Origin of the sequence: Nostoc sp. ChiQUE01b, from assembly GCF_034531255.1 — a bacterium.
Classification (GTDB): domain Bacteria; phylum Cyanobacteriota; class Cyanobacteriia; order Cyanobacteriales; family Nostocaceae; genus Nostoc.
Genome location: NZ_JAVRBM010000001.1, coordinates 383,915 through 427,602 on the forward strand (window position 1 = coordinate 383,915; position 43,688 = coordinate 427,602).

At 40.8% G+C, this 43,688-nt stretch carries 32 protein-coding genes and 2 pseudogenes; 18 read left to right on the forward strand and 16 right to left on the reverse strand.

Translation table 11 applies throughout. The annotated features are described in order from the left end of the window. The 4 genes and pseudogenes from RMY63_RS01635 to RMY63_RS01650 form a co-directional block, all read left to right on the forward strand. Window positions 1-282 (forward strand): hypothetical protein (locus tag RMY63_RS01635; protein ID WP_322727002.1); only part of this gene is annotated, 282 nt, incomplete at its 5' end. 315 nt (window positions 283-597) lie between these two features. Continuing rightward, window positions 598-1,104, forward strand: coding sequence for an RNA-binding protein (locus RMY63_RS01640; RefSeq protein ID WP_322727003.1), 507 nt, complete (start codon window positions 598-600; stop codon window positions 1,102-1,104). A 470-nt stretch (window positions 1,105-1,574) separates the two neighbouring features. Further along, window positions 1,575-2,016, forward strand: a pseudogene (locus RMY63_RS01645) (SufE family protein). A 118-nt stretch (window positions 2,017-2,134) separates the two neighbouring features. After that, a complete protein-coding gene (locus RMY63_RS01650) occupies window positions 2,135-3,040 on the forward strand; it encodes an alpha/beta hydrolase (RefSeq protein WP_322727047.1) in 906 nt (301 codons plus the stop codon). Window positions 3,041-3,126: 86 nt separating this feature from the next. Here the strand turns inward: RMY63_RS01650 and RMY63_RS01655 are convergent, their stop codons facing one another. Next, the gene (locus RMY63_RS01655; RefSeq protein ID WP_322727004.1) at window positions 3,127-4,482 is read right to left on the reverse strand and encodes a HEAT repeat domain-containing protein; all 1,356 of its coding nucleotides are present in this window, start codon (window positions 4,480-4,482) and stop codon (window positions 3,127-3,129) included. Window positions 4,483-4,785: 303 nt separating this feature from the next. Between RMY63_RS01655 and RMY63_RS01660 the strand changes: the two genes are divergently transcribed. The 4 genes from RMY63_RS01660 (at window position 4,786) to RMY63_RS01675 (ending at window position 9,224) form a co-directional block, all read left to right on the forward strand. Next, window positions 4,786-5,757 (forward strand): GTP-binding protein, encoded by a 972-nt coding sequence (locus tag RMY63_RS01660; RefSeq protein WP_322727005.1) that lies wholly within the window; start codon window positions 4,786-4,788, stop codon window positions 5,755-5,757. 100 nt (window positions 5,758-5,857) lie between these two features. Further along, complete coding sequence (locus RMY63_RS01665; RefSeq protein WP_322727006.1) at window positions 5,858-6,892, forward strand: hypothetical protein; 1,035 nt, start codon at window positions 5,858-5,860, stop codon at window positions 6,890-6,892. A 102-nt stretch (window positions 6,893-6,994) separates the two neighbouring features. Further along, window positions 6,995-7,267 carry a hypothetical protein gene (locus RMY63_RS01670; protein ID WP_322727007.1) on the forward strand — a complete coding sequence of 91 codons (273 nt, stop codon included), beginning with the start codon at window positions 6,995-6,997 and terminating at the stop codon, window positions 7,265-7,267. Window positions 7,268-7,619: 352 nt separating this feature from the next. After that, a complete protein-coding gene (locus RMY63_RS01675; protein ID WP_322727008.1) occupies window positions 7,620-9,224 on the forward strand; it encodes an NAD(P)H-quinone oxidoreductase subunit N in 1,605 nt (534 codons plus the stop codon). A gap of 152 nt (window positions 9,225-9,376) precedes the next feature. Here the strand turns inward: RMY63_RS01675 and RMY63_RS01680 are convergent, their stop codons facing one another. The 5 genes from RMY63_RS01680 to RMY63_RS01700 all read right to left on the reverse strand — a co-directional run bounded on the left by RMY63_RS01680 (window position 9,377) and on the right by RMY63_RS01700 (window position 15,383). Further along, the gene (locus RMY63_RS01680) at window positions 9,377-10,765 is read right to left on the reverse strand and encodes an ATP-binding protein (protein ID WP_322727009.1); all 1,389 of its coding nucleotides are present in this window, start codon (window positions 10,763-10,765) and stop codon (window positions 9,377-9,379) included. A gap of 87 nt (window positions 10,766-10,852) precedes the next feature. Next, the gene (locus RMY63_RS01685; protein WP_322727010.1) at window positions 10,853-11,395 is read right to left on the reverse strand and encodes a methanogen output domain 1-containing protein; all 543 of its coding nucleotides are present in this window, start codon (window positions 11,393-11,395) and stop codon (window positions 10,853-10,855) included. 424 nt (window positions 11,396-11,819) lie between these two features. Continuing rightward, window positions 11,820-12,863 (reverse strand): sensor histidine kinase, encoded by a 1,044-nt coding sequence (locus RMY63_RS01690; protein ID WP_322727011.1) that lies wholly within the window; start codon window positions 12,861-12,863, stop codon window positions 11,820-11,822. Window positions 12,864-12,869: 6 nt separating this feature from the next. After that, the gene (locus tag RMY63_RS01695; RefSeq protein ID WP_322727012.1) at window positions 12,870-14,021 is read right to left on the reverse strand and encodes an FIST signal transduction protein; all 1,152 of its coding nucleotides are present in this window, start codon (window positions 14,019-14,021) and stop codon (window positions 12,870-12,872) included. 42 nt (window positions 14,022-14,063) lie between these two features. Beyond that, window positions 14,064-15,383 (reverse strand): response regulator, encoded by a 1,320-nt coding sequence (locus RMY63_RS01700; RefSeq protein WP_322727013.1) that lies wholly within the window; start codon window positions 15,381-15,383, stop codon window positions 14,064-14,066. Window positions 15,384-16,035: 652 nt separating this feature from the next. Here RMY63_RS01700 and RMY63_RS01705 point away from each other — a divergent pair. Next, window positions 16,036-17,070 (forward strand): terpene synthase family protein, encoded by a 1,035-nt coding sequence (locus RMY63_RS01705; RefSeq protein ID WP_322727014.1) that lies wholly within the window; start codon window positions 16,036-16,038, stop codon window positions 17,068-17,070. A gap of 243 nt (window positions 17,071-17,313) precedes the next feature. Further along, window positions 17,314-18,705 (forward strand): cytochrome P450, encoded by a 1,392-nt coding sequence (locus RMY63_RS01710; protein ID WP_322727048.1) that lies wholly within the window; start codon window positions 17,314-17,316, stop codon window positions 18,703-18,705. Between the two features lie 392 nt (window positions 18,706-19,097). Here the strand turns inward: RMY63_RS01710 and RMY63_RS01715 are convergent, their stop codons facing one another. Further along, a complete protein-coding gene (locus tag RMY63_RS01715) occupies window positions 19,098-24,776 on the reverse strand; it encodes an AAA family ATPase (protein WP_322727015.1) in 5,679 nt (1,892 codons plus the stop codon). 388 nt (window positions 24,777-25,164) lie between these two features. Continuing rightward, a complete protein-coding gene (locus RMY63_RS01720; RefSeq protein ID WP_322727016.1) occupies window positions 25,165-25,785 on the reverse strand; it encodes a response regulator in 621 nt (206 codons plus the stop codon). 234 nt (window positions 25,786-26,019) lie between these two features. Here RMY63_RS01720 and lipA point away from each other — a divergent pair, with 234 nt between their 5' ends. Beyond that, window positions 26,020-26,940 carry a lipoyl synthase gene (gene lipA, locus RMY63_RS01725; protein WP_322727017.1) on the forward strand — a complete coding sequence of 307 codons (921 nt, stop codon included), beginning with the start codon at window positions 26,020-26,022 and terminating at the stop codon, window positions 26,938-26,940. Window positions 26,941-27,183: 243 nt separating this feature from the next. Next, the gene (locus RMY63_RS01730; RefSeq protein ID WP_322727018.1) at window positions 27,184-27,321 is read left to right on the forward strand and encodes a photosystem I protein PsaX; all 138 of its coding nucleotides are present in this window, start codon (window positions 27,184-27,186) and stop codon (window positions 27,319-27,321) included. 22 nt (window positions 27,322-27,343) lie between these two features. Here the strand turns inward: RMY63_RS01730 and RMY63_RS01735 are convergent, their stop codons facing one another. After that, window positions 27,344-28,249: a branched-chain amino acid ABC transporter permease gene (locus RMY63_RS01735; protein ID WP_322727019.1), complete on the reverse strand. Its 906-nt coding sequence runs from the start codon at window positions 28,247-28,249 to the stop codon at window positions 27,344-27,346. Window positions 28,250-28,456: 207 nt separating this feature from the next. Between RMY63_RS01735 and hrmK the strand changes: the two genes are divergently transcribed. Together hrmK and larE are read left to right on the forward strand one after the other, a co-directional pair. Beyond that, entirely contained in the window at window positions 28,457-30,328 is a 1,872-nt protein-coding gene (gene hrmK, locus RMY63_RS01740) for a hybrid histidine kinase/response regulator HrmK (protein ID WP_322727020.1), read from the forward strand. A gap of 232 nt (window positions 30,329-30,560) precedes the next feature. Beyond that, window positions 30,561-31,388 (forward strand): ATP-dependent sacrificial sulfur transferase LarE, encoded by an 828-nt coding sequence (gene larE, locus RMY63_RS01745; protein WP_322727049.1) that lies wholly within the window; start codon window positions 30,561-30,563, stop codon window positions 31,386-31,388. A gap of 25 nt (window positions 31,389-31,413) precedes the next feature. Here larE and RMY63_RS01750 read toward each other — a convergent pair whose 3' ends face one another. Both RMY63_RS01750 and RMY63_RS01755 read right to left on the reverse strand, forming a co-directional pair. Next, window positions 31,414-31,770, reverse strand: a complete 357-nt coding sequence (locus tag RMY63_RS01750) for a DUF4864 domain-containing protein (RefSeq protein ID WP_322727021.1) — start codon at window positions 31,768-31,770, stop codon at window positions 31,414-31,416. Between the two features lie 66 nt (window positions 31,771-31,836). After that, a complete protein-coding gene (locus tag RMY63_RS01755; RefSeq protein WP_322727022.1) occupies window positions 31,837-32,892 on the reverse strand; it encodes an SGNH/GDSL hydrolase family protein in 1,056 nt (351 codons plus the stop codon). Window positions 32,893-33,490: 598 nt separating this feature from the next. Here RMY63_RS01755 and RMY63_RS01760 point away from each other — a divergent pair. Then, window positions 33,491-33,664 (forward strand): helix-turn-helix domain-containing protein, encoded by a 174-nt coding sequence (locus tag RMY63_RS01760; protein WP_322727023.1) that lies wholly within the window; start codon window positions 33,491-33,493, stop codon window positions 33,662-33,664. A gap of 215 nt (window positions 33,665-33,879) precedes the next feature. Beyond that, on the forward strand, window positions 33,880-34,092 hold the full coding sequence (locus RMY63_RS01765; RefSeq protein WP_099099566.1) for a hypothetical protein: 213 nt from the start codon (window positions 33,880-33,882) through the stop codon (window positions 34,090-34,092). Window positions 34,093-34,165: 73 nt separating this feature from the next. On the opposite strand, the pseudogene RMY63_RS01770 reads toward RMY63_RS01765, so the two are convergent. From RMY63_RS01770 to psaA, 5 genes and pseudogenes are all read right to left on the reverse strand, one after another. Further along, window positions 34,166-34,414 (reverse strand): annotated as a pseudogene (locus RMY63_RS01770) (DNA methyltransferase); the annotation flags it as partial. A gap of 14 nt (window positions 34,415-34,428) precedes the next feature. Next, window positions 34,429-34,869: a cyanase gene (cynS, locus tag RMY63_RS01775; RefSeq protein ID WP_322727024.1), complete on the reverse strand. Its 441-nt coding sequence runs from the start codon at window positions 34,867-34,869 to the stop codon at window positions 34,429-34,431. A gap of 107 nt (window positions 34,870-34,976) precedes the next feature. Next, window positions 34,977-35,834 carry a methyltransferase domain-containing protein gene (locus RMY63_RS01780; protein WP_322727025.1) on the reverse strand — a complete coding sequence of 286 codons (858 nt, stop codon included), beginning with the start codon at window positions 35,832-35,834 and terminating at the stop codon, window positions 34,977-34,979. Between the two features lie 230 nt (window positions 35,835-36,064). After that, window positions 36,065-38,290: a photosystem I core protein PsaB gene (psaB, locus tag RMY63_RS01785; protein ID WP_322727026.1), complete on the reverse strand. Its 2,226-nt coding sequence runs from the start codon at window positions 38,288-38,290 to the stop codon at window positions 36,065-36,067. A 113-nt stretch (window positions 38,291-38,403) separates the two neighbouring features. Beyond that, entirely contained in the window at window positions 38,404-40,662 is a 2,259-nt protein-coding gene (psaA, locus tag RMY63_RS01790) for a photosystem I core protein PsaA (RefSeq protein ID WP_322727027.1), read from the reverse strand. Window positions 40,663-41,268: 606 nt separating this feature from the next. Between psaA and RMY63_RS01795 the strand changes: the two genes are divergently transcribed. Then, window positions 41,269-43,050: a hypothetical protein gene (locus tag RMY63_RS01795; RefSeq protein ID WP_322727050.1), complete on the forward strand. Its 1,782-nt coding sequence runs from the start codon at window positions 41,269-41,271 to the stop codon at window positions 43,048-43,050. A 227-nt stretch (window positions 43,051-43,277) separates the two neighbouring features. Continuing rightward, window positions 43,278-43,673, forward strand: a complete 396-nt coding sequence (locus tag RMY63_RS01800) for a hypothetical protein (protein ID WP_322727028.1) — start codon at window positions 43,278-43,280, stop codon at window positions 43,671-43,673. Window positions 43,674-43,688 lie beyond the last annotated feature (15 nt).

Genomic DNA, 43,688 nt, shown 5'->3' on the forward strand with positions numbered 1-43,688 from the left:
ACAAATCGAAATGTAAAGAAAAGTTGCAGGATTTTTTCACAAGTGTTACATTTATTTACACAAACAAGAGCAACTGACATAACTCAGCATCACCGCTTAGTTGTGGATTTAGGTGCTTTTCCCCCGCTCTATACCTTTTTATCCTCCCAACACAGCAGCAAATTAACCAGCCACTGGCTGGTTTTTGTTTCAAAATATGCTCACTTGAATAAAAAAATGTCTTTTATGTTACGATGCAGTAATACTAATGTCGGAAATATATGCGCTAAACTAGCTACGTAGAAAATACCGTGGTAATGTAAGGAATGGTATTTGATTCTGCGAACAAGGGCATAAAAGAAAGCGTGTACTTTAGCAGGCAATAGGCTATTAAATTTACAATTCTTAAAATTAAGGTGTTATTAGCTCACCATAGTGTGAGCCTTTGGATTAAATAAGCTTGATCCCGACGAAAAACTGTATTGTTGTATAGGTTGACAGTTTCGAGCAAAAAAATTGGTTTATGGCAGTCTTGGTCAATAGCATCTATTTAAAAGCTAAAGCTAAGTGATTGTTTTCTTGCCTTGCCATGTTCATTCAACTCTGGAGGTATAGTTCATGTCCGTTCGCCTATATATAGGTAATTTGCCTAAAGATGAAATAGATCGTCAAGATCTACAAGCCGTTTTTGCAGCAGAAGGTGATGCTGTAACTACTAAATTAATTAAAGACCGCAAAACTGGCAAATGTCGTGGTTTCGGTTTTCTTACAGTCAACAATGATGAACAAGCTGACGAAATTATTGAAAAGTATAATGGTCAGATGTTCAAAGATACTCCGATTAAGCTAGAGAAGGCATTACCTCGGACAAAGGGTGAAGAGGGTGACGAGCAAGCTCCTAAACCAGTTACTCTTGCGAGTAATAGTACCCCGACTCCTAGCCCTAACAGAGAAGGTAGCCGTCGTGAGAAAAGCTCTAAGAAGCCTCGTCGTGGCGGCGGTGGCGGAGGTTCTCGTGAAAGCAGCACTACAACCACCGATTCAGACGCTATTCGTCCAGATCCTCGTTGGGCTTCGGAATTAGAAAAGCTGAAGCAGATGCTAGCTGCACAAACTACAAATTAATCCTCAAGGGAAAGAAATTAAAAATTAAAAATCAGAATTTTTTTTGATTTTTAATTTTTAATTGTTGATAATTATCTAGCTGCTTAGTTAAATCTACTTGCAGCTAATTTTGTAAGTGCGTAAGCGCAGTCCGCTGTAGGCATTGTATTGTCGAATCGGAGAAAATTGAGGGTTGAAATTTAAACGCAGAGGGACGCAAAGGTAAGCGCAGAGGTACGCAGAGAATATACTACAAAGGAATCAGGGTTTCTATTTAGAATAAAATTAAGTTTTTGTGATTAGACGCATTAAAAAACCTGGACGATGGGGATGCGATCGCAGTAATTAGCTGGATTTGATAAATTATAGTCAGTAATGGCAAGCTTGATAATGCCAAGCGAACTGGAGGCGCGTAGACGTAGCCCGCCGTAGGCATCGCTCTAAAGATAATCTACACTCAAGGAGATACCGATCGTTTTCAGCTTCTGTTTATGTCCTCAACTCTAGATTCTTTGCCACCTGCGCTCGCTAAAATTGTCCAGCGCTTTCAACGTGCTTCCGAACCGAAGCGACGCTATGAACAGCTAATCTGGTATGCTCAGAAGCTCAATGAGTTCCCAGAAGCTGATAAATTACCCGAAAATAAAGTTCCTGGTTGCGTGTCTCAAGTTTATATCACCGCAGCTTTGGATGATGGTAAAGTTGTATTTCAGGGCGATTCCGATTCCCAGTTAACCAAAGGATTAGTAGGACTTCTGATAGAGGGATTAAATGGACTAACGCCAACTGAAATTGTGCAACTTACTCCAGATTTTATTCAAGAAACAGGTTTAAATGTTAGCCTGACACCTTCCCGCGCTAATGGTTTTTACAATATTTTTAAAACCATGCAAAAAAAAAGCGTTGGAATGTAAATTAGATATATCTAACTAAACTTGGTCATTCGGCATTAGTCATTAGTCATTGGTCATTAGTCATTAGTAAAAGACAAATGACAAAGGACAAAGGATAAATGACAAATGACAAATAACAAATGACAAAATTTAGTCTTATGTCAACAAATTTATTATCTACCTCTGCTGCTACTGGCTTTGGTGGAGTGGTTCAAGAACATATCTGGAACTGGGAAAATCAACAATTGCGCGTTGTTTATGAAACCCTCGGTAAGGGTTCACCGCTATTGCTACTACCAGCTTTCAGCAGTGTTTCGACGCGTTTGGAAGTAGGCGAACTTGCCAAGTTACTAGCTCCCAATTTTCAAGTTATAGCCGTAGACTGGCCAGGTTTTGGTGAATCTTCTCGCCCTAGTTTGAATTATCGACCAGAAATATATCAGCAATTTCTGGAAGATTTTGTCAAAGCTGTTTTTAATACTCCCATTACTGTGGTAGCGGCTGGTCATGCTGCTAGTTATGTTTTACAATTAGCTGTCAAACAGCAGGCTGCTTTCTCACGGATTGTATTGCTAGCTCCTACTTGGCGTGGCCCTTTGCCGACAATGGGGGCAAGTCAGCAAATAGCTGGAATTGTGAGAGAATTGGTGCGATCGCCTATACTTGGTCAAGCTCTCTACAAACTCAACACTACCCAATCTTTCTTAAGTTTTATGTATCGCCGTCATGTATTTACTGACGCGGCTAAAATTACACCCAGTTTCATCGAGAAGAAGTGGCACACGACTCAACAACCAGGAGCGCGATTTGCATCTGCTGCCTTTGTAACTGGCAATCTTGATGCTGTACACGAACAATCTGATTTTCTGGGACTTGTGCAGTCTTTAACCGTACCGCTCATGGTAGTAATTGGGGAATCTAGTCCTCCCAAATCACGAGAAGAAATGAACGCTTTGGTAGCCTTACCAGGAGTGAAAAGCGTTGTCATTCCTGGTTCTCTGGGACTACATGAAGAATACCCAGCAGTTGTTTTAGAAGCAGTTCAAGATTTTTTGTTCTCCTGATAAAATTCAATCCTCATACCAAGACGTAAAGAATTATTTTGCGCCTTGGTGCGAGATTAAAATCAGTTCAAGCTACTGCTGCTTCCCTACCTTGGGCGGGTTTTAGAAAACAAGCGGGAATCTTTTTCTTTTTTGAGGAAATTAAGAGAGCGACGCAGACGTTTTTTTTCTTCTGCAAATCCAAATAAATTTGCATACTCAGACTTGGGATTTTCTGCAATATTTAAAGCCGTTTCTAAGTAGGATATGGCGAGATCCACTTCTTGATTAGATAGCCTAGTTGCGTTATCTTGCCAGCTTTCAGCGATGCCTCCCAAAGCTTCTTCTGCATTATATCTAAGCTCCGGTTTCTTCAAAGCTTCAATAAGCACCGGGACGGCTGTTGCTGCTTTTTCCCCCATGCTTTCTAAGGCAGAGGCAGCACTTGAACGAACTTGAAAGTCCAAATCATTTTTCAAAGCTTCAATAAGCACCGGGACTACTGTGGTTGCTGCTTTTTCACCGATGAATTTGAAAGCATAGGCAGCATTTGAGCGAACTTGTGCATTTTTATCCTGTTTCAAAGCTGTGATCAGCGCAGGCACGACTTTTGCTACTTCTTCACTCTTGCGTTCCCAAATACCAACCCTTCCTAACACAGAGATAGCACCTATACGAACCAAATCATTTTTGTCTTTCAATGCTTGGATAATTACAGGAACTAGCGATGTTGTATCTCGCCCCATATTGCTCAAAGCACTAGTAGCACTTGATCGCACTTGCTCGTTGTCATCTTTGAGTGTTTCCATGAGTACGGGAATTGCCGCTTTCAGTTCGTTTGTGAGTTTAACGTTAAAGTTGTCATCGCTAGAATAAGTAAAACTCATAGATTGGAAAGCCATAAGCGCAGCTAAACGTACTTCCGTATCACTGTCTTTTACTGCTGCAATGACAACGGGGATAACTGCTTTCACTTCAGGGGTAGATTTATTTAAGTCTTTGCCAGCAATGCTAATCAAAGCTGAGACAGCACAAACGCGAACTTCCGCATCTGGATCATTTTTTGAGGCGGTAATTAAGTTTGGAATTACCTCACTAGCTCCTTTTTTATCAATGCTTCCCAACAAGTGAGCAGCATCGGCACGCAGTTTTGTATCCCGGTTTTGTAAGGCTTTAACTAAGTCAGAAACAGCTTGTGAACCAATTCTTTGCCTAGCTCTAGCTGTTCTTTCAAAGCCACAATAGTTCCGGTTTGGTTCTTGGTAGCTTGAGACATACAGTGTGCGCTCCATTTTTTGCCCCCAGGCGTTGCCCATCGGCAACATAGATAACCAAAGGCATAAAAATGAAATTTCTAACGCTACTTGAAATTTAACTAAAAAGCTGACTGGAATAGATGCAGATGCTTGACCTGTTTGAGTTACTTGCTTTTTCGAGCAGGTAGTGTTTCTTAAAACCACCACGCTTCTCCATCAAAGTATAGTTTTTTATGTGATGATTATCATAGATTTCCTCATATTGTCAAGCTACTAACCTGCAACATACGGCAGAGTGGACTAGCTTGGATGCAATATTCCTACCAAGCTATGCCAACTCATGAATATTTATTACTTATTACAGATGCACAAAAATAAAGTGCTTCGGAATTAAATTATGTAATGATTTTGCTAAAACCCAAAATAACAGCAAGTTCGCACAAAAATAGAAAAAGATTTATCATGGGCGATAATGATTATCCATAAGGTGAGACGAGAGGAATTTAGAGTATGGTGGCTGACGTAATCACAGATTCAGTTCCCGTTACTGTTCTTACAGGTTATTTGGGAGCAGGTAAAACGACTCTACTCAATCACATCCTCACCTACGAACACGGCAAAAAAGTTGCTGTGATTGTCAATGAATTTGGGGAAGTGGGTATTGATAATCAATTGATTATCGATGCTGATGAAGAAATATTTGAAATGAACAACGGCTGTATCTGTTGTACAGTGCGTGGCGATTTAATTCGGATCATTGGCAATTTGATGAAGCGGCGCGATAAATTTGACCATTTAGTAATTGAAACAACTGGATTAGCCGATCCTGCACCAGTGATTCAGACATTTTTTGTGGATGAAGATTTGCAAAGCCAACTGTCTCTAGATGCGGTGGTGACAGTCGTAGATGCCAAGCATATCTCGCAGCATTGGGATGCAGACGAAGCCCAAGAACAGATTGCTTTTGCCGATGTGATTTTACTTAATAAAACAGATTTGGTAGCACCAAAAGAATTAGATGAATTAGAAAAACGGATTCGGGCGATGAATGCGATCGCAAAAATCTACCGTACCCAAAATTCTGAACTAGGAATGGATGCTTTGTTGGGTGTAAAAGCCTTTGATTTAGATCGTGCATTAGAAATTGAGCCAGATTTTTTAGGCGAAGATGCCCATGTACACGATGAAACTGTCTTTTCTGTGGCTTTAGTAGAAGCAGGTGCAGTCGATGGAGAAAAATTAAACACTTGGCTTTCGGAGTTACTGCGTACCCAAGGCCCAGATATTTTTCGGATGAAAGGCATTTTAAATATTGCTGGAGAAGATAATCGATTTGTATTCCAAGGAGTACACATGATATTTGATGGCAAACCTGATCGCCCTTGGAAACCCAGCGAAACCCCCAAAAACGAACTAGTCTTCATCGGTCGTAACCTTGATGCAGCCCAACTCAAGCAAGATTTTCTCGCTTGTCTAGCTTAAAAAGCGAGTTAGGAGTTATGAGTGATGAGTTATGAGTTAAAAATTCTTAACTCCTAACTCCTAACTCCTAACTCCTAACTCCTAACTTCTCTACATAACTATGAACTCCACAACCAAATCTAAGGAATTTGAACAACACTATTCGGGGACACTTTCAGATTATGTAACTGCGATCGCTTGGTCGCCACAAGGTAAAACTTTAGCAGCAACTTCCGCCGCCGGTGAAGTAGTTCTGTGGAATGATGGCGAACTCACAACTTTACAAACTGGTAACGGTAAATCAGTAGACTGTCTGGCATTTTCCCCAGATGGCAAATTTTTAGCTGTTGGCGGACAAGATGGACAGGTGAAAATTTGGCGCGACACTGAATTAATCGCCACCTTGGAAAATGCCCCCGCATGGGTTGACAAGCTAGCTTGGAATTACACCAGTAACCAACTGGCTTTTAGTTTGGGGCGTTACGTCCAAGTCTGGGATGCAGATACTCGTGAAATTGTCGTGACGCTGAATTTCGACAACTCTTCAGTCTTGGGTATAGATTGGCGCATTGATGGGCAGTATTTGGCCATTGGTGGTTACAAGGGAGTCAAAATTTGGCATAGTCAAAACTGGGATGAAGAACCATACAGCTTAGATATGACTACTGTCAGTTTAGCGATGGCTTGGTCGCCCGATGGCAAATTCCTGGCTTCTGGCAACATGGATCGTAGTGTCACCGTTTTGGAATGGAACAACCCCGATCCTTGGGTGATGCGTGGCTTCCCTGGTAAAATTCGCCAATTGGCATGGTCAGAAGCTATGACAAAAGTAGGTGCGCCAATACTGGCATCTTCTAGCGTTGAAGGTATTGTGGTGTGGGAAAAGCTAGAGGATGATTCTTTAGGTTGGGAAGCGCGAGTCTTAACTAATCATGTGGGTGTAATCAATGCGATCGCCTTTGCACCCAAAAGCTTCCTTCTCGCTTCTGCTGCTGCTGATGGCTGGTTGTGTTTGTGGAACAAAGCCAAGGAAGTATCCCAAATTATCACAGGTGTCTCTGGAGGATTTTCTAGCCTAGCTTGGCATCCCCAAGGTAAGTTACTAGCCGCAGGAGGTGAACAGGGCGAATTAGTTGTATGGTCAAAGGTTTTGTGAGGTCAGGGATTCGGGCGTAGTTAAGCAATACTCACTAATTAAAGTTGAACCTGGGCAATTTATTGGCTATGCTATATCAGCAAAGGTATATTTGTGTAAATTATGAACATTCTCAAACTAATTTTACTTGCCTGCCCCGCATTTCTGGTATCTATGATGTTGATAGTCAATCCAGCAAATGCATCCAGCCTAAAATCTGCTTACGCTACCCAAATTATGACGGTAGTATCTACACAACAAATTCCCGGTCTGGCAACACCAAACTTGATTCCAACATCTAATCCGATAATCGATCGAGTTGGTTGCAATTGTGCTAACTGTGTTCAGTCTAAATTTCAGTCGCTACAAGGCAAGCTGCCATCAGTCGATTTTTAATAAAGTTAGGAGTTATGAATATGTCGGGGCACAGCATTGCTGTGCCCTTATTAATTTTATGAGCTTTTTGTATATAGCGATCGCACTGGTTGCAGCATAATTATTTATGATATTTGCTAAAAGTCACGCCTGAAAAACGAAGTAGGAAAGTTGTTAAGTGAATCCCTGGATACTGAGAAAGCTGCTGGTAAAGTATTAAGGTTGGTGCGATCGCGTAGCGTGCCGTAGGCAATCGCCATCTGCACCTAAGCTGTTAAGCTCTTGTTAAAAGAGCTAGTCCGGGGATTAGAAAACTTGCTAGAGTGAACGTAGAGTTAGCCTTAATGTCTAATCGCCAAAACCTATACATCTCATGGATTTTGCTAATGTTGCATCCCAGCTAAACGCTGGAACGATTTTGCCAGAGGGGATTGTTATTCTCACCCTCTTGGGGGTTTTGATTGTTGATTTGATTTTGGGGCGTACATCCGCACGCTGGATCGGATATCTAGCGATCGCAGGTTTATTTGCTTCGATAGTCGCCCTATATTTTCAATGGGACTCTCCCAATCCCATCTCTTTTAGCGGTGGTTTTAACGGTGACGACCTGAGTATTGTCTTTCGCGGTATTATTGCCTTGTCTGCGGCTGTGACTATACTGATGTCAATTCGCTACGTTGAGCAGAGCGGCACCGCTTTAGGAGAATTTCTCGCTATTTTGCTGAGTGCTACTTTGGGAGGAATGTTTTTATCCGGGGCTAGTGAGTTGGTGATGATTTTCATCTCCCTAGAAACCCTGAGTATTTCCTCTTATCTATTGACAGGTTATACCAAGCGTGACCCCCGTTCTAATGAAGCGGCGCTGAAATACTTGTTAATTGGAGCTTCCAGTACAGCAATATTTTTGTACGGTGTATCACTGCTGTATGGACTATCTGGAGGACAAACTGAACTAAGTGCGATCGCTAATGGCATTGCAACAGCGAAAGTGGGACAATCTTTAGGTTTAGTGATTGCCCTGGTTTTTGCGATCGCAGGTATTGGCTTCAAAATCTCCGCCGCACCCTTTCACCAGTGGACACCAGACGTTTATGAAGGCGCTCCCACCCCAGTCATTGCCTTTTTATCTGTCGGTTCCAAAGCCGCTGGGTTTGCCCTAGCCATTCGCTTGCTGACAACAGCCTTCCCCCTTGTTGCTGATGAGTGGAGGTTTGTCTTCACAGCTCTAGCCGTTCTCAGCATGATTCTGGGTAACGTAGTCGCCCTAGCTCAAACCAGCATGAAACGGATGCTAGCTTATTCATCCATTGCCCAAGCTGGGTTTGTGATGATTGGCTTGATTGCTGGCACACAGGCAGGATACGCCAGTATGATATTTTACCTACTGGTTTACCTATTCATGAACCTGTGCGGTTTTACTTGTATTATCCTATTCTCACTGCGGACGGGAACCGACCAGATTGCCGAATACTCTGGCTTATATCAAAAAGACCCACTGCTAACACTGGGTTTGAGTATCTCCTTGCTTTCCTTGGGTGGTATTCCACCATTAGCTGGGTTTTTCGGCAAGATTTACTTATTCTGGGCTGGTTGGCAAGCAGGACTTTATTGGTTAGTTTTGTTGGGCTTAGTCACCAGCGTCGTCTCCATTTACTACTACATTCGCGTAGTTAAGATGATGGTAGTCAAAGAACCCCATGAAATGTCCGACGTGGTGAAGAATTATCCACAAGTGCGTTGGGATTTGCCTGGGCTAAGACCTTTACAGGTCGGGTTGATAGTAACATTAATTGCCACTTCCATAGCAGGGATTTTATCAAATCCACTGTTTACATTGGCTAATAATTCCATTTCCCATACCCCATTTTTGCAAGCAACAATCAACAGTAATCTAAAAGCAGAAAATCTCCTGCTTTTACCAAAATTAGATTCGGTTAGTCAGTCTCAACCCTCAGTTGATTCTACTGCTAAGAGTTAATAACCCGAATCTCAACTAAACTTTGTACTCAAAGACACGCCTGTTTGCTAATGAGCAGACAGGCGTTTGTCAATATTGTTTAACTTAATATTGAGAAAAGCTTGAAAGTACAAAGCCCTTGCATCCTATCAGCAAATGCAACGGACTTTTTATTAGACTAAGTTAACAGGTATCTTAATTACAAATTCTGCACCTTTTCCTTGAATAGAAAAACAGTTAAGTTCTCCCTTATGTTTTTCAACTATAATCTGATAACTTATATATAGTCCTAGTCCAGTGCCTTTGCCCACAGTTTTAGTGGTAAAAAACGGATCAAATAGCTTTGAGCGAACTTGTTCATTTATCCCCAAACCATTATCAGCAATACTAACTGCTATCCATTTTTCATCGATTAGCTCAGTTTTAATTTGAATTTGGGGATTATTATTTATCAGTTTTTGATTGTCAGTTGTTTGTGGATTTACTGCTGACCACTGACCGTTGAGCACCGAAGCTTCCAATGCATCGACCGCGTTAGCAAGAATATTCATAAACACTTGGTTGAGTTGACCAGGATAACAAGTTACATTCGGCAGTTGACTGTATTTTTTGATGACTTTGATTTCTGGGTACTCATGCCTAGCTTGCAGGCGATGCTCTAAAATCATTAAACTACTATCAATTCCTTCATGAATATTAACTTGCTTAAATTCTGCTTCATCAAGTCTGGAAAAGTTACGTAGTGATTTAACAATTTCCTGAATCCGTTCTGTTCCAACTTTCATTGAGTGGAAAAGTTTAGTTATATCTTGAATCAGAAAATCTAAATCTATTTCTTCTACTTTATCTTGGATTTCTGGAGGAGTATTTGGACAAAGTTGTTGATAAATTTCTACCAATTTCAGTAAATCCTGAGTGTATTTATGAGCGTGGTGAAGGTTCCCATAAATAAAACTTACAGGGTTATTAATTTCATGGGCAATACCAGCGACCATCTGACCTAAACTAGACATTTTCTCAGCTTGGATAAGCTGAGTTTGGGTAAGTTGTAGTTCGTTTAGTGTTTCTTGTAAAGTAGTTGTACGTTCCTCAACCCGAATTTCTAGCTCTTGATTCGCTTTCCAAAGCGCTTCCTCCGCTTGTTTACGTCTTTGAACTTCTTTTGCTAACTCATCGATTTTTTCGTTTAAGAGAACGAAATTACTGGTGGCTAAAGTTCTATTTTCCAAGCGTAAGAGAATTAAAGCTGAAGATTCAGGAGACCAAGGTTGAATAACTGCTCCTTGACTACGACATATTAACGTTTGTCCATCATTCTTTCGTAAAGTCAAGGAGCCAATAACCATTGCCCTGCTACATGAACAAGCTTGCAGGTAGTTGATAATATCATTGGTAGACTCAGTTACAAGCTCAAAGAGCATTTTTCCCCGCAGTTCCTGACGGCGTAACCCTAACATATCTGCTACTGGTTGATTGGTAGCTAACAACTGACCATCTCCACTCACCAGGAGTAAAGGTTCTGGTAAAACTCTGGCAAGTTCAAGAAATTGTTCAGGAGTCATGGGGCTTCAACTTTCACAGTTTGACTCTACTTTACATATCTGCACTAAGCTTATATCCTGGAGCTATTTTGTTTGATGCTGAAGGATTTACACAGATTCTATTCCCCTAAAGTATTCTCGACCTTCTGCATCTTCTGCCTCTTCTGTAGGTTTTAAGTAAACAATAACTCTACATCCAGAAGCACCTTGTGCTATGGTCTCTTGCAATTCTACTTTGGCATATCCTATATTATTAGCTGCGATCGTTCCAAAAACGTTTGAAGTCATCATGCACATAGCAGGGCGATTAAGTACTTTGTCGCCAAATGGGCAAACACGGTTGCCAAAGACAATTTTTTCATCATTCTGCTCAATAATATAAAAATCGCCCTGGATTCGTTTTTTTAAATCAATCAAGACATCAGCTACCTGCTTACGAGAAAGGTTAGAGATTTCCAGGGCAGATTTATAATCTTGGTTAATCTGCCTTCCCATCCTTTCACCAACGACGCTAATAAATCCCGAAGCTTCTTCTAAACCAACTACATCCTGCAAAGTGCCAGATAATTCTCTGATTAGCGTACGTAAAAATATATCGCGTTCTAAAGAAAGATTAAGCGTAGCTATTGAATGCTTGGGTATATTGATCATAAATTTTGAAGATACAATCTTGAAAGTATAGTTATAGAGTTCCCCAAAATATCTCTAAATTCACTACTTAATCTTTTTATTCTGAGAATTTGCTGTTTACTTTTGTTTTGGTTCTAATGAAAAGTAATCTCCATAACAAATTCTGGCGTTGCATAAATCCAGGATGGATTCACGGGTGATATCATGTCCAGCTAATTAGTTATAATTCCTTTTCTCTATGCAGAAAGCCCAAAAACCCGTCCCCTCTGCACCTCTGCCCTTCTGCGATCTTAGTAACCAGTATACAAGTTTTCTTGTTTTTTAGAAATAAACTTTGTTGCTTTGAAAACGTAATTAATAAAAAAATATAAAATATGAATAATTCCGTCACTTTAAATTACTAATATATTAAATACCTGTTTTAATATTTTAAATATTTACTAATTTAATAAATAGGTATAGTGATTATAAACTCAGAACCTTTTCCTAACACAGAATTTACTTCTAGTGTTCCTTTATGTTTTTGGACAATTATTTGATAAGTAATTGATAATCCTAATCCTGTTCCTTTTCCCACAGGTTTTGTTGTGAATAAATGATCAAACATTTTTTGCTGAACATCAGCCGATATTCCCACTCCATTATCTTGAATCCGAATCAAGACATGATTCTTATCTTCAGTGAGTGCAGTATGAATTGTAATTTGATTGGGATTTAGCTTAATATCATTAAAACTCATTCCAGCATTAGACTCATCTAAAGCATCAATGGCATTTGCCAAGAGATTCATAAATACCTGATTCAATTGTCCTGGAAAGCATTCTATTAGAGGAATTTCTTCGTAATATTGAACTACTTGAATAGCAGGACGAATCTTATTCGCTTGTAAACGGTGTTTGAGAATTAGGAGAGTACTGTTAATACCTTCATGAATATTAAACAGAATTTTTTGTTCTGTATCTGCTCTAGAGAAAGTTCGTAGGCTGTGGCTAATCTTGGAAATACGATCTGTACCTTCTCTCATTGAGGAAATGAGTTTAGGTAGATCCTCGCGCACGTATTCTAGGTCAATTATTTCGATTGTTTCTTGAATTTGCTGAGATGTTTTGGGATAGGTCTGCTGATAAAGGTCAATTAGATGTAATAAATTATCAATATACTCTTTAGCCGGAGTCAGATTACCTGCAATAAAGCCAACTGGGTTGTTAATTTCATGAGCTACATCTGCTACCATGCTTCCCAAAGTAGACATCTTATTCTCCATTATCTGAAGATTAAGAAGCATTATTTCTAGCTCATGGCTTCTTTCTTCTAACTTATTTTGATATTCCTTTAATTCATCAATTACTCTTCTGAGCAAACATTCTTTTTTTCGATTTGTTTCTTCAAGTTTTATCCGGTCTGATTCAGAGCGATCTAATTTCTTTTGGAGAATTCGATTGGCTTTTTTTAATTCTTTAATTTCTTGTTGGTAATCTAATATTTCCATTAACTTTTACTGATTTCCCAAAATTAAAGTTACAAAAGTTTCATTATGGAATAGTGTTTGGCTAATTCCATCTATAGGAGCAATTTCTCCATAAGAATAAAATCCACAGGCAGGTAAATAGTCAGTTAGACAAAGTTTCGTATTCTGATACTCTTCTTCTGCCCTAGTACCAAGTATTTGCCGACGAGCTACACATGAAAAAAATAAGACAGCACTTGGTTCTGTACCAGGATAATTATCTAAAGCATTCATAAATGATGCTTTAGAAGCTGCCAAAATATCTTCATAACCTGCTTCGGAAATTTGAATAATTGCTTGATCGGGAATATCTCCAAAAAAGGTTATGCTCCTAGATTCTTGATTATAAGCAATAGGTGCTCTTATATAAAAATTGTTTTCATTCTCATCAAAGATTGCTAGTGGATATTCCATTGAAGGAGGAAGCAAACCTAGATAATGATGATAAAAATCTAAAGCTGGTTTACCATCTATTTCATAGACTATATTTTTATCTACTTTAGTCACTTTGCTTGTTTGACCAATGGGATGCCAACCACTTGCAACAGCGTGGGAAAACAATATTGTGCCGGAAAAAAGCAGAATTGGTACAGAATCACTTAATACTTCTGTTTGAAAAAATTGATATGTACTTTGATATCTTGATTGATCGCCTGCTAAACCACCGAATATTGGTACATATTGACCAAGAGCTAGCTTTAAGCCATTCAATATAGAGACACCACTAGTTGTGAGGCTCTCTGGATGAGTTAAGCATAGCTTTGGAGGTGCGGTACTTTTTGCTTTGGCTTGATCCACAGCTTGTTTAGTTGCAGTAATTGGATCATCTGAAACTTTGCGTCCAACTCCTGCATGAATTTCAATTTCGTCTGAGCAAAACAACATCAAGGTGATTGAATCTTGCTGAAACTCTAAGACTGAAGAAATTTCTCCATCTGTTGTTCCACCAATCAACTCAATCCCCGAAAAAGCCCGATCTATTTGCTGTAAAATGAGAGAATGATCGAAGTCAATTGCAGCAAAAATAATTCCAGCTTTTGGTATATCTCCTGCAAGAGAACTGGTACATTGCTGAAGAACTTCTTCAACTGCTGAAAGAGAATCTGGATCGTTACTGTGACCTACTACTGCCTTGAACATACATTTATTTATTATGTTGATAAACGTAACTTACTATAATTATTAAATGGGAAGTTTAACAATAAACTCTGAACCTTGCCCTATAGATGAATTTACCTCTAGAGTTCCTCCATGTTTTTCGACAACAATTTGACGGGCAATTGATAACCCTAATCCTGTACCTTGACCCACAGGCTTAGTAGTGAATAAATAGTCAAAGATTTTTTGTTGGATATCAGCCGACATTCCTATGCCATTATCTTTAATCTTAATTAAGATATAATTTTTATTTTCAGTAAGAGTAGTTTGAATCAAAATTTGATTAGGATTTGCTTCAATCTCCATATAGGTAAGTCCTACATTAGACTCCTCTAAAGCATCAATAGCATTAGCTAATAAATTCATAAATACCTGATTTAGTTGTCCGATAAAACATTCTAATTCGGGCAAGATATCATAATCTCTAATTACTTGAATATCGGGTCGAGTTTCGGATGCTTTTAAACGGTGTTTGAGAATCATAATTGTACTGTCTATGCCATCATGAATATTGCAATAAACTTTGCGATCGCTATCTGCTCGAGAAAAGGTTCTCAAGCTGGTACTAATGTTGCGAATGCGCTGAACTCCTTCTTTCATTGAGGAAATTAAATTAGGTAGATCGGCAAGTATATACTTCAAATCTCTCGCTGCAATTTCCTCTTGAATTTCTGAAACTGGATTAGGATAGTGCTGCTGATAGAGGTCAATAATCTTAATCATGTCTTGGAAATATACTGAAGCGTGTCCAAGATTGCCATGAATGAAACCAACTGGATTATTAATTTCATGAGCAACTCCTGCTACTAATTGACCAAGGGCAGACATTTTTTCTGTCTGTACAAGCTGAAGTTGAGACTCTTGTAGGTCTTTTAATGCCTTAGATAATGCTGATGTCCTTTCTAAAACTCGTTTTTCTAAAGTTTTTGTGAGATTTCGTAATTGCAGATGGGTTTTAATTCTAGCTAATAATTCTTCTTCATGAAAGGGTTTAGTAATGTAATCAACTGCCCCTATATTTAGACCCTTTACTTTACTATTAGTATCAGAATTAGCCGTCATAAAAATTATAGGAATATCACAGGTTTCTGAGTTATTTTTCAGCTTTTTACAAGTTTCAAATCCATCTATTCCCGGCATCATTACATCTAATAAAATTAAATCGGGTAGTCTAGATTCAACCTGTTTAATTGCTTTTTCTCCATCATTCTCTGTGATAACTTTAAAACCTACATTATTTAATATATTAAAGACAATTTCTAAGTTGGTAGTAGTATCATCTACTACTAAGATTAAATTATCTTCTGGTTCATAAAGTATTCTCATATCTGGGTTTTCGTTCATGTATTTAGATTAATTTAACTCATTGTTAATTATTCACTATTGCCTGCGATCGCAGCTAAGTCACCTCTATTTTATTGGCACACTGACTGCAAATCTCTCGTCTGGCAACCCTATAGTTCCCAAAAACTCTGATAACAGCAACATTCTCACACTAAATTGCCTATAGCTTGGTGTTGGGGCGATCGCTAATGGACATCAATCACCAATTTTAATTTTCACCAAAGTTTAAAATCCTCTTTTATAAAGGCGATCGCTCTGAAATTAGCCATTATTACCCTTGTCTTTTTATAAGAGTAGCGCTACCCAGAAAAATATTGTTGATGCCATAAGTTAATTTTTTGATTTAGTCAACAGTGTTTATCATGAGTATTCCTAGATGTAACTTTTTTTTATAAAAAAATATCATTTTAGACAATTACCGTATATTTACGGTTATTTTTTTTTTTTAATATAGAACAATATTGTTTAAGTTTGAAAATACTCATATAGATTTACATACTACTAACAGTACGGTGACGTAAATATGATCTACACACTGTATATATGTGGTGTGACAGTGAGTTCTTTTCAAAAACTTTTATAGGCTCTCTATGAGTCTATTGATTTTATTCTCTTGTACTTTATGTTAGTTACTTATAACTAATATATTTTTATGAAGGAACTACTTTCCTCTGATTTATATTGCCCATTTTCATCCCATATCAATAAGCATGTTGATGTTTTAGAAGAGTATGCTCTTGAATGGGTAACTCGCTTTAACCTACTGGCAAATGAATCAGTTTATCGACGTTTCACCAAGTCAAATTTTTTTAAGCTAGTAGCAGGTGCTTATCCTGACTGCGATTTAGAAAAAATCAAGATTGCCAGTGATTTGTTCAGTTGGCTGTTTATTTGGGATGACCAATGTGATATGTCAGATTTAGGCCAACAACCTCAAGCACTCAAGCTTTTTCACCAAAGATTTATTGAAGTCCTAAATGGGGCAGAACTTACAAGCAACGATATACACCTTAGCTATGCTTTAAGTGACCTACGACAACGGATGCTTCAGATAGGAAGCATAAAATGGTTCCATCATTTTGTTTTTAGCTTTGAGGAATACTTCGCCGGATGTGTACAGGAAGCAAGTAACCGCGCACAGGAAATTATACCGGATATTGATACTTATATCAGAATACGGAACTTAAGTTCGGCTGGGGATCTTACTGTCGTATTAATTGAATTTTGCAATCAATTGCTGATTCCTAACATTTTACGACAGCACGAGATTTTTAAAAAACTCAAGGAGAAGACAATTAATATTCTTGCTTGGTGTAATGATATCTTCTCGTATTCTAGAGAAATGGCAAGTGGTGATGTTCACAATCTAGTATTAGTATTGTACTATCAACAGCAACTACCTTTAGAAATAGCGATTAAGCGTGCGATCGACATCCACGATCAAGAAGTACGAGAACTGCTCGAATTAGAAGCATGTCTGCCATCTTTTGGAGAAGAAGTAGATGCTGAACTTGCAAAGTATATATCAGGAATGTATGCCTGGATACGCGGCAATCTTGATTGGTACTTTAATTCCGATCGCTATCAAACTATAGAAAGGCTAGAGTTAGTAGAAACGTTGGAGTTAGATAAATCTCAAAGCAATATGCAAGTACTTTCAAACATGAAAGTTTTACTACCATTATAAGGAAAACTATACTATCTCAGCGAATATTTTTCACGATGCTCCCAACGATTTTTATAAAGGGTGGTTAGGAGCATCTATAATTTTACTGCTTCAAAGTTAATCAATATTACTCCATAACTAACAATACAAAAGTATAGCCGTAGTCATATAGGTTAGGACATAATGACAAGCGTGAATGTCTGGAAAAGTAATGTTTTTACCTCCTGCCTCCTGCTATAACGCAATTTCAGTATGAAAAATCAAATGCAACTACCTAATCCACTAAAAACTCCCTCTTTAATCCAGAAAATCCAGTGGGTTGCAGACCCCGTTAGTTTTATGGAAAATGCAGTTCAGCAATATCCTGACATTTTTACTGCTGAGGTAATTGGTTTTGGAGAGACTGTGGTTTTCGTGAACCATCCTCAAGCAATTAAAGAAATTTTCACTAATGATCGGAAGAAGTTTCTATTCGTTGGTAAAGTGAACAGAATATTTGAACCCTTAGCCGGGGAATATTCACTCCTGATGCTGAACGGTGAACGCCATAAACGGCGGCGACAACTCACAATGCCTTCCTTTCATGGCAACAGAATGCGAGCTTACGGTTCTTTGATTTCTAATCTCACCGAACAAGTCTTTAGTCAGTTACCGCTAAATCAGCCCTTCTTAGCTCGTACTGCAATGCAGGAAATTTCTCTGCAAATCATTTTACAAGCTGTCTTTGGCTTGCATAAGGGAGCACGTTACGACCAAATCAAGCGCTTAATGGCGTTGCTTTTGGATCTCTTTAGCTCACCTCTTACTTCTAGCTTCCTTTTTTTCCCCTTCCTGCAACAAGATTTAGGAGCTTGGAGTCCTTGGGGATGGTTTCTGCGTCAACGGCAACAAATTTATGAATTGCTTTACGCTGAAATTGCCCAACGCCGGGAAGAACCCAATCCAGATCGCATCGATATTTTATCCTTGCTGATGTTAGCGCGGGATGAAGCGGGTAATCCGATGACAGATCAAGAGTTGCGTGATGATTTGATGACACTGATGGTAGCAGGACATGAAACAGTGGCAACAGCAATGGCTTGGGGATTGTATTGGATTCATCATTTACCGAAAGTCCGAGAGAAATTGCTTCAAGAACTTGATTCCCTCGGTGATTCCCCAGATCCGATGAGCATTTTCCAACTACCTTATCTCACAGCTGTTTGTAATGAAACATTGCGAATTCACCCGATCGCAATGTTCGCGTTCCCCAGGATAGTTCAAGAACCCTGTGAACTACTAGGACATCCTTTAGCTTCTGGAACGTTACTGGTTCCCAGTATTTACCTGACTCATCAGCGTGAGGATTTATATCCGCAGCCTCAGCAATTTAAACCAGAACGGTTTATAGAACACGAATTTTCTACCTATGAATTCTTGCCCTTTGGTGGTGGAGTTCGTCGCTGTATGGGTGAAGCTTTGGCTATGTTTGAAATGAAGCTAGTATTAGCAAAAGTACTGTCAGGCTATCAACTTGCTCTAGCTGGTAAGCGGCCAGAGCATCCTCAACGTCGAGGTTTTGCACTTGCGCCTGCTAATGGGGTGAAGATGGTAGTTACAGGACGACATGTGCGTGAAGAGTCTCGAGTGAATATGACAACTACACCCGTCTTTTAGTAATCTGTCAGAGCGATTTTAATAGACCTGCCTTGAAAATAGGGACTGGGGACTGGGAAAGAGATATTTTTATTACTTCGTTGTGGACTCTGTTCATGGAGTCTCTTGCAAAAGTCCGCTAACACCCCACCCCCAACCCCTCCCTGCAAGCGGGGAGGGAGAATTTGACGTAAGTCAAAGGCGGGGTGGGGTTCTTTTTTTGATTTACGCAAGAAGTCTAATAGACATAGGAGTGAAAATTAATTCTGCGTTGCCCGAAATCCTTGGTAGGCACAATTCATGAATTGTGCCTACGTCATTTCACCAGATGTCTAATGAATATTAAAAACGCAGTTTTTGTGAAAAGCTGCGTTTTTAGTACTCTTATATTTTGACTTGGATCAATTACTCATTTAGCCCTCTAACTGTTGCATTGGTATCTCAATAGTAAACTCAGTCCCTTTTCCTGGTGTAGAATCACAGGTTAAACTACCTTTGTGTTTTTCCACGACAATCTGATAGCTAATCGACAACCCTAAACCTGTGCCACTTCCTACTGACTTGGTGGTAAAAAATGGGTCAAATATTTTCTGCTGCACGGCTTTTGTCATGCCAGAACCGTTATCAGTAATCCGAATTATCGCCATATTAGAATCTGTTAGTTCAGTAAAAATGTGAATTTGTCGTACCTGATGAGAAGTCGGTGACGTATCTAGATCATTTGTTAATTTTTCTCGCTCATTTACTAATGATGGATGATCTATGATAAATAACTCTTCTAAAGCATCAATTGCATTACTCAGGATATTCATAAATACCTGATTTAGTTGACCAGGGTAACAAATAACTTCCGGTAATTTTCCATATTTTTTGATGACTTCAATTTCTAGTAAATTGCTATTTGGTTTCAGTCGGTGCTGCAAAATCATTAAGGTATTGTCTATTCCCTCATGAACATCTACAGGCTTCATTTCCGCTTCATCTAAGCGAGAAAAATTGCGTAAGCCCAAAACAATATTTCGGATACGCGAACTCCCCACTTTCATGGAATCTAGAATCTTGGGCAAGTCTTCTGATAAAAAATCTATGTCAATCTCCTCAGATTTATCTTCAACTAAAGGGGAAGGATGAGGATATTCTTGCTGATAAATAACTATCAAATCTAGCAATTCTTGGACATACTCACTAGCATGATTAATATTGCCATGAATAAAGTTAATCGGGTTATTTATTTCATGAGCAACTCCCGCCACCATTTGTCCCAAAGAAGACATTTTTTCACTTTGAATTAATTGGATTTGGGTACTTTGCAATTCTTCTAGAGTTTGTTGTAAACACTGATTTTTGTTGTTAAGTTCTTGGGTTCTTTCCTGAACTTTTCCCTCTAGAGTATGGTTGTATTCTTCCAAGCTTTCTTTAGCTTGTGCCAAGTTTTTATAAAGAATAGCATTCTCTAAGGATATTGCTGCTTGAGTGGTGAGAAGTTTGAGAACTTCTATGCGATCGCGTGTAAATGCTCCTGTTGTCAGACGATTTTCTAGGTAAAGAATCCCAATCAATTTACCTTGATTTAGAAGTGGTATAGACAATAAGCTCTTAGGTTTTTCACTAATTATATAACCATCACCTGCTAGAAAAGAAACAGCTATTGGATCATCAATAACCAAAATTTCTCTAGAGCGTTTAACATAGTTAATCAAAGTAATGGGAACATCGTAGCTTGATTCCAGGCAAGTTGATGGAAACTCAGTGTAGGTATGCTCAAAATTGGAACTTGAACAAACTGCTGTGACGGTTAATGCTAAGTTATCACCTTCACTCAAAATGAAAGCGCATTTAGAAGCTCCTGCATTCTCCATAACAACTTCCATTAAAGTAGAAAGTAGTCGCTCAAGCTCAATTTCTCCAGAAAGTGCTTGAGATGCTTTAATGAATGCGGCTAAATCGAGAGAATCAGAAATACTTGTCTTCGAGCCAATAACAGTTTGTTGATTACTTAGGGTAGATAAAGATGATATAGATATGCTATTGAAAGAAACGCTTTCCTCACTAGCAGGTATACTCAGTTTTTGTTGCTGGGATATAGGAGTGAGTAATTGGGGATAGCGTTTTGCCAAATCGTCAACTTTGGCTTTTGCTCCCCAATTAACATATCCATAGTAGGCATCAATTAAGTAGGTTTGGGCAATTTTTCGCTTGCCCCATTTTAGATAAAATTTAGCTGCAAGTTCCTGAGCTAAAGCTACTTCATTCTTGTAGTCATGTTCTTCAGCTAGGGAGATAGCACGGTCGTATTCTTCCATTGCTTCAAGATATTTCCCTTCAACTCGATGCCTTTCTGCCTCCACTAAATAAAATTTATGCCAATTATTCATTGGGGCGTGATATGCCCAATATTGCATCTTTTCCTGATTAGCTTGCACCCGATCGAGAATGCACTTTTGCTCTGAATCAGGTGCATCAGTGTACACCGCCAGTTTGGCCAGAGAATCGTAAAAATAGAAAACAGGAATAACTAGTTGTCCTGTACCACTATCTAAATACTTTTCAGCTTGGGTGGCATTTTCAGCTGCTTGAGGGAACTGCTGAAACAAGTAGCATAAATGTAGTTTATGGAAATATAAATATAAAAGTCCGATTCCATCCTTGGCTTCCAAGTGAAGCGGCAGCATTTTCTCCTCATTATAGGCTTCACCAATTAAACGACAAGGATCTTCTACAAACCCCAGTAAATTTAAGACACTCTGTTGATAGATACAACTCCAGTTGAAGGCTCTTTCTTGCTTGATTTGCTTCAGGGCATTGCTGTAGTTTGCTATCTCACGTTCCAGCCCTGTCAGTTCTCTACCAATGGAATAACAACAGAAGCAATAAAACTGAAGAAATAAAGCTGCAAATTCTAAATCTCCTGTTTCCATCGCTAGAGAGTAGGCTTCTAATACAGTATTTAATGTTTCCTTAGGATGCTCCTTCCAATGGCGGATACCTGCATGAAATACCTCCATGACTTTTGCTGCAACTTCTTTAGCATTGTACTTAGCTACCAAACTTAAAGCCAGTTTGCCAAAATCATAGCCAGACTGAATATCTCCCTTTTCGCTACAGAGGATCGTTCCGTAAAGAACGTATGCAAAGGCGGACAAGGGGGCATTGCCATATTTGAGCGATAAGTTAATTTGTTTAAGAACAATCAATGAAAAAAGTTCAGGAGTAACTGCATAGGCGAAAAAAAGCGCATTCGATAGAATCCGCATAACTACCAATGTTTGTTCTGCCGTCATTTCTGGCAGATCAATTAAATCCTCAATCCGCTTTCCATTTATATTTGATGTTAATTCAGCGATCGCTAGCTGAATATCTGACTGACTGGGATTTTCAGGCAACTCAACTTCCAACAATTTTAGAACACTTAGTGCAGTCCTGACAGATTCTAGTGCTTGGTTCTGCGCTCCATAAGCTTTAATTTTGACTTCATAAACTTTTACTTTCTCCAGCAGTGTTTTCGCTCGTGCCAACACTACCTCTACTAATTGCTCCATTTGCCTAAAGTCACCAGCTAGATACGCCGCCTCGGCTGCTGTCTCATATAAAGCTAGGATTAGTTGATATTTAGTCTCCCAACTATCACTTGCCAGCAGTTGGATGCCGATAGTTAAATACTTAACAGCAGCGGGATAAGCTGTTGATGCTAAAGCTTTACGTCCAGCAATTAGATTCATCTGGGCCAGTTCATCTCGTTTAGCTTGAGGGGAGATGAATTCTACTGCGATATTAAACTGATTGACAAGCTCAAAAATCTTCTCTTCCTGTTCTGTAACAGGAATATTGTTCAATAAAAGTAGCCCGATTTTTAAGTGAATTGACTTTTTTTGTTCTTCGGGAATTAAAGAATAAGCGGCTTGCTGCACTCGGTCATGGACAAATTTATACTTAGGTAGCTGTAAATTAGAATTTGAAAATTGTGTAGATTCTATTCCATGAACAATGAATTCTTGATTAGTATGATCTTTTGCAAAAATGTTGTAATTTTCAGTCTGTGGTAAAACTAGCCCATCAAGTAATGCTTGCCACAAGTCTGATGCTGTATCTACTACAGATTTTTCATTCACGATCGCCAGAGTTTTTAAGTCAAATTGATTCCCAATACAGGCAGCTAGTTTCAAAACTTTTTGGGTATATATTGGTAATTTTTCTATTTGCAGGGCGATAAATTCTACTACATCATCCGTGAGAGCTAAATCTTTGATTTTGGAAATATCATACTGCCAATGACCAGCATCAAAATTTAATACAATTAACCCATCCTCATGTAAAGATTTAAGAAATTGAACAGAAAAGAAGGGGTTGCCTTTAGTTTTAGCAAACACCATCTGGGTAAGAGGAATAGCAACTAATTCAGAACAATGAAGTGTATCAGCAATTAAATGATTTAAATCACCCTGATTTAGAGGTGCTAAAGTAATTGTATTAATGATTGCTCCTGTTTTTTGAATCTCCTGTAGTGTCAAATAAAGCGGATGTGCCTTGGAAACTTCATTATCTCGATAGGAACCAACTAATAAAAAACCTCCTTTGGTTTCACGCATTTGTTCTGTCTCTTCTGAAAAAGAAGACAACATGTTTTCACACATTAATAATTGAATTAATTTAAAAGAAGCTGTATCTGCCCATTGCAAATCATCAAGAAAGATAACCAGGGGATGTTCTTTAGTTGTGAATATCTGGATGAATTTTTGAAACAATAAATTAAAACGATTTTGGGCAGCGCTGCCAGATAGTTCAGTAACTGGAAGTTGCTTACCAATAATCTGTTCGAGTTCAGGAATGACATCAATAATTACCTGAGCTTGTGTACCCAATTCTCCCAGAATTTTAACTTTCCATTGTTGAATTTGGGCATCAGTTTCACTCAGCAGTTGCCCGATTAAGTCCCGAAAGGCTTGCACTAATCCTGATAAGGGAATGTCACGTTGAAACTGGTCAAATTTTCCTTTAATGAAGTAACTACGCTGCCGTACAATCGGTTTATGGACTTCATTGACCACGACAGTTTTGCCAATACCAGAGAAACCTGCGACTAGGATCATTTCTGTTGCCCCTTCTGTTACGCGCTTAAAAGCAGCGAGTAAGCTTTCAACTTCACTTTGGCGACCGTAAAGTTTTTCGGGGATTACAAAACGGTCTGAGATGTCTCTCACACCGAGTTCAAAGGGTGGAATATTTCCTGTTTCTTGCCACTGGCTTTGGCACGTCTCCAAGTCATGCTTTAATCCCAAAGCACTCTGATAGCGGTCTTCGGCATTTTTTGCCATCAGCTTGCTGATGATGTCAGACAAAATTGGCCCAATATTGGAGTTAATCCGACTGGCTCTTGGCGGTTGTTTGGCAATGTGAGAATAAACTAACTCCGTCGGATCTTTGCTGGTGAAGGGTAACTGTCCGGTGAGGAGCTGAAAAAAGGTGACACCGAGGGAATAAAAATCAGTGCGGTAGTCAATACCTCGGTTCATCCTTCCGGTTTGTTCTGGGGAAATGTAAGCCAGAGTACCTTCTAAGATGTTGGGATTCGTGAGAAATTGAATTTCTCTTGGCAGAAGGGTGGCAATACTAAAGTCGATGAGTTTGATTTCATTTGTGCTAGGGTTTATGAGGATGTTGGCAGGCTTGATATCTTTGTGAATGATGCGATCGCGATGCAGTCTTTCCAAGGTAGAAGCAATTTTAATTGCAATGTGGAAAAACTCGTTCAGGGAAAGCCAGTTTTCCTTTTTTCCCTTGTCCTCTATTCGCCAGTTTTGGAGAGAAATACCGCCAAAATCTTCCATCACTAAGACATAGCTGTTACGGTAATTTTCTAAGCTATAGGTTTTGACTATGCCAGGAAAATCAAGGTTTTTGGTGATGATATATTGATTTCGGAACTGAGCTATTTCCGCAAAGGTAGGATATTCATTCCGCATCAATTTGAGAACGACTGATTTTTGGTCTTCTTCTCTAACACCCCGATAAACCAGGGTTTTACTACCTGAGTAGATTTGTTCAGTAATGCGATAGCCGAGAAACGAATATAATGTATCCAATACTACTAACATTGCGGACTAGGCTCATAATTATTGTTTCTATGGCTTATTATTCCCGCGTAAAGACTATCCTTATCATGAAATAGGATTTTTTTGTTTAATTTGTATTAGAAAATATGACTTTTAATATATTTTTATTACTAAATATCTAAATCTTGAGCTGTAGCGTTTTCTCATCAAGTTAAGTAGATATCAAAACTTAAACCACAACCCTTCTTTGAACTTACAAAGAGAGAAGATAAAGTACAGCTTTACCTTAGCCCGGTAAAGCTGTACCTCACTAAATAATGATGATTTGTGAATATAAGTGTTTTTGAACTAACTATTTTTATCCGCTTTTAATCGGACACCAGTATAAATGGTGTATTTTTGGCTGCGATAATAATAACGAGCACAAATACTACTTGATTTTTTGTTTAATAAAAGTCACAACCTGAGTTAGCTGTTTCTTCAAACCATCAATTTCTGCTTGCATTTTCACAATTTTCTCATTCAATGCATTAATTTCTGCCTCGGAGCCTCCTCCAGTACTGGGGGTTGCGACGCTAGGGGCTACTACCGTACCATTGGTGACACTAGAGGTTGCTACTGTGCCATTTTTGACGGCAACTGTTGCTCCTACTGAAACTAATTCTGGGCGTGGCTGTTTTGCCTTAGCCATAGCTAACTTAATCGCGCCAATTAGTTGTTTCTGATCAAAAGGCTTGCCCAAAAATTCAAAATATTCAAATGGTTCTGTGATTTTCTCAGTCACCTCTTCCTTGCGACCAGACATGATCACTAAAGGAATTTTTCTTAATTCTGGGTGGGCTTGAACTTGCTGAAAAACTTCCCAACCACTCATTTTTGGCAACAGGAAATCCAGCATAATCAGGCTGAGTTTTTCCTGAAGGATGAAATTTAGTCCTTCCACACCGTCTTTTGCTTCCAGTACCTCAAAATTGCCCGGAGGCAACATTTCTCGTACTTTTACCCTGACAACTGTAGTGTCATCGATAACTAAAATCTTGTTGCTTGCCACGACTGTTTGCTCTAACAGAAACTATAAGTGTAAATAGCGGCTTTGCCGATTGTCCTTGAGAATCCTCCCACTATATACATAATTTCTAGCAATTGGGGGATAGTATATTTCGGTATAAATCACATTGTTAGACGTGTTTTGCAAAACTTTTGCTCGTGCTCTTTTCAATTTGTGTCATGGTGATATTTAATCAACAGACCACTACATCTATATCCGCATCTTGCTGGGATGTCTATGATTTCGTCACAACAAGCCGACCTAAAGTCTGAAATTATGGCAATGCCTAGCTGGCTACGTCGCCCAATTGGCAAAGCCAGTGAAATCTCTACCGTACAACGCATTATTAAGCAGCGCCAAATTCACACGATTTGTGAAGAAGGACGTTGTCCTAACCGGGGAGAATGCTATGCCCAAAAAACTGCAACTTTTTTGCTAATGGGGCCTACTTGCACACGCTCTTGTGCTTTCTGTCAAGTAGATAAAGGTCATGCACCAATGCCTCTTGATTTAGAGGAACCTGAAAAGGTTGCCCAGGCGGTGCAGCTTTTGGGATTGCGTTATGTGGTGCTGACTTCTGTAGCCCGTGATGACTTGCCCGATCAGGGTGCAGGGCACTTTGTAAAGACGATCGCGACTATCCGCCAATTGAACCCAGAGACTCAAATTGAAGTGCTGACCCCAGATTTTTGGGGTGGTGCTGGTGTTGGCGAGTCAGGTCAACGCCAGCGGATAGCGATGATTGTCAAAGCCAAACCAGCTTGTTTTAATCACAATATCGAGACAGTGCAACGGTTAACTGGCCCAGTGCGCCGGGGAGCCAAGTACGCTCGCTCGCTCTTGGTGCTGGCTACGGTTAAAGAAATCGATTCGACAATTCCCACCAAATCAGGTTTGATGCTGGGACACGGAGAAACAGTTGATGAAGTCATTGAAGCAATGGCTGATTTAAGGACTGTGGGATGCGATCGCTTGACTATTGGGCAGTATATGCGTCCTTCTCTAGAACATCTGCCAGTCCAAAAATATTGGACTCCAGAGGAATTCGATCGGCTTGGCAGATTAGCATGGGAAATGGGATTCAATCATGTTCGTTCTGGGCCTCTGGTTCGCAGTTCCTATCATGCTGGAGAGGAGGGAGTGGGGAGTGGGGAGTAGGGAGTGGGGGGCAAGGGGGCAGGGGAGCAGGGGGAGCAGGGGGAGCAGGGGAAGAAATAACCAATGCCCCATACCCAATCCCCACTCCCCAGTCCCCAATCCCCAATCCCCAGTCCCCATTCCCCATTCCCCACTCCCCACTCCCCAATTCTTAAATTCACACAAATATTCTTAAAGAATTTGAGTATTTGGTACGCCAGTTTGGTATTTCTTAAAAAGTCATGACATAAGGAGAATCGCATTATGACTGCTAAAGCTAAGAATCCGCCAGTTGCCGACAGCGGCGCTAAACCTCCCTACGCCTTTCGCACAGGCTGGGCACTGTTCTTGTTAGCAATCAATTTACTGGTAGCAGCCTACTATTTCCACATTATTGAATAATTAGAAGTGGAATGGTGCTTGCTCAAATCGTTCCTTTGAATAAACCTTTGGGACGAATGAGCAGCACCAAAATCATGATGAACAGTGCGACACCTTGTTTATACTGGAAACCCAGCCAAGGAGTGCTGATTTCCTGGACGATGCCAATGATAAAAGCTGCTGCGATCGCACCGTAGGGATTGCCAATTCCACCAAGAATTACCGAGGCAAACAATGGTAGTATCAAGAACCATCCCATGTTTGGGCGGCAGTATGTAATTAACCCATACATACTGCCGCCCAATGACGTAAGAGTGCCAGCTATTAGCCAAGTCCAGAAAATTACTCGGTCAACATTAATACCTGAAACCCTGGCTAAGTCCAGATCGTCAGCAACTGCTCGCATCGCCTTACCAATTTTGGTATTTTGCAGCAGGTAATGCAGCCCTAAAATTGCTAGCACCGCCAACCCCAATACCAATAATTGATTTTGCGGTACATTTAAACCCAAAATATTTAAAACTGGCGTAATAGGTAAATCGTAATTTTGGTTCTTGCCACCCCAGATAAAAATAATCCCATTGCGAAGAAATAAGGCAAGTCCGATAGAAATAATAATCAGCGTAGTGGAAGTAGCACGGATAGAGCGCATCTTTGACCACAGTAACTTTTCCGATAACAGCATGGCTGCGACTGTTCCCGCCGCCGCCAGTATCATTGACAGCCAAATATTAATTTTTGGAATATTTAGGGAAAACCAGAAAATTTGAATACTTATGCCAGTATTTAACACAAATGTCAGATAGGCTCCTAAAGTTAGAAAGTCACCATGAGCAAAGTTAGATAGCCGTAAAATTCCATAGGTAAGAGTGAGTCCGACTGCGGGTAGAGCAATAATGCTCCCCAGCGCAATCCCATTAACGATTAGTTGGGCGAATTGTACATCCATAAGTCTTAAGTTGCGTTTGGAAAATTTAGGTTAGTAGTTGATACAATAATTTTTTTTTGAACTAGCTGCTAAACTCGACATCATAAGTTATGGTTTATAACAACATAAGTTATCGTTTATAAATAAAAAAGAATTGTCCGCTAATATACATAAAATCCTGTTGGGATTTTTATGCGTAGCTAAACTTGTTCAGCGGTCTAGTTGACCATGCAGCAGTATTCAAGCTTACCAGACCAGAACTCACTGATAGATGCAACGCCAAAACTTTTGACAACAATTGAGCAACTTCGCGCGCAGCTGTGGCTGGAGAGCAGCTTAAACCAGTTGCAAAGTCGCCTTAATGATTGCTTGCTTTCTGCTTGTAACACTGTCCCACAGCCAGAAGCCGCACAAGCGGAAATTTTCCAAACCGTGGTTAACGAGATTAATAGTGCTGTTCACAGCAGTAGTAATCTGGCACTTACAGAATGTGCCGTAGGCATCGCTATGTGTCAACCACAAGAAACTGTTGCCACAGTTTGTTATATTTCTCGTTCTCCATCCCCAAATTCACCACCTTTATTTCTAGAAGTGCTGACAGCAGAAAAAAAGCTGCTGTTGAGATTACAAGAGGTGATAGAATTTGAAGATTTGCAACAGCTTGAAAATCAACAACTACCGAGCGCTTGGCGGTTAGCTGATGATTCTGGCAGCGTTATGGGCTGGCTAATTATCGCCACAGCGCCCTTAAATTCTCATCATGAGTCGCTCATAGAATCACAAGCTCAACTCAGATCGCAATTGATGGCAAGGTCTGCAAAGTACTGTACTACAGCCTTGGTACAACTTAGACATATCCTATCTTGGCCGCAACGGTGTCAACAGTTAAGTAACTCTAATCAAGAACTGGAGCGCACTAATCAACTGAAAAATCAGTTTCTGGCAAACACCAGCCACGAAATTCGCACACCGCTTGGTTCCATTATTGGGTTTACCCATCTGCTTTTAGCTCCAGGGTACGAACCAACTAAAGAACGCCAGCAAGAGTATTTAAATATCATTCAGTCTAGCGGTAAACACTTACTAGCTCTGATTAACGATATTTTGGATCTCTCTAAAATTGAAGCAAATCAGCTAGAAGTACAGTGGGAAACAGTAGATGTGCCACTGTTGTGTAACAATGTTTTGGCACTGGTGAAAGAGAAAGCGGCTAATAAGAGCTTGAAACTGTGCCTAGAACTTGAACCCGATATTACAACTCTAGTAGCCGACCCCTTACGACTTAAGCAAATGTTGTTGAATTTAATCTTCAACGCCATAAAGTTTACCACTAAAGGAAGTGTTGGCTTACGTGTTGCTTCCAAAGGTGTATTTGTGCATTTTATAGTTTGGGATACTGGCACTGGCATTTCCCAAGAAGACCAAATTCAACTGTTTCAGCCATATTTCCAAATTGCCAAGGCCGTAGCAGATGGTGTTGAAGGTACTGGTTTAGGTTTAACAGTGACTCGGAAACTCGCCGAAATTCACGGTGGTTCAGTGAAAGTTGAATCTGAAATAGATCGCGGCTCCAGTTTTACCCTCATACTTCCCCTAAAGCAAGAGGTGGGAGTGGGAGCAGGGGGAGATGGGGGAGCAGGGGGAGATGGGGGAGCAGGGGGAGCAGGGGAAGCAAAATACTCCTTATCTCTTTTGCCTTTGACACCTAGTTCTTCTGTAGAGATTTTGCTGGTAGAAAATGATTTACCCAATGCTAATTTGATACGAATTTATCTAAGTAAATTGGGATATCAGGTGACTTGGGTTAAGAATCCTGGTGAGATGTGGGAAGCTCTAACTGTGTTAGATCCAGCGGTGATTTTAATGGATGTTTGTCTGGCAGATGGAAATGGTCTTAACTTGGTGCAACAATTACGAGAACATGGACAATATAAAACGATTCCGGTAATTGTTCAAACAGCAATGGCAATGAAAGGCGATCGCGAAACCTGTCTAGCAGCTGGAGTAAATGACTATATTTCTAAACCTATTGATTTACCACTTTTAGCCAGTCTGGTGGCCAAGTACAGTCAAGCACCAACCTTGGTTGATGGGGAGTGAGGAGATGAGGGAGCAGGGGTAAAATTCCTCTCCTCTGTACCATTCCCCCTGCCCCTCTGCCCAATGCCCCATAACTAATGACTACAATATAAATTATCGTCAATTAAAGGGTTTAAGACCCCAACCAAAACACGTAGCATATTTTCAGATGGGGATTTAAACGCCAACTGAAAATATTTTGAATTTTGAATTGTTAATGGGTGCTGTAGGATTTTGGCAGGATTGGGAAATGATGCTGACAGAAAAATTTGAGCAATTAAGAGCCTTATTTAGAGAAATGGAGCAGGCGTTGATTGCCTACTCTGGTGGTGTTGATAGCACTTTGGTTGCCAAAATTGCTTATGATGTGTTGGGCGATCGCGCTTTGGCTGTCACGGCTGTTTCTCCTTCGCTGTTGCCAGAAGAGTTGGAAGACGCGAAAATTCAAGCTGCAACTATCGGGATTCCTCATAAAATCGTCCAGACTCACGAGATGGAAAATCCCAATTACACCTCTAACCCTGTTAATCGCTGTTATTTTTGCAAAAGTGAGTTGCACGACACTCTCAAACCTTTAGCTTTACAGTTGGGTTATCCCTACGTAGTGGATGGGGTGAATGCTGATGATTTGCATGATTATCGCCCAGGAATTCAGGCAGCGAAAGAAAGAGGGGCGCGATCGCCTTTAGCAGAAGTGGGTGTCACCAAAGTAGAAGTTCGCCAACTTTCGCAACAACTCAGTTTACCTTGGTGGGATAAACCTGCTCAACCTTGTCTGAGTTCCCGGTTTCCTTACGGTGAAGAGATTACTGTCGCTAAGTTGCAACGAGTCGGTAGAGGAGAAATTTATCTGCGAAAGCTAGGTTGGCAAAATTTGCGCGTGCGATCCCAAGGGGATACAGCACGTATTGAATTACCAGCAGAACAAATCAAAGAGTTTGTGTTAACTAACGATTTACAAACATTAGTTTCGGCATTTCAAGATTTTGGATTTATCTACGTAACCTTAGATTTAGAAGGTTATCGTAGCGGTAAGTTAAATCAGGTTTTAAATAGGGAAGTTTTGGGCGTTAAAGTATAGGATTTTAGTTCTCTAAATATAAAGTTTATTTACCTTTTAGAGAAACTAGAAAGCAACCGTTAATCCTCCAGATATTATCTGGCTGTTTTTCCATAAAATATAAAGCCCTCAAGGGAACTCCATCAGGAGCAAGTAGCAGCACTGGTTGAGTTATATTTCCCTGGATGGTTGTTATCTTTTCAAAAAAGATAGAACGAGGACGGTATACTGCTGGGTAGCTTGTCTTTACCATCTGCATAAAATTTTCTGGGCTTTGAAATTGCGCCTGAATCACTGGACTAGCAAAGGCAAAAGCGCCTTCGGCATCATCTTTTTTAAAAGCTGTCAATTGGTATTCAATTACAGAACGTATATTGATGGCATCGGTATCAGTAACTTCCATAAATTTAAAAATTACGTAGGCGCAGCCCGTCGTAGACATCGCTCCAAGTGTCGGCAAAGCGATCGCTCAATTCTCACGCTGAGTGAGCTTGTATTCTATCTGCTGTAGTGCTGTTCGCCACACATCATATCCCTCTTGAGACAGGTGTAACCCATCTGTGGTCAACTCTGGACGCATATTGCCTTCCATATCCGTAAACCAGCTATAAATATTCAGATAATTAGCACCTTCTTGTTTGGCAATCACGGTTAGTTGGATGTTGATGTGACGAATGCGGCTATTGGAAATTTTTGGTAGACGAGTAGGCAAAATTGATTGGACAATGATTTGAGCTTGGGGGTGAGCCTGCCGTAAACGCCGGACAATCCGGCGATAATTACGCAAAATTGTTTCATCACTAGCGCCTTTTCGTAAGTCGTTAATCCCAGCCATGATGTAAATTACATCTGGCCGCGTTGCCGAAAATGCTCCCAATCTTTTTAAAACGCCACTAGAAGTATCTCCAGATATGCCTTGATTTAGCCACAATTTCCCAGCAGGCAGTTTTTCTCTGGGAAACCACATACTCAAAGAATCACCAACTAAAATACTTAGATGATTGGCTCCTTGACCTTGAGCGATCGCTCTAGCTTCTAAAGCTAATAAACTTTTCCAGTCGTCATAAGTTAGTTGACGTTTCCTGATCGACTCCCACAATGATTGCAAATTATCACTATCTACGCGTGTATAAATCTGACCTGTTTTCAGAGCTGCCAATCTTTGGTAGTAAAGTTGATTCCCAGATGTCAATAAGAGGCTAGTTGCTTGGGTGCTGGGGTTGAGTGATGACTCTGTTGATACTGGTAATGCCTGAGTGGTGAATTCTGGTACGCTAGGGGCGTTTTTCTCACCTACTATTGGCTGCGAACTTTTTAGGGGTTGGAACGCTTGACCGCTGAGTTCTGGTAAGGAGAGATCGACGCTATTGATAATTTTTGTACTGGCTATTGTCTGCGAACCCTGTTTTAAATCCCACAGGAATCTAGAACTTTCTGGCAGGACAATTGACAGATGTGGAAGAGCCGATGCTGGTATTGCTAATCCTGTTAACAAGCCTGCTGCCAACAGATAAGGGTCCCTCATCGCTTTCTCTCTCCTCTACTCACTGCTTTTCCATATCACGGCATTAATTGCCTGTATTCAGGAAAATTTTACTTCGGTTAAGTTATTATTCTTATTTACGCTGTATAGTTCTGTAAAGCGTGTTCACAAGATTATATTTGACAATTTACGATCTCTTTAAAGTACGGTTTTCCCGGTGGTATACAAATCTTATTTGTGAGAATACTTTTACTGAAAGCACTGTTTTCATCAGCCGACCACTTTTTCTAACTCAGTTATCACAAAATATTACTAGTGTTTGCAAACTTGACGATTAGTGAGTGATTTTTAAGGATCTCAGGACAGAGGTTCTTGCTTTTGATGTTGCTAATATGTGAAATAAACATCAGATTTTAGGTTTCTAGATTTCAGTCAATTGTCGCGATGCCTGAGAGTTTGCTAGGCCAAGAGGCTATATCTGACAACAAGCAGTTTCTTTACGAGAGGCTACGCATAGCTTGTTTCTTTGCAGGAGTACACTTCTACATTTTTCACTTTGTCATATTAAATTAAGCAGTGCAAATGCACCAGTTATTAAAGATGTGACTAGTTCAGATTAAATATTTGAGAACTAGCACAAGTGAAAGTATGGTTACAAAAAGAAGTTTTTGACCGTTCTGGAATAATTTCCAGCAGAGTTATAAGTTATGGGCGTCGTCGCAAAATGACAACAGTCGACTTTCCTGCTATATACAAATTAGCTCGTGCCTTGAATGTGACGATTGAGGACTTGGTGGAAATTTTGGAGAAATAGGCAAAATTATAACTGTTGAGAATATTGATATCATACGATGATGTATACTCAATGAGCAAGTATGACGTTTGCCATCCTGAGAATTTGACAACTCACTATAGATAATTTAATATTTATGTTTACTAATTGAAGTATGAGTTGAAACACATTTAAATTAAGTTTTAACTCTAGAGAATAACCTCATTGAAAGTGCTAAGATTTAGGCTGAATCATTAGTGTTTTCCTTTTCTTCTGTGGCAAGAGCTAGTACAGCGATTGGTGTCAGTCCCATTATTAAAGAGATTGTGCAAAAACAGGCACATTCCACACGTTTGACCCTGAAAGAAGTTATTCTCATGGGGATGTTAGCTATTGATAAACTAGATGATCGAGGTCGTCAAGAGCTAGCGGATCAAGTTCATCAAATGCAGGTAAATGGAGAAATTTAATTGAGTAGTTATGAGTTAAGAGTTATGAGTTATAAATTTTAACTTCTCACTCCTGACTCTTTACTTAATTTAGTTATTGGCTAAATCGATAACGACTTTCCATTACATAACTTTCATTAATTTCCAAAGATATCCATCGGCGTTGCAGAGTTTCAGCAACAAAGTTGGTTGTATTAGAACCTGCAAATGGATGTAATACCATATCATCTTCATCAGTTAAAAATTTGATGAATAACTCGGCGAACCCTTGAGGAAAACGTGCTGGATGGGGTCTAATTTCTGCTGTTTTGCAGCGTCGTAAATAAGCGCTATTAGATAATGTAAGTGACTCAAACACTACCACTTTTTGTATGGTAGAAATTTACCAGACATAATAATTTTAACGCGATCGCCTTTGGGATCTTCTTCTTTTTCCACATCTAAAGTAAAGTCAATGGCGCTCATAATCCCATCACCGAATTTGTCGTGAATCACGGCTTTAATGGGGAGTCCGTACACCTGTATAATTTCGTAGAAACGATAAATTAGTGGGTCAGTTGGTACAACTGGGCCTAATCCTTTTACAGGATATTCAGTTAACTCGTTAATATAACTTGCACCTAGCTCCAATGCTTCGACTAGTAACTTGGCTTCTTCTGGGGAAGCACTAGCTTGACGGTAGATAACAGCAGCAATCCATACTTCATCGCGTCCGAGAATTTTTTCTAAATCAGCGAAGCTTAGTCCTTTGTCTTGTTTGGCTGCTAATAGCTTTTGCGTAATTTCGGGAATGGACATCTGAAAAACCTCACAACTGTGTAATGATTTTGACTGCATGTAACTCAGCTTAATATTGGGCGATCGCTCCCTTTACTAAGGTCACAATAAGTTTTATTTTGTTTACACTATTGTTTTGGAATAACAAACGTGCCAGCTGGTAAGTAGAGCATTTTGCGGTCATTCTGCTCAACTGCCACTTTGTCAACCAGAGAAAGTAGCTGCTGATTCAATTCGGCAGGGGCGTCACGTAAGTTAGCCTGGAAAAGGAAATCCATTAACACTCTACCTTCTTCTGAGTTCTGCTCGAAGCAAGCAGAAACATCCAAATATTCTGGATAGGTTTCAAATTTATACGATAGACCAATGTCGTCAATAATTTCACTTAGCTTCTTTGATTCCATCATCTGGGAAGACCCTTCTTGCCAGTATTGCTCGTTCCCAACTACCTCTGCATATTTCGCAATCAATGTGAATATGACTGCTTCTTCTGTGTCTAGTGTAATGAGAAGAACTCCTCCGTCTTTGAGCAGATTCAGCGACTCAAGGATTAATTGCCTCTCCTGACCTGGCATATGATAAATTGAATGCGTGTAATGAATACAATCAAATTGTTCATTTGTTTGAAATTCCTCAATAGTCTTCGGATGCATCTCAAAATGCACTGTGCTAACATCAGCAGACTGCATCGTTGCTTCAAACATCTGCCGATGAATATGATTCGGCTCCACTAGTACATACTTTAATGTTTGCCCCTCACCTACATATTGTTTGAGGAAGTATATAACTTGCTTATCAAACTCTCCAGGGCCTGGACCAACACTTAATATCGAAACCTCAGTTTGCTGAGAAAGGCTACCTTGAAAATGCTTCTTAAGCATCTCTAAAGCTAGTTTCCGGTTAGCTTGCCAATTTTTTAAGAAAATTGTATATGACGAGGCATAAGCCTCATACATCTGTTGCTGCGTATTACTGGAGGTAGACATTGTAAATGAATTTTCTCAGAATTTTAGTACAATAAAAACCTGAATAAGTATACCAAGGATTTTAATAAAAGATTGATCTAAATATTAATTTTTACCTATTACTATGCTCTGTACTTTATTTATCAAATAAATTAAATACATAATCCCTCATTAGGAATTGATTTTACAAAAAAATCCCCCACCTTGCGGCAGAGGATTTTTATTACTTATCTACAAAACTAGCAGCCGAATTAACCGAACTTACCAGCAGTAGAAGCAATCAAGAATGCGGCGTAAGTTACGACGTAGCCAACAGTGAAGTGAGCTAGACCAACTACACGAGCTTGAACAATTGACAGAGCCACGGGCTTGTCTTTCCAGCGAACTAGGTTAGCTAGAGGAGTGCGTTCGTGTGCCCAAACAAGGGTTTCAATCAACTCTTGCCAGTAACCTCTCCAGGAGATTAAGAACATGAAGCCAGTTGCCCAAACTAGGTGTCCAAATAAGAACATCCAAGCCCAGACAGACAGGTTATTCACGCCGTAGGGGTTGTAACCGTTAATCAACTGAGCAGAGTTAGCCCAGAGGTAATCGCGGAACCAGCCCATGAGATATGTAGAGTTCTCATTGAACTGAGCAACGTTGCCTTGCCAAATGCCTAGATGCTTCCAATGCCAGTAGAACGTAACCCAACCAAGGGTATTGAGCATCCAGAACGCAGCTAGGTAGAAGGAATCCCAACCGGAGATGTCGCAAGTACCGCCACGACCTGGGCCGTCGCAAGGAAAGGCATAGCCGAAGTCCTTTTTATCCGGCATCAGCTTAGAACCACGGGCATCCAAAGCACCTTTGACCAAGATCAAGGTGGTGGTGTGCAGACCTAAAGCGATCGCATGGTGTACCAAGAAGTCGCCAGGGCCTATTGTTAAGAACAGAGAGTTTGTACCAGCATTGATCGCATCTAGCCAGCCTGGTAACCAGACGTTAGCGTAGTTAGGCCATGCTGTGTAAGCAATACTATCGGGGTTAGATAGTAAGGTGTCTAAACCGTACAGTACCTTACCGTTAGCAGCTTGGACGAATTGAGCAAACACTGGCTCAATCAAGATTTGCTTTTCAGGAGTGCCGAAAGCAACTACTACGTCGTTGTGTACGTACAGACCAAGGGTGTGGAAGCCCAAGAAAAGGGATACCCAGCTGAGGTGGGAAATAATCGCTTCTTTGTGCTTCAATACGCGGTCAAGTACGTTGCCTTTATTTTGTTCTGGATCGTAATCACGTACCCAGAATATTGCTCCGTGCGCAAAAGCACCAAGCATCAGGAAGCCAGCAATATACTGGTGATGCGTGTACAACGCTGCCTGGGTTGTATAGTCCTTCGCAATAAATGCGTAGGAAGGCATGGAGTACATGTGCTGCGCTACCCAGGAAGTGACAACACCTAACGTTGCTAAGTGCCATCCCAACTGGAAGTGCAGGGAGTTGTTATAGGTGTCGTAGATACCTTGGTGAGGTAGGTTGAACGGACCTTCAACGGGAATACCGAAGAAATTCTTGGCATTCAAGGCTTCTTTGAGACTGTGACCAATCCCAAAGTTTGTCCGGTACATGTGACCAGCGACGATGAATAGAACTGCGATCGCTAGGTGGTGATGAGCGATGTCAGTCAGCCACAAAGCTTCTGTCTGAGGATGGAAACCACCCAAGAAACTCAGAATTGCAGTTCCTGCACCTTGCGATGTCCCGAATATATGTCCGGGAGTGTCAGGGTTTTGAGAATAAACACCCCAGTTACCTGTAAAGAACGGTGTCAAACCTGCTGGGTGGGGTGGGGTATTCAGGAAGTTATCCCAACCTACGTGCTGACCACGAGCTTCGGGGACAGCAACGTGAATTAAGTGACCAGCCCACGCCAAAGAACTAACACCAAACAAACCTGCTATGTGGTGGTTTAGACGATGTTCAGCGCTCTTAAACCATGCCAAGCTAGGACGGAACTTGGGTTGCAAGTGCAGCCAACCAGCGAACAGTAATACAGCAGCGAATAACAACAAGAACACTGAACCGTTATACAGTTCGCCGTTATTCCGCATACCGATGGTATACCACCAGTGGTAGAGACCAGAGTAGGTAATGTTTACCGGATTGCTAGCGCCAGCTTGCGTAAAAGCTTCGATCGCTGGTTTACCGAAGTGGGGGTCCCAAATCGCGTGGGCGATGGGACGGATGTGAAGGGGATCTTTAATCCACTGTTCAAAGTTACCTTGCCAGGCTACGTGGAACAGGAGGCTGGATGCCCACAGGAAGATGATTGCCAAGTGACCGAAGTGAGTTGCGAAAATCTTTTGGTAAAGATTTTCCTCTGTGATGCCATCATGGGTTTCAAAGTCGTTGCCTGTAGCGATCGCATACCATATCCGACGAGTCGTCGGGTCCTGTGCGAGATCCTGGCTAAATTTGGGAAATTTTGTCGCCATAGGTTTAATAATTCCTCTGACCTTTAGCCATCAAATATCAAGTTCAATTTTGGATTTTGGATTTTAGATTCAATCCAAAATCCATAATCTCAAATCCAAAATTTTCCTGATTGCTACCCTACTGAAAGGATGTGTGCGTGGAAGAATGCCCAAGTTGTGGCAATTCCTCCCAAGAGGTAGTGAGCTACCCCTACTGCCCGACCCTGAATGATGCTCAGAGCGCGAGGTTGAATTGCTGGTGCTACCTTCAGTTTGTTATGTGCCCAAACAATGGACTCAATCAGTTCTTGCCAGTAGCCACGACCACTGAACAGGAACATTAAGCTGAATGCCCAGACAAAGTGAGCGCCTAAGAAGAGTAGACCATAGGCAGACAGCGCACTGCCGTAGGAGTTGATGACTTGTGTCGCTTGTGCCCACAAGAAATCACGCAACCAACCATTGATCGTGATGGCGCTTTGAGCAAAGTTACCACCAGTGATGTGAGTCACAGTACCATCTGCATCTACCGTTCCCCAGACATCTGACTGCATTTTCCAGCTGAAGTGGAAAATCACAATCGATATGGAGTTATACATCCAGAATAGTCCCAGGAATACGTGATCCCAACCAGACACTTGACAGGTACCGCCACGACCGGGACCGTCGCAAGGGAAGCGGAAGCCCAAGTTTGCCTTGTCTGGAATCAGACGAGAACTGCGGGCGTATAGCACACCTTTGAGCAGAATTAGGACAGTGACGTGAATGGTGAAGGCGTGAATGTGGTGAATTAGGAAGTCCGCTGTGCCCAAAACAATGGGTGCAGCTGCAACTTTACCACCAACAGCCAAGACACCGCCGCCAAAGACATAGCTAACTGGTTCTAGGGCATTGGGTGCAGTTGTACCAGGAGCCAAGGCGTGGATATTTTGTATCCATTGAGCAAATACTGGCTGCAATTGAATCCCTGTATCAGAGAACAAGTCTTGAGGACGACCCAATGCACGCATTGTGTCGTTGTGGATGTAAAGTCCAAAGCTATGGAAACCGAGGAAAATAGACACCCAGTTTAGATGGGAAATAATCGCATCCCGGTGACGAATTACCCGATCCAGTAAGTTGTTTTGATTCACAACTGGATCGTAATCTCGCACCATGAAGATCGCAGCGTGAGCTGCTCCACCAACGATTAAGAAGCCACCGATCCAAGTATGGTGTGTGAAGATAGCTAGCTGAGTAGCGTAGTCAGTTGCCAGATATGGATAGGGGGGCATCGCGTATTGGTGATGCGCGATGATGATGGTCAACGAACCCAAGAAGGCTAAGTTAGTAGCCAACTGAGCGTGCCAAGATGTGGTCAGGTTTTCGTAGAGACCTTTGTGACCTTCACCAGTGAAAGGACCTTTGTGGTTTTCTAGGATCTCTTTAATGCTGTGACCAATACCCCAGTTGGTACGGTACTGGTGACCAGCAATGATAAAGAGAACTGCGATCGCTAAGTGGTGATGAGAAATATCAGTTAACCACAAGCCGCCTGTTACCGGGTTCAGACCGCCCTTGAAGGTGAGGAAGTCAGCATACTGACCCCAGTTCAAGGTGAAGAAAGGTGCTAAACCAGCTGCAAAGCCAGGGTACAGTTCGGTCAACAAGTCTTTGTTCAAGATGAACTCGTGGGGCAGGGGTATGTCTTTAAGAGCAACGCCTGCATCCAAAAGCTTGTTGGTCGGTGCGGACACGTGGATTAAGTGACCTGCCCATCCCAAGGAACCACAACCTAGCAGTACTTGCAAGTGGTGGTTCAGGATCGATTCCACATTCTGGAACCATTCCAGTTTGGGAGCGCGTTTATGGTAGTGGAACCAGCCGGCAAATAGGAATAAGCCTGCTAATACCAAGCCACCGATCGCAGTGACGTAAAGCTGGAAGGAGTTTGTAATCCCCCAGCCACGCCATATTTGGAATAAACCAGAGGTGATTCGAATACCGTGGAAACCACCGCCAACATCACCGTTTAAAATGTCTTGTCCGACAATGGGCCAAACAACTTGAGCACTTGGCTTAACGTTTAACGGGTCGCTTAGCCAAGCTTCGTAGTTAGAAAACTTCGCGCCGTGGAAAATCATCCCGCTCAACCAGATGGTCACTACGGCTAAGTGGCCGAAGTGGGCTGAGAATATCTTACGGGAGATGTCTTCTAAATCGCTTGTATGTGTATCAAAATCATGGGCGAGTGCGTGCAGGTTCCAAATCCATGTGGTGGTTTTGGGACCTCTGGCTAAGGATCTGTCAAAGTGTCCAGGTTGTGACCATCTCTCGAAAGAGGTTGGAACCGGGTCGTTATCGACGATTACTCTTGCCTTTTTTTCCTCTCGCTCCGGAGGACTTATTGTCATTCGACCTCCTCTCTTGATAAGGAATGAGGATTCATGTATGCCACAAAATGAACCATTACTGCATACTCCAGAATTTTACTGAAGCCGCGATCAAGATCCGATGTGGAGAGTTGTTTCTCGTTGAATTATAAAGTCTTTACTTGTACATTGTTGAAGATATTTTAACAATAATTCAAACTTGCTGGAATATTGCTGGAATTACTGCCTGATCTGGCTTTTAACTTCAAGCTATTTGTCCAAAAGTCAATAGATTATCCATTTTATTTACAAAGAATAACAATTCGCCAAATTTATGGTTTGGTTGTATGTAGCCAATGTTCAAGCTTTTGTTGCTATTACTCGTAAATATTTATGTCATGTTTCACTTGTTACAAGTAAAAAGCTGTAAAGAATATGACTTATTTGAAAATTTACTGAGAGACACAGAAAAAATCATGGAATGTGAGGCAGATTTCACCTTTTGGGCTATAGTTCCCTATGGACAGTTTGAGCCAAAATAATCTGTCAATTGTCGAAGACTATGACTGGGTGCAACGTATGAACTCGTGGCAGAAAAGGGTGTTAGAGAAGCTCCTCCCTCAGAGGTTCCCGATTCTCAGGTGGGTAATGACATTGATGCTGGTATTACAATTGACCAGTTGCGGCGAGAAAGCCGATAGCCAGAAAGTATCTACTGGCTATAAAGAAAACTCCCCACAGATTTCTCAAATTTCAAAGCAATTTTCGGAAGTTTCCCCTCCATCTGTTATTGAAGAACTGCGTCCAATTTTGGAAGTTTATCAGCCACAAGTGACAATTGTTACTCCAAAAATTGATGAAGTTCTTCAAGATAACAAAGTCACAGCCAGTTTTCAGGTTAAGGATCTACCAATATTTAAAGACCCACAATTACAACTAGGCCCACATCTACATGTAATTCTGGATAATCAACCTTATATACCTGTTTACGACCTGAATCAGCCCTTGGTTTTGTCAGACTTGTCTCCAGGTACTCATACCCTGCGCGTCTTTGCCTCCCGTCCTTGGGATGAAAGCTTCAAAAATGAAGGCGCTTATGCCCAGACAACATTTCACGTCTTCACCAAAACCGACGACAACACCCCAGATCCGAAATTGCCTCTGCTAACTTACAATCGTCCTCAAAGTAGCTACGGGGCAGAACCAATCTTACTGGACTTTTACCTAACTAACGCTCCTCTGCACCTCGTCGGCAAAGAAAACCCCAACGACGAGTTCAGTGATTGGCGCATCCGTTCCACTATTAATGGTGAAAGCTTTATTTTCGATCGCTGGCAGGCAGTTTACCTTAAAGGCTTCCGTCCAGGGAAAAACTGGGTAAAGCTAGAATTTCTTGATAATCAGGGAAATCCTGTCAAAAATGCTTTTAATACTACAGTTAGATTGATTGACTACCAGCCAAAAGGTAAAGACACTCTATCGAGAATTGTCAGAGGAGAACTCACAGCAGCTGAGGTACGCCCGATTGTAGACCCGAATTATAAACTTGCACCTAAACCCACACCCACACCTTCTGTTGAAAAAACACCCCAAATACAGCCTATTCCTGAAAGTGAAATTCCAGAACAATCCAAAACACAGCCAGAAAAACCAAAATTAGAAGTTCCAACGTCTGCACCATTTCCCAGCTTGTCCCCAACGCCACCAGAAATTATTGAGTCTCCAGCCCTAGAACCACAGCCAGAGGTAACACCAACTCCTGAATCAACGCCGTTACCCGAAAAAGTAACGCCTCAGCCAACAAAACCTAGATTTGGTGGATTTTTTAACCGTGGGGCTGGTAAAGTTCCCCCACCAGAAGCACCAGTTGCACCATCTCCTAGTTTGCCACCCACACTGCCAGAGATTATTGAGTCTCCGACACCAGAAATTATTACGCCAACACCAGAACCACAGCCAACGGTAACGCCAACTACTGAATCAACGCCGTTACCCGAAAAAGTAACGCCTCAGCCAACAAAACCTAGATTTGGTGGATTTTTTAACCGTGGGGCTGGTAAAGTTCCCCCACCAGAAGCACCAGTTGCACCATCTCCTAGTTTGCCACCCACACTGCCAGAGATTATTGAGTCTCCGACACCAGAAATTATTACGCCAACACCAGAACCACAGCCAACGGTAACGCCAACTACTGAATCAACGCCGTTACCCGAAAAAGTAACGCCTCAGCCAACAAAACCTAGATTTGGTGGATTTTTTAACCGTGGGGCTGGTAAAGTTCCCCCACCAGAAGCACCAGTTGCACCATCTCCTAGTTTGCCACCAACGCTGCCAGAGATTATTGAGTCTCCAGCACCAGAAATTATTACGCCAACACTAGAGCCACAGCCAGAGGTAACGCCAACACCTCCTTCTGCTGAATTACGCTGATGCGCGAAAAGAATTGTACATTTTTGCATTCAGACCGTCCTAAGTCAATTGGTCATCTGTACGAGTGAAATACAAATGACTAATGACCAATGACCAATGACAACTCTCACGATTAAATATACAAATTAAATGCGTAACAGCTTAGAAAGTTTCAAAATTTTTGCTTTTGCTGAATAACTAGGGAATTCTAAGTAAGGATTGACTCTTATTGCTTACTTAGGATTAATATGGCTTTCCAGACTCCAGATTCAGATATTCCATCAGTTTCCGGTAATATCGCCGTCGTCCAATCGAGCCGAAAAGGGTGGTTCTCAAAAATTACCAACGGCCTGAGTATTGGCAACAAAATTAAATTTGGCTACAGTCTTGCTCTCGGTGTGGGAATTGTCGGAACCACAATTGGGTTAATTTTAGGAGATCGCTATCAGCAACAGGCGTTGCAGCAGCAACAAAATGCCTTTAAGGAACTCAATTTGCTCTATCGCCTCCAGACAAGTATCCTGCAAACCCGGACGCACCAGCAGCAACTTATTCCCTTAGTGGCAAATCTAAAGCTGTACAAAGAAGAATATGCCCACATTACTAATAGACCCGTCCTAAAACTTGCAAGCAAGTATATATAAGGCTTTGAGACCGCC

Excerpts from the sequence above, each read along its gene's own strand:
- RMY63_RS01695 (WP_322727012.1), bottom strand. The coding sequence starts at position 14,021 with ATGTTCAAGGCAGTAGTAGGTCACAGTAACGATCCAGATTCTCTTTCA.
- RMY63_RS01690 (WP_322727011.1), bottom strand. The coding sequence starts at position 12,863 with ATGGAAATATTAGATTACCAACAAGAAATTAAAGAATTAAAAAAAGCC.
- RMY63_RS01750 (WP_322727021.1), bottom strand. The coding sequence starts at position 31,770 with ATGGAAGTTACTGATACCGATGCCATCAATATACGTTCTGTAATTGAA.
- RMY63_RS01680 (WP_322727009.1), bottom strand. The coding sequence starts at position 10,765 with ATGACTCCTGAACAATTTCTTGAACTTGCCAGAGTTTTACCAGAACCT.
- larE (WP_322727049.1), top strand. The coding sequence starts at position 30,561 with ATGCTGACAGAAAAATTTGAGCAATTAAGAGCCTTATTTAGAGAAATG.
- RMY63_RS01715 (WP_322727015.1), bottom strand. The coding sequence starts at position 24,776 with ATGTTAGTAGTATTGGATACATTATATTCGTTTCTCGGCTATCGCATT.
- RMY63_RS01705 (WP_322727014.1), top strand. The coding sequence starts at position 16,036 with ATGAAGGAACTACTTTCCTCTGATTTATATTGCCCATTTTCATCCCAT.
- hrmK (WP_322727020.1), top strand. The coding sequence starts at position 28,457 with ATGCAGCAGTATTCAAGCTTACCAGACCAGAACTCACTGATAGATGCA.
- RMY63_RS01735 (WP_322727019.1), bottom strand. The coding sequence starts at position 28,249 with ATGGATGTACAATTCGCCCAACTAATCGTTAATGGGATTGCGCTGGGG.
- RMY63_RS01650 (WP_322727047.1), top strand. The coding sequence starts at position 2,135 with ATGTCAACAAATTTATTATCTACCTCTGCTGCTACTGGCTTTGGTGGA.
- psaA (WP_322727027.1), bottom strand. The coding sequence starts at position 40,662 with ATGACAATAAGTCCTCCGGAGCGAGAGGAAAAAAAGGCAAGAGTAATC.
- RMY63_RS01710 (WP_322727048.1), top strand. The coding sequence starts at position 17,314 with ATGCAACTACCTAATCCACTAAAAACTCCCTCTTTAATCCAGAAAATC.
- psaB (WP_322727026.1), bottom strand. The coding sequence starts at position 38,290 with ATGGCGACAAAATTTCCCAAATTTAGCCAGGATCTCGCACAGGACCCG.
- RMY63_RS01730 (WP_322727018.1), top strand. The coding sequence starts at position 27,184 with ATGACTGCTAAAGCTAAGAATCCGCCAGTTGCCGACAGCGGCGCTAAA.
- lipA (WP_322727017.1), top strand. The coding sequence starts at position 26,020 with ATGATTTCGTCACAACAAGCCGACCTAAAGTCTGAAATTATGGCAATG.
- RMY63_RS01700 (WP_322727013.1), bottom strand. The coding sequence starts at position 15,383 with ATGAACGAAAACCCAGATATGAGAATACTTTATGAACCAGAAGATAAT.
- RMY63_RS01795 (WP_322727050.1), top strand. The coding sequence starts at position 41,269 with ATGACATTGATGCTGGTATTACAATTGACCAGTTGCGGCGAGAAAGCC.
- RMY63_RS01640 (WP_322727003.1), top strand. The coding sequence starts at position 598 with ATGTCCGTTCGCCTATATATAGGTAATTTGCCTAAAGATGAAATAGAT.
- cynS (WP_322727024.1), bottom strand. The coding sequence starts at position 34,869 with ATGTCCATTCCCGAAATTACGCAAAAGCTATTAGCAGCCAAACAAGAC.
- RMY63_RS01800 (WP_322727028.1), top strand. The coding sequence starts at position 43,278 with ATGGCTTTCCAGACTCCAGATTCAGATATTCCATCAGTTTCCGGTAAT.
- RMY63_RS01675 (WP_322727008.1), top strand. The coding sequence starts at position 7,620 with ATGGATTTTGCTAATGTTGCATCCCAGCTAAACGCTGGAACGATTTTG.
- RMY63_RS01780 (WP_322727025.1), bottom strand. The coding sequence starts at position 35,834 with ATGTCTACCTCCAGTAATACGCAGCAACAGATGTATGAGGCTTATGCC.
- RMY63_RS01685 (WP_322727010.1), bottom strand. The coding sequence starts at position 11,395 with ATGATCAATATACCCAAGCATTCAATAGCTACGCTTAATCTTTCTTTA.
- RMY63_RS01660 (WP_322727005.1), top strand. The coding sequence starts at position 4,786 with ATGGTGGCTGACGTAATCACAGATTCAGTTCCCGTTACTGTTCTTACA.
- RMY63_RS01665 (WP_322727006.1), top strand. The coding sequence starts at position 5,858 with ATGAACTCCACAACCAAATCTAAGGAATTTGAACAACACTATTCGGGG.
- RMY63_RS01670 (WP_322727007.1), top strand. The coding sequence starts at position 6,995 with ATGAACATTCTCAAACTAATTTTACTTGCCTGCCCCGCATTTCTGGTA.
- RMY63_RS01755 (WP_322727022.1), bottom strand. The coding sequence starts at position 32,892 with ATGAGGGACCCTTATCTGTTGGCAGCAGGCTTGTTAACAGGATTAGCA.